We start from the raw sequence: 57,671 nt of genomic DNA on the forward strand, positions 1-57,671 counted from the left end.
AGTTTATATTTGTATTGTATAATAATAATTCTTTTACTTAAACAACCTTCTTTTTTTCGACCTCTATAAATACATAGAAAATTTAAAAAAGCTTTGCTCTTAGTTTGAATATGAAGAAGAAGACGATGATGAATCAAACTATGAAAGCAGAAAAATAACACAAAAAACAATTAATCAATAGTACATATAATTTTAATACACTAAGTATTAATACAAATGATAATAATGTTATTAAAAACTTAATGGAAGCCTTTTTTTTCTTCAATGCAAAATGACTTTGATTTTAACTATTTCATTTGTTATTTAAAAAAACAACAAAAAAGTTAGCGACTGCTCTATCCACACTGCTGACAGATCAGCACTGACTGGTCTTTTCACCATGTTGTTAATTACATTTATTTATTTCAAGTTTATTTAATCTGATTCCTGAGTTCTTTTCTCCTACTCTTACAAAGTTTATTGCGATCTTTGAACTCACTTGAAATTGCCAGAGTTAAAGCTAAAAAACATCTAAAAATTTACAAAAGAAGGACTTGGGAAAAATTTTAATAATTTGTTAAACGCAACAGTATCATTAGGATGTGTATAATATCTTTGTGATTGTTTATTTGCAAATAACATATAATTTCCAAAATATCTTATCAATTATATCAACTGCTGAACCTACATTATATCATGATATAAGATAAATCCTATCTGGAAGGTTTATGTGAAGCTCTAAACTCATAACACACATCTTTAATACCATTCAATACTTTATCTTCAGGATCACCACCAAAAAGCGGAGATGGGGAATTTAAGAACATAAAATAATTATCAAAAACACTAGCAAGTCTACTCTCTAGTCTATAATGCTCTTCCGCATCTATATTAAGACTTTCATCTCTACCCTCTACATTAGGTGAATTGTCTCTACCATATTTAATATAACTAATCAGTTCTTTAACTTTACCCTTATCTTTCAGTTTTAATAAAAACCTTTTTATATATTCTTCTATCTTAAACACATCTCCTTTTAAATAAAAATTAAAATTAGCTGCGCTAGTATATGTTTTTGTAAATTCATCTTTTAATGCATTGACAAAAAAAGTTAATGTATCAAGCTCTTCTTTATTAAGTCCAAGATTACTTTTCCAATCTGATTTTAAATTAATACTTTCTAGGTCTTTCGATAAATGACCTTGATTACTATTATTTTTGAATAAATCACAACTTATAAAACAAGTCACACAAAATATAAAAACAAACCTACTATACATAAAATTCATATCCTTAGTCACCGCATATAAAATTCAATTATTTTCTATAAAATATATATCATTATTACAATAATTCAATAAAAGGGGAAACTTTGTTTACTATTTAATATTAAGCTTATCTTTTAATCTATTTAATGCTTTACTATCCAATTTTAACTTACTGGTATCTAAAGCAGCAGAAATTGCCATTATTTCTTCATAAGAAAATCTACATCCTTTTAAAATATGATTTTTAAAGCTTTTAGCAGCAATTGGCACAATTTTTTCAATAATATCAAGCAATATATTGGCATACTCACGCATTTCTTTTGATGAATTTTCATTAACTTCTTTCGATTCATTTAATCCCAATCTTAACTTTATAAAATGAAAAAGATTTTTTAAATCAATCTGCCAATACCATTCAGTATATAAACTTAGAGGCAAAACTATTCTAGATATTTCCTTTAAAACATTGCAATCTATCATATCTTGATATAGCTTGTAACAATATTTTTGACTTTTTTCTAACTCAATTAATATATCTTTAGTAAATTGAGGAGATTCCATTTTTTCATTCACACATTGATTACTATCAAGCTCTTGAATTTGTATATCTTCTGGAAGATAAAATTCTTCTCTCATTAAACTATAAGAACCAGATACTTCATTAATCCTAGCTGTTCTATGTCTCATCCATTGTCTTGCAATAAATATGGGAGCCTTAACATAAAAGGTAAAGACAACTTGTTCAAATGGACTTGTATGTTCATTTCGTATTAAATAATCAATAAGTTCATTATCGTCCCTTTTAAAGCTTTCACTGCGATATGAAATTCTTGCAGCCTGAACGATCCTATCATCACTACCCATATAATCAATAAGCTTTATAAAGCCTTTATCTAAAACTCTATAATCCTTATTTAATAAATCTTCTCTTCCCATATTAGTATTCAAAAAAACAACTTCTAAAGATAATTATTTTTAGAAACTTATCTAAATAAAATTTAAGAGAGCTCCATTGAAAAGAAGACTCTCCTTTTCAAACATTAGTATTATAAAATATATTTATATATATATTTTCTTATCTCCTAAAACCTACTAGAACAGATCTTGCTTCTTGAATAAGTTTTTCTATATCTTTCTTTCTTCCCATTACTTCACCTATCTTCAAAGAAGAAGATTCTAATTGACGTAAAGCATTTTCTGCATCACTTCGTGCAATTTCAGATAATTGCGCTGGTACATAAGATAATCTATGTCTCCAATTTGCTGAATTTTTTAATCTTTTGATAATGGATTCCTTTAAAGTGTCTTGTGCTCTCTTAAAAAAAAATTCTGCAGACCCTATACCTTGTATTGCAATATCAATTTCATTTATAAGCCTCTCAAAATTAGAATCTTCTTCCCTTACCCAACTGTACCAACGATTTACATTCTCTATCTCCATGCTATTTTTCCTAAATTTATCCCTTCCTAGACTCAACCCTTTGAAACTTCTTTTCTCTTGGAGTTTTGAGAGTATATTATACAAATCGACTCTTAATCGTTCATATTCATCTTTAAGCTCACGTGCATTCTCAATTAATTTAGCAAATCCAGAACCTTTAAGAAGACTTTCTACCCTTTCAATTTTTTCTTGTGCGTCTTTTTCGTCCTTAGTAAATGGAAGTAAATCTTCTTCGTTTATATTTATTTCTTCTAGATAAGGATAGTATGGGTGATTCTTAAATACTGGAATCTCTGTATTCATATTATTAACAGGCACTAAAGGAAAGTCCTGAACCACTTGATGTTTTACGCCTTCTTCCAATTCACCTTCTTGCTTTCCATCCTTAGGATTTAAATCTTCTACCTTGTTGCTTTGTTTTAAAGATTGTTCTCTTGATTTGAGCATCATTTCATTAAGGGTATTTATATCACATGAAAATAAACTTAAAAATATTAAAATAAATAATGGCAAAATACTCTTATTCATATCGCCCCCTAGCAGGTTATAACCCTACTTAACTTTTAATTCATAATAACTACCATAAAATGTAGTAAACTTAAAATAAAAGAACAAAAAGAACCTTTTAAAATACTACTACAATCAGTGTAATTTGTAATTGTTCAAAAGAGAACATAAGAATCTTACAAAGATACAATAAAAAATCAAAAGCTAAGAGCCATACCGCTCCTAGCTTTTTTTTATTGACTTTATTTTTCAGTTATTTACTTTTAATTAAAAACTAATCTTATAATAATTAATTAAATTATTTATTTTCTAGTTGGGTTTTTTCTGCCTTAGCAGGTGTAAGCGCTGTAATTGCAGATGTTACTGCATCCTTAGCAGCTGTTAACAAAGTCTTTATTGCTGTATGAAGCTCACCAAGTTCTTTAGCTCCTTTATCCCCATTCTTTTGTCCAATTCTATCAATAGCACTCTTTGCATTATCATCAGTAACTTCATTTTTACCAAGATCATTATGTTTGCTTTTCACTGTTTCTAAAAACTTATTACTTGAAGATTTAGCAGAAGTAACCTTTGCCTTTAATTCATCAGAAAGCCCTTCTTTATTCTCTAATAGTCCCAATTTAGTCTTTACAGCTGATATTACACTATGTACACCTGCAAGCAATGAGCCATTTTTGTCTTTCTCATCCTCAAGAGTCCCATCATTTTTAATTTTTTTACCAATAGCTTTAGCAAGCTCATCTATTGACTCAACTAAAGTATGAACTTCTTTTACATCAGCTGCAAAAGCAACAGTATCATTTATCTTTTCACTTACTTTTTTTAAATCAATTACTGACCCATCAGAAGTTGTTGCCTCCCCTTTTTTAACTCCTCCATTATTACATCCTATAAATAAAAATAAAGTCATTAATAACGCACTTAAAGTAATTCTTTTCATTATTACGTGCCTCCTTATTAACTTAAAGGGAGCAAGATAGTTAACAAACTTTGATAAACATAAAAAAGCTTAAGAACATAGATACTGTAATATTTTTCAAAGAATGTGTGTAATTAAACAATCAACAAAAGTGATTTTTGTAAAAAAAATAATTGACAGAAATTCAATTATTATTATCCAGGTCTTTAATATTGGACTTTAATGTTGCTTCTACCTTTTCAAGCTCAAGGTTAAAAGTAGTCTTTAAATATTTAATATCTTAATAAGTAAGTTAATTTTTATAATATCTGTAAGCAAGCTCAATAGCAATATATCTATTAATACCAGCTTTAGTTAAGATCAGTTATAACCATTTGTTGAGTAATTACTGGTTGTGCAAGTCCCATAAAAATACCCTTATATATAATTATAATATAATATGTTAAATGTTATAGGGAAGTTATGTAAGTAAAATGTGATTTAAGAGGTAACTAATATAACATAAAGTATTTAGTCTATTTTCTTAAGTTTATCAAAAAACTCAAATGCAATCGTACCATCAATCTGTTGTTAAAGGATTGTTACCAATAATATTTAGACCTAAGTATTATTACAGATAATAAAAAAGGAAAACAATTCTTATGAAAAGAAGAGTTTCCCTCAAATGACTTTATTTAATTATGTATGTTTTATTTATAAATCCTTATTGCTTTTCACTAGCTTCAGCTGCTCCAGTAGTAGTTTCAGACTGAACAGCTTTTCTTATCTTATCTAGATTGATTGCTACTGTTTTTCTAATTATAAAATCAAGAACTCCTAATACCTTATTTACAGCAGTTACAGCAGCAGCTTTAACTGCTTCAGTCTCATTAGCATGGGGTTGAGTAAACTTACCATCCTTAGTCATAGCCTTAAGAGCAACAGCAGCTGCTAGGTCTGCATTAGTAGCTGCAGTGCCTGCATTTGCAGCAGCAGCAGTACCAGTAGCTAATTTTCCAGCATCATCACCAGCAGCAGGGGCAGCAGGGGCAGCAACAACAGCGGAATTTTTAATCTTATCAATCATAGCCCATGGATCTGCTTTAGCAACTTCACCTGCTAGCTTAGCAGCATCACCTTCACTAGCTTGAGCATTGTTTGTTAATGCTTTAGGTCCATTACCATTATCTACTGTAGCACCAGCATTTCCTTTTTCAATATTTACTCCAGATTTTTCTGCTGCATCAATAATATTTTTAATTTCTCCAATAACAGTATTAACACTATCTTTATCAGCAGCAGCAGCACCAGCAGCACCAGCATCACCAATAACAGTATTACCAGTAGCACCAGCAAGTTTAGTTAAAGCAGCAATTAGTTTTTCAAAGACATCACTAGCACTTTTAATTGCACCCTTAACAGCATCAATTGCACTTTCATTAGAATTTTTTGATTCAGATATTTCATTTGATAGCTTTTTTAACTTATCATTAGTTGTTGAAAGTCCATAGCCTATGTTTTTAAAGTATTCACCAACTTTACTTCTATTGTCATCAGATTTAACTGATGTAAGTCCAAAAGCATCTCCAATAGCATTACTTAAACTAATAATGGATTGTAAGAATTTACTCTTAGGATCCTCAACATTAGCACTGCCACTCCCACAGCTAAGAAGTAAAAATAAAGTCATTAATAACGCACTTAAAGTAATTCTTTTCATTATTACGTGCCTCCTTATTAACTTAAAGGGAGCAAGATGGATAACAACCTTTGATAAACATAAAAACAGAAAATAAAAATAGATACACCTTTATTTACAAAGACTTCGGAGAATGTAACAATACTCAAAGATAAATTATTATTAATAAAATAATTTATTGGTTTTGGTAAAAAAATAACTGATATGTAGTCAAATAAAGAAAAGGTTTACTTAATTCAAATTTACTTATTCAACAATGAATAGACTATGGACATTAATGTTAAAAAAATTCCTATATTAAGTGTAATAAGGGTTCCAAACATCCAACCATGAAGTCTTAATGTACTTTTAAGTTCCATTTTATTAACATCAATCTTATTATCAAGTTCATTGAATTTAGTATCAATTTTGGAATTAAGATTATTCTCAACAGTATCAATCTTATTATCCAGATCTTTAATGTCAGATTTTAACTCATTTTTGACTGTATCAATCTTATTATCAAGTTCATTGAATTTAGCATCCATTTTGGAATTAAGATTATTCTCAACAGTATCAATCTTATTATCCAGGTCTTTAATGTCAGATTTTAACTCATTTTTAACGTTGCCAATTTTATTATCAAGGTCTTTAATATCGGATTGTAAGGTTGCTTCTACCTTTTCAAGCTTAAGGTTAAAAGTAGTCTCTAAATATTCAATATCTTTATAAGTAAGCTCATTTTTATAATATCTGTAAGCAAGATCAATAGCAATATCTCTATTAATACCAGCTCTAGTAAGTTCAGCTATAACCATTTGTTGAGTAATTACTGGTTGTGCAAGTCCCATAAAATCCCCTTATATAATTATTATATAATATGTTAAGTGTTATAGGAATCTTAACTTTATAAAATGAAAAAGATTTTTTAAATCAATCTGCCAATACCATTTAGTATATAACCTTAAAGGTAAAACTATTCTAGATATTTCCTTTAAAACATTGCAATTAATCATATCTTGATATAGCTTGTAACAATATTTTTGACTTTTTTCTAACTCAAGTAATATATCTTTAGTAAATTGAGGAGATTCCATTTTTTCATTCACACATTGATTACTATCAAGCTCTTGAATTTGTATATCTTCTGGAAGATAAAATTCTCCTCTCATTAAACTATAAGAACCAGATACTTCATTAATCCTAGCTGTTCTATGTCTCATCCATTGTCTTGCAATAAATAAGGGAGCCTTAACATAAAAGGTAAAGACAACTTGTTCAAATGGACTTGTATGTTCATTTCGTATTAAATAATCAATAAGTTCATTATTGTCTCTTTTAATGCTTTCACTGCGATATGAAATTCTTGCAGCCTGAACGATCCTATCATCACTACCCATATAATCAATAATCTTTATAAAGCCCTTATTTAAAAACTCTATAATCCTTATTTAATAAATCTTCTCTTTCCATATTAGTAACAACTTCCAAAGATAATTATTTTTAGAAACTTATCTAAATAAAATTTAAGAAAGCTCCATTTAAAAGAAGACTCTCCTTTTTAAACATTAGGTATTAAAGGGTATCTTAAAGTACCTTTACCTGATCTTTTACTATTAAAGACTCTCTAAATAAGACTTAGCATCTTGGATAAGATTTTCTATATCTTTCTTTCGTCCCATTGCTTCACCTATCTTAGAAGAAGAAGATTCTAATTGAGTTAAAGCATTTTCTGCATCACTTCGTGCAATTCCAGATAATTGCGCTGGTACATAAGATAATCTATGTCTCCAATTTTTTGAATTTTTTAATCTCTTGGTAATAGCTTCTTTTAAAGTGTCTTGAGATTTCTCAAAAAAGGATTTTGCAGATATTCTCTCGTAAAGACCATTATCAACTTGAATCCTCAACCTATCAACATGAGACCTTTCTTCATTTAACTGATTGAACAATTGAATTAGTTTCCGTTTTTCTGTCTTATTCTCTTTAGAATAACTTCCTATTTTATTTTTGAGAGCTGAAAGTGTACTATAAAAATTAGATTCTAACTGCTCATATTTATCTTTAAGTTCACGTGCGTCTTCAATTAATTTAGCAAATCCATAGTCTTTAAGAACACTTTTTACCTTTTCAATTTCTACTTGTGCATCTTTTTCTTCCTTAGTACTTGGAACTAAATCTTCTTCTTTTATATCTATTTCTTCTTGATAAGGATAGTATGGGAAATTTTGAGGAACTGGAATCTCTTTATTCATATTATTAACAGGCGCTAAAGGAAAGTCCTGAACCACTTGATGTTTTACGCCTTCTTCCAATTCACCTTCTTGCTTTCCATCCTTAGGATTTAAATCTTCTACCTTGTTGCTTTGTTTTAAATATTTTTCTCTTGATTTGAGCATCATTTCATTAAGGGTATTTATATCACATGAAAATAAACTTAAAAATATTAAAACAAATAATGGCAAAATACTCTTATTCATATCGCCCCCTAGCAGGTTATAACCCTACTTAACTTTTAATTCATAACAACTACCATAAAATGTAGTACACTTAAAATAAAAGCACAAAAAGAACCTCTTAAAATACTACTACAATCAGTGTAATTTGTAATTGTTTAAAAGAGAACATAAGAATCTTACAAAGATACAATAAAAAATCAAAAGCTAAGAGCCATACCGCTCCTAGCTTTCTTTTTATTGACTTTATTTTTCAGTTATTTACTTTTAATAAAAAAACTAATCTTATAATAATTAATTAAATTATTCATTTTCTAGTTAGTTTTTTCTGCCTTAGGAGTTGTAAGACCTGCCATTGCAGATTTTACTGCATCATCAGCAGCTATTAACAAAGCATCAATTGCTGTATTAAGCTCACCAAGTTCTTGAGCTCCTTTATCTTTAGTAGCATTATTTCTATCTATAGCTTTCTTTGCATTATCATCAGTAGCATTTTCTTCTTTCAATTTATCTAAAAACTTCTTACTTGCATCTTTAGCAACAGTAACCTTTGCCTTTAATTCATTAGGAAGCCCAACTGTTTGTTCCAATGCTTCCAATTTAGTCTTTACAGTTGATATTATCTGAAATGCTCCTGAAATTAAAGAACCATTTTTATCAGCATCAGCAGCAAGACCATTTGCTTGAATTTTCTTACCAATAGCTTTAGCAAGCTCGTCTACGGACTTAACTAAGGTCTCTATTTCTTTAACACTTTCTGCAAAAACAACAGCATTTTTTATGTCTGTACTTACTTTTTTTAAATCAATTACTGACCCATCAGAAGTTGTTGCCATCTCTCCTGTAGCTCCTCCATTATTACATCCTATAAGTAAAAATAAAGTCATTAATAACGCACTTAAAGTAATTCTTTTCATTATTACGTGCCTCCTTATTAACTCAAGGGGGAAAATAGCTAACAAACTTTGATAAACATAAAAAAGCTTAAGAACATAGATACTGTAATATTTCAAAGAATGTGTGTAATTAAACAATCAACAAAAGTGATTTTTATAAAAAAAATAATTGACAGAAATTCAATTATTATTATCCAGGTCTTTTAATATTGGACTTTAATGTTGCTTCTACCTTTTCAAGCTTAAGGTTAAAAGTAGTCTTTTAAATATTTAATATCTTTATAAGTAAGCTCATTTTTATAATATATGTAAGCAAGCTCAATAACAATACTCTATTAATACCAACTCTAGTTAAGATCAGTTATAACCATTTGTTGAGTAATTACTGGTTGTGCAAGTCCTATAAAAATACTCCTTATGTAATTATTATATAATATTTTAAGTGTTATAGGGAAGTTATGTAAGTAAAACGTGATTTAAAAGAATCCCTAAGTATAACATAAAGTATTTAGTCTATTTTTTTTAGTTTATCAAAAAACTCAAATGCAATCTTACCATCAATCTGTTGTTAAAGGATTGTTACCAATAATATTTAGACCTAAATATTATTACAGATAGTAAAAAGGAAAACAATTCTTATGAAAAGAAAAGTCTCCCTCAAATGACTTTATTTAGTTATGTATGTTTTATTAATAAATCCTTATTGCTTTCCACTAGCGTCAGCTGCTAGTTCAGCATTTATTTTCTTTAAACCACTATCAATAGTATTTCTTATAGCAATAGTTAATGTATTTAATACTTTAGTAACAGCACTTACAGCTGCACCTTTAACTTCAGGAGCATACTCAGCAGCATCAGACTTACCAGCAAACTTACCATCCTTAGCCATAGCTCTTAAAGCAATAGCACCTGCAATAGTAGCATCTTTAGCATTAGCCTTAGCAGCATCATCAGCTGCATTAGTGCCATTTTTAACAATAGCTTGTAAAATATCAGCACCAGTTACAGCCCCAACAGCTTTAGCAGCATCAGCTGCAGCTTTTTTTGCATTTTCAGCACTATTACCAGCATTATCAGAAGCAAATAACTTACCTGCTTCACCCTCAGCATTAGCTGTTCTTGCAGCAAGATCATCGGCCTTTTTCTCAGTACCAGCATCATGTTTACCTTTATCTTTAAGTACCACGTCTACAATACTTTTAATTCCTTCTACTAGTTTATCGACGTTAGTCCCAGCAGCACCAGCATTATTAGCAGCAACATTACCAAGTAGCTCAGTACCCTCAGAACCAATAGCCTCACTAGCAGTCTTAGCACCATCAATTATCTTACTAAGAGTTTCAATAGCTTCTTTTACAGCCCTCTCAGCTGTAGCAGCATTAGGATACTTCCCAGATTGCATATCAGATAAAATCTTATCAAGGGATGTCTTTGTACCTTGTACAGTATCATGAACGGTTTTAAAGTAAGCTGCAACATCAGACTTCTTAGCAGTAGTATCAAACCCTAATACACCTCCAAGCATATCACCAAAAGACGTAAACACATTTAAAAATTTACTCTGAAGCTCCTCAGTATTAGTACTGCCACTCCCACAGCTAAGAAGTAAAAATAAAGTCATTAATAACGCACTTAAAGTAATTCTTTTCATTATTACGTGCCTCCTTATTAACTTAAAGGGGGCAAGATGGTTAACAAGCTTTGACAAGCAAAATAAAAGCTTAAGAACATAGATACTGTAATATTTGCAAAGACTAAAAACAATGGAAACAACTAGTATGTATGAATTGTTGTCAACAAGAATTTAAATGATTTAAATGATTTTTGTAAAAAAATGACTAAAAGAAATAATTGACAGAAGGTCAATTAAATAAGAGGCTAATTAAATAAATTTACTTTACTAATAATGACATTAATGCTAAAAATATTCCTATATTAAGTGTAATAAGGGTTCCAAACATCCAACCATGAAGTTTTAATGTAGTCTTAAGTTCCATTTTATTAACATCAATCTTATTATCAAGTTCATTGAATTTAGTATCTATTTTGGAATTAAGATTATTCTCAACAGTATCAATTTTATTATCCAGGTCTTTAATATCGGATTTCAACTCATTTTTATAATATATGTAAGCAAGCTCAATAGCAATATCTCTATTAATACCAGCGCTAGTTAAGTTCAGCTATAACCATTTGTTGAGTAATTACTGGTTGTGCAAGTCCCATAAAAATACCCTTATATATAATTATAACATAATATGTTAAATGTTATAGGGAAGTTATGTAAGTAAAACGTGATTTAAAAGAATCCCTAAGTATAAATAAAGTATTTAGTCTATTTTTTTTTAGTTTATCAAAAAACTCAAATGCAATCGTACCATCAATCTGTTGTTAAAGGATTGTTACCAATATTATTTAGACCTAAGTATTACTACAGATAGTAAAAAAGGAAAACAATTCTTATGAAAAGAAGAGTTTCCCTCAAATGACTTTATTTAGTTATGTATGTTTTATTAATAATTCTCTATTATTGTCCACCAGTTGAGCTTTAAGGTGTAATAGTACCTTTTGCTAGTTCATCATTTATTGACTTTAAACCACTATCAATAGTATTTCTTATTGCTATGGTAAGAGTATTTAATGCTTTAGTAACAGCACTTACAGCAGCACCTTTAACTATAGGAGCAACAGCTCCTTGATCAGCAGCACTAGGACCAGCAAATTTACCTCCCTTAGCCATAGCTCTTAAAGCAATAGCACCTGCAATAGTAGCATCTTTAGCATTAGCCTTAGCAGCATTAGCAGCTGCACTAGCGCCATTTTTAACCATAGCTTTTAAAATATCAGCACCAGTTACAGCCCCAACAGCTTTAGCAGCATCAGCTGCGGACTTCTTTGCACTATCAGCAGCACCAGCATTATCAGAAGCAAATAGTTTTCCTGCCCCATCAGCAGCTGTTCTTGCAGTAGAACCATCTTCAGCCTTTTTATCATCACCAGCCTCAGCATCTCCCTTTCCATCAAGTACCACATCTACAATATCTTTAATGCCCTTTACTAAGTTATTGACGCCAGTACCAGCAACACCTGCAGCAGCATCATGAGCAGCAACATTAGCAATTGGGTCATTAGAATCAGAACCAATAGCCTCACCAGCGGTCTTAGCCCCTTCTGCGATCTTTTTTAATTTTCCAGTCAATGTATCAACAAGTGATTTAACTTTTGAGTAATTCTCATTCTTAGCAACTGCGTCTTGCAACTCCTTTTTTACTGATATCATAGTTTTTTCAATAGCAGCAAAATACTTCCCTACCTCACTTTTCGTAGTATCTGCCTTAATGCCAAAAGCATTAGTTACCATATCACCAAAAGACGTAAACACATTTAAAAATTTACTCTTAGGATCCTCAACATTAGCACTGCCACTCCCACAGCTAAGAAGTAAAAATAAAGTCATTAATAACGCACTTAAAGTAATTCTTTTCATTATTACGTGCCTCCTTATTAACTCAAGGGAAAAATGGCTAACAACCTTTGATAAGCAAAATAAAAGCTTAAGAACATAGATACCTTAATATTTGCAAAGACTAAAAACAATGAAACAACTAGTATGTATGAATTGTTGTTAACAAGAATTTAAATGATTTAAATGATTTTTGTAAAAAAAATGACTAAAAGAAATAATTGACAGAAGGTCAATTAAATAAGGAGTAATTAAATAAATTTACTTTACTAATAAAGACATTAATGCCAAGAATATTCCTATATTAAGTGTAATAAGGGTTCCAAACATCCAACCATGAAGTCTTAATGCACTCTTAAGTTCCATTTTATTAACATCAATTTTATTATCAAGTTCATTGAATTTAGTATCTATTTTGGAATTAAGATTATTCTCAACAGTATCAATTTTATTATCCAGGTCTTTTAATATTGGACTTTAATGTTGCTTTCTAACTTTTCAAGCTTAAGGTTAAAAGTAGTCTTTAAATAATCAATATCTTTATAAATAAGCTCATTTTTATAATATCTGTAAGCAAGCTCAATAACAATACTCTATTAATACCAACTCTAGTTAAGATCAGTTATAACCATTTGTTGAGTAATTACTGGTTGTGCAAGTCCCATAAAATACTCTTATGTAATTATTATATAATATGGTTAAGTGTTATAGGAATCTCTTTTTAGTAAAATGTGATTTAAAAGAGTTCCTAAGTATAAATAAAGTATTTAGTCTATTTTCTTAAGTTTATCAAAAAGCTTAAATGCAATCGTACCATCAATCTGTTATTAAAGGATTGTTACCAATAATATTTAGACCTAAGCATTATTACAGATAGTAAAAAAGGAAAACAATTCTTATGAAAAGAAAAGTTTCCCTCAAATGACTTTATTTAGTTATGTATGTTTTATTAATAATTCTTTATTATTATCCACCAGTTGAGCTTACAGGTGTACTAGCATCTTTGGATGCTAGTGCCTTATTTATTGACTTTAAACCACTATCAATAGTTTTTCTTATAGCAATAGTTAATGTATTTAATGCTTTAGTAACAGCACTTGTTGCTGCTCTTCTAATTTCAGTAGTAACATCAGTATCACTGCTATTAGCGAATTTACCCCCCTTAGCCATTGCTCTTAAAGCTACACCTCCTGCTATGACTGCATCTTTTTTAGCATTAGCAGCATTACCATTGGCCACACTGTTTTTGGCTAATTTAGCAGCATCGCCATTGTCTTTAACAATAGCTTGTAGAATATCAGCACCAGTTACAGCCCCAACAGCTTTAGCTGAATCAGTTACTGACTTTTTTGCAGAAGCACTAACACCGGCATTATTAGAAGCAAATAGCATGCCCGCAGCATTGTTATCTCTTGCAGTACTGCCATCTTCAGCCTTTTTATCATCCCCAGCATCATGTTTACCTTCATTTTCAAGCACTACATCTACAATTGATTTAATCCCCTGTACTAATTTATCAACATCCCCAGCAACACCACCATTATTCTGATCAGCAACAGTACCAAGTAACTCAGTACCGTCAGTACCAATAGCCTCACTAGCAGTCTTAGCACCATCAATTATCTTACTAAGAGTTTCACCAACTTCTTTTACAACCCTCTCAGCTGTAGCAGCATTAGGATTATTCTTAGATTTCATGTCAGATACAATCTTATCAAGGGATGTCTTTGTACCTTGTACAGTATCATGAACTTTCTTAAAGTAAACTGCAACATCAGACTTCTTAGTAGTAGTATCAAATCCTAATACACCTCCAACCATATCACCAAAAGACGCAAACACATTAAAAAAATCATTCCCTAAACTAATAACTGACTGTAAGAATTTACTCTTAGGATCCTCAACATTAGCACTGCCACTCCCACAGCTAAGAAGTAAAAATAAAGTCATTAATAACGCACTTAAAGTAATTCTTTTCATTATTACGTGCCTCCTTATTAACTCAAAGGGGGCAAGATGGTTAACAAGCTTTGACAAGCAAAATAAAAGCTTAAGAACATAGATACCTTAATATTTGCAAAGACTAAAAACAATGAAACAACTAGTATGTATGAATTGTTGTTAACAAGAATTTAAATGATTTAAATGATTTTTGTAAAAAAATGACTAAAAGAAATAATTGACAGAAGGTCAATTAAATAAGGGGCTAATTAAATAAATTTACTTTACTAATAATGACATTAATGCTAAAAATATTCCTATATTAAGTGTAATAAGGGTTCCAAACATCCAACCATGAAGTCTTAATGTAGTCTTAAGTTCCATTTTATTAACATCAATTTTATTATCAAGTTCATTGAATTTAGTATCTATTTTGGAATTAAGATTATTCTCAACAGTATCAATTTTATTATTCAGGTCTTTAATATCGGATTTCAACTCATTTTTATAATATATGTAAGCAAGCTCAATAGCAATATCTCTATTAATACCAACTCTAGTAAGATCAGTTATAACCATTTGTTGAGTAATTACTGGTTGTGCAAGTCCTATAAAATCCCCTTATATAATTATTATATAATATGTTAAGTGTTAAATGTTATAGGGAAGGTATGTAAGTAAAACGTGATTTAAGAGGTAACTAATATAATATAAAGTATTTAGTCTATTTTTTTTTAGTTTATCAAAAAACTCAAATGCAATCTTACCATCAATCTGTTGTTAAAGGATTGTTACCAATAATATTTAGACCTAAATATTATTACAGATAGTAAAAAAGGAAAACAATTCTTATAAAAAGAAAAGTTTCCCTCAAATGACTTTATTTAGTTATGTATGTTTTATTAATAAATCCTTATTGCTTTCCACTAGCGTCAGCTGCTAGTGCTTCACTGATTTCCTTTAAACCACTATCAATAGTATTTCTTATTGCTATGGTAAGAGTATTTAATGCTTTAGTAACGGCACTTACAGCAACACCTTTAACTTCAGAGTCATACTCAGCATCAGCAGCACTAGGACCAGCAAATTTACCCCCCTTAGCCATAGCTCTTAAAGCAATAGCACCTGCAATAGTAGCATCTTTAGCCTTAGCAGCACCAGCAGCAGCATCAGTAGCTGCACCAGTGCTATTTTTAACAATAGCTTTTAAAATGTCAGCACCAGTTACAGCCCCAACAGCCTTAACAGCATCAGCTGCGGACTTCTTTGCATTAGCAGCAGCAACAGCATTAGCATTATCAAATAATTTACCTGCTTCACCAGCACCAGCTTCTGTTCTTTCAGTAAGACCATCTGCCTTTTTATCAGTACCAGCATCATGTTTACCTTCATTTTTAAGTACCACGTCTACAATATCTTTAATGCCCTTTACTAAGTTATCGACACCAGTACCAGCAACACCAGCACCATTGGTAGCAGCAACATTAGCAATTGGGTCATTAGAATCAGAACCAATAGCCCCACTAACAGTCTCAGCTCCTGTCGCGATCTTACCTAAGTCAGTAATAAATGTATCAATGTCTTTTGGAAGTTTTAAGTCATTCTTATTCGTAGCAACTTCTTTTTGCAACTTATCTTTAACAGATTTCATAGTCTCTGCTATTTCAGTAAAATAAGCACCAATATCGCTCTTTTTAGTCTCAGATTTAAAACCTAAAGCTTTAGCAAAAACAGCTAAGAAGTCATTACTTAAACTAATAACCGACTGTAAGAATTTACTCTTAGGATCTTCAGCATTAGCACTGCCACTCCCACAGCTAAGAAGTAAAAATAAAGTCATTAATAACGCACTTAAAGTAATTCTTTTCATTATTACGTGCCTCCTTATTAACAGGGGGCAAGATGGTTAACAAGCTTTGATAAGTATAAAAAAGCTTAAGAACATAGATACTGTAATATTTCAAAGAATGTGTGTAATTAAACAATCAACAAAAGTGATTTTTGTAAAAAAAATAATTGACAGAAGGTCAATTAAATAAGGAGTAATTAAATAAATTTACTTTACTAATAAAGACATTAATGCCAAGAATATTCCTATATTAAGTGTAATAAGGGTTCCAAACATCCAACCATGAAGTCTTAATGTAGTCTTAAGTTCCATTTTATTAACATCAATTTTATTATCAAGTTCATTGAATTTAGTATCTATTTTGGAATTAAGATTATTCTCAACAGTATCAATTTTATTATCCAAGTCTTTTAATATTGGACTTTAATGTTGCTTCTAACTTTTCAAGCTTAAGGTTAAAAGTAGTCTTTAATATTTAATATCTTTATAAGTAAGCTAATTTTTATAATATATGTAAGCAAGCTCAATAACAATACTCTATTAATACCAGTTATGTAAGTAAAATGTGATTTAAAAGAGTTCCTAAGTATAACATAAAGTATTTAGTCTATTTTTTTTTAGTTTATCAAAAAGCTCAAATGCAATCGTACCATCAATCTGTTATTAAAGGATTGTTACCAATAATATTTAGACCTAAGTATTATTACAGATAGTAAAAAAGGAAAACAATTCTTATGAAAAGAAAAGTTTCCCTCAAATGACTTTATTTAGTTATGTATGTTTTATTTATAATTTTTTATTGGTTTCCACCAGTTGCGTTTGCAGGTGTAGTAGCAGCAGGTTGAGTAGCTTCTGCAGACTTATCTTCTTGTGTAACGGCTGCTAGTGCATCATTTATTGACTTTAAACCACTATCAACAGTATTTCTTATAGCAATAGTTAATGTATTTAATGCCTTAGTAACAGCACTTACAGCAGCACCTTTAACTTCAGGAGCATACTCAGCAGCAGCATCAGACTTACCAGCAAACTTACCATCCTTAGCCATTGCTCGAAGTGCAATAGCGCCTGCAATAACTGCATCTTTTTTAGCAGAGTTAGCATCAGCAGCCCCTGAAGCTAACTTAGCAGCCTCACCATTGCCTTTAACAATAGCTTGTAGAATATCAGCACCAGTTACAGCCCCAACAGCTTTAGCAGCATCAGCTGCAGCCTTCTTTGCATTATTACCAGCATTATCAGAAGCAAATAACTTACCTGCTTCACCATCAGTAGCATTACCACCGTTTCTTGCAGTAAGATCATCCGCCTTTCTTTCAGTACCAGCATCAGCACTTCCTTCATTTGCACCAAGTACCACATCTACAATTGATTTAATCCCTTTTATTAAGTTTTCAACCTCCCCAGCAGTACCTGCAGCATCACCAGTAGCAACATTAGCAATTGGGTTATCATCAGAACCAATAGCCTCACCAGCAGTCTTAGCCCCTCCTGCAATCTTATCTAATGTGCCTGTAATAAACTGATCAACTACTTCTTTCACTTTTAAGTAATTCCCATTCTTTTTAACTGCGTCTTGCAACTTCTTTTTTACTGATGTCATAGTAGTTTCAATATCAGTAAAATACTTCCCTACCTCACTTTTCTTAGTATCTGCCTTAATACCAAAAGCATTAGTTACCATATCACCAAAAGTCACAAAAACATCTAAGAATCCCTTACCTAAATTAGCAATAGAAGTTAAAAATACCTTTTGTGGATCTTTTTCTGCTACTTCATTATTACATCCTATAAGTAAAAATAAAGTCATTAATAACGCACTTAAAGTAATTCTTTTCATTATTACGTGCCTCCTTATTAACAGGGGGCAAGATAGTTAACAAGCTTTGATAAGTATAAAAAAGCTTAAGAACATAGATACCTTAATATTTGCAAAGACTAAAAACAATGGAAACAACTAGTATGTATGAATTGTGGTTAACAAGAATTTAAATGATTTTTGTAAAAAAATGACTAAAAGAAATAATTGACAGAAATTCAATTATTATTATCCAAGTCTTTTAATATTAGATTGTAATGTTGCTTCTACCTTTTCAAACTTAAGGTTAAAAGTAATCTTTAAATATTTAATATCTTTATAAGTAAGCTAATTTTTATAATATATGTAAGCAAGCTCAATAGCAAAATCTCTATTAATACCAGCTCTAGTTAAGTTCAGCTATAACCATTTGTTGAGTAATTACTGGTTGTGCAAGTCCCATAAAATACTCCTTATGTAATTATTATATAATATGGTTAAGTGTTATAGGAATCTCTTTGTAGTAAAATGTGATTTAAAAGAGTTCCTAAGTATAACATAAAGTATTTAGTCTATTTTTTTTTAGTTTATCAAAAAGCTCAAATGCAATCGTACCATCAATCTGTTGTTAAAGGATTGTTACCAATAATATTTAGACCTAAGTATATTACAGATAGTAAAAAAGGAAAACAATTCTTATGAAAAGAAAAGTTTCCCTTAAATGACTTTATTTAGTTATGTATGTTTTATTAATAATTCTTTATTATTGTCCACCAGTTGAGCTTTAAGGTGTAATAGTACCTTTGGTTGCTAGTTCATTATTTATTAACTTTAAACCACTATCAACAGTATTTCTTATAGCAATAGTTAATGTATTTAATGCTTTAGTAACAGCACTTACAGCAGCACCTTTAACTGCAGTAACAGCATCATCAGCAGCAGCAACACTAGGACCAGCAAATTTACCCCCCTTAGCCATAGCTCTTAAAGCAATAGCACCTGCAATAGCTACATCTTTTTTAGCAGAGTTTGCTTCAGCCTTTGAAGCTAACTTAGCAGCATCACCATCATCTTTAACAATAGCTTTTAAAATGTCAGCACCAGTTACAGCCCCAACAGCTTTAGCAGCATCAGCTGCGGACTTCTTTGCATTATCAGCATTATTAATAGCAGCAGTAGCAAATAATTTACCTGCTTCACCATCAACAGCTGTTCTTGCAGCAAGACCTTCAGCTTTTTTATCATCACCAGCATCATGTTTACCTTCATTTGCACCAAGTACCACGTCTACAATATCTTTAATGCCCTTTACTAAGTTATCGACGTCAGTTCCAGCAGCACCAACACCAGCACCAGCATTAGTATCAGCAACATTAGCAATTGGGTTATCATCAGAACCAATAGCCTCACCAGCGGTCTTAGCCCCTTCTGCGATCTTTTTTAATTTTTCAGTAAATGTATCAACAGCTGATTTAACTTTTAAGTAATTCTCATTAGTAGCAACTTCTTTTTGCAACTTCTCTTTAACAGATGTAATAGTCTCTGCTATTTTAGTAAAATAAACTCCAATATCGTTCTTTGTAGTCTCAGCTTTAAAAGCTAAAGTTTTAGCAAAAACATTTAAGAAGTCATTACTTAAACTAATAACTGACTGTAAGAATTTACTCTTAGGATCCTCAACATTAGCACTGCCACTCCCACAGCTAAGAAGTAAAAATAAAGTCATTAATAACGCACTTAAAGTAATTCTTTTCATTATTACGTGCCTCCTTATTAACTTAAAGGGAGCAAGATAGTTAACAACCTTTGATAAGCAAAATAAAAAAGCCAAAAACATAGATACCTTAATACTTTAAAGACTAAAAACAATGGAAACAACTAGTATGTATGAATTGTTGTTAACAAGAATTTAAATGATTTTTGTAAAAAAAATGACTAAAAAAAATAATTGACAGAAGGTCAATTAAATAAGGAGTAATTAAATAAATTTACTTTACTAATAAAGACATTAATGCTAAAAATATTCCTATATTAAGTGTAATAAGGGTTCCAAACATCCAACCATGAAGTCTTAATGCACTCTTAAGTTCCATTTTATTAACATCAATTTTATTATCAAGTTCATTGAATTTAGTATCTATTTTGGAATTAAGATTATTCTCAACAGTATCAATTTTATTATCCAAGTCTTTTAATATTGGACTTTAATGTTGCTTCTAACTTTTCAAGCTTAAGGTTAAAAGTAGTCTTTAAATATTTAATATCTTTATAAGTAAGCTAATTTTATAATATCTGTAAGCAAGATCAATAGCAATATATCTATTAATACCAGCTTTAGTTAAATTCAGCTATAACCATTTGTTGAGTAATTACTGGTTGTACAAGTCCCATAAAAATACCCTTATATATAATTATTATATAATATGTTAAGTGTTATAGGAATCTCTTTGTAGTAAAATGTGATTTAAAAGAATCCCTAAGTATAACATAAAGTATTTAGTCTATTTTTTTTTAGTTTATCAAAAAGCTCAAATGCAATCTTACCATCAATCTGTTGTTAAAGGATTGTTACCAATAATATTTAGACCTAAGTATTATTACAAATAGTAAAAAAGGAAAACAATTCTTATGAAAAGAAGAGTTTCCCTCAAATGACTTTATTTAGTTATGTATGTTTTATTTATAATTCTTTATTATTGTCCACCAGTTGCGTTTGCAGGTGTAGTAGCAGCAGGTTGAGTAGCTTCTGCAGACTTATCTTCTTGTGTAACGGCTGCTAGTGCATCATTTATTGACTTTAAACCACTATCAACAGTATTTCTTATAGCAATAGTTAATGTATTTAATGCCTTAGTAACAGCACTTACAGCAGCACCTTTAACTGCAGGGTCATACTCAGCAGCAGCATCAGACTTACCAGCAAACTTACCATCCTTAGCCATTGCTCGAAGTGCAATAGCGCCTGCAATAACTGCATCTTTTTTAGCAGAGTTAGCATCAGCCCCTGAAGCTAACTTAGCAGCATCACCTTCATTTTTAACCATAGCTTTTAAAATGTCAGCACCAGTTACAGCCCCAACAGCTTTAGCAGCATCAGCTGCAGCTTTTTTTGCATTTTCAGCATTATTACCAGCATTAGCAGAAGCAAATAGCTTACCTGCTTCACCATCAGCAGCATTACCACCGGTTCTTTCAGTAAGATCATCCGCCTTTCTTTCAGTACCAGCATCAGCACTTCCTTTATCTTTAAGTACCACGTCTACAATATCTTTAATGCCCTTTACTAGTTTCTCGACGTCAGCCCCAGCAACACCAGCACCAGTAGCAACATTAGCAATTGGGTCATTAGAATCAGAACCAATAGCCTCACCAGCAGTCTTAGCCCCTCCTGCAATCTTATCTAATGTGTTATTAATAAACTGATCAACAACTGATTTAACTTTTAAGTAATTCCCATTCTTTTTAACTGCTTCTTGCAACTTCTTTTTTACTGATGTCATAGTAGTTTCAATATCAGTAAAATACTTCCCTACCTCACTTTTCGTAGTATTTGCCTTAATACCAAAAGCATTAGTTACCATATCACCAAAAGTCACAAAAACATCTAAGAATCCCTTACCTAAATTAGCAATAGAAGTTAAAAATACCTTTTGTGGATCTTTTTCTGTTACTTCATTATTACATCCTATAAGTAAAAATAAAGTCATTAATAACGCACTTAAAGTAATTCTTTTCATTATTACGTGCCTCCTTATTAACTTAAAGGGAGCAAGATAGTTAACAACCTTTGATAAGCAAAATAAAAGCTTAAGAACATAGATACTGTAATATTTGCAAAGACTAAAAACAATGGAAACAACTAGTATGTATGAATTGTTGTTAACAAGAATTTAAATGATTTTTGTAAAAAAATGACTAAAAGAAATAATTGACAGAAGGTCAATTAATTAAGGAGTAATTAAATAAATTTACTTTACTAATAAAGACATTAATGCCAAGAATATTCCTATATTAAGTGTAATAAGGGTTCCAAACATCCAACCATGAAGTTTTAATGTAGTCTTAAGTTCCATTGTATTAACATCAATTTTATTATCAAGTTCATTGAATTTAGTATCTATTTTGGAATTAAGATTATTCTCAACAGTATCAATCTTATTATCCAAGTCTTTAATATCAAATTGTAATGTTGCTTCTACCTTTTCAAACTTAAGGTTAAAAGTAGTCTTTTAAATATTCAATATCTTTATAAGTAAGCTCATTTTTATAATATCTGTAAGCAAACTAAATAGCAATATCTCTATTAATACCAGCTTTAGTAAGTTCAGCTATAACCATTTGTTGAGTAATTACTGGTTGTGCAAGTCCCATAAAATACTCTTATGTAATTATTATATAATATGGTTAAGTGTTATAGGAATCTTAACTTTATAAAATGAAAAAGATTTTTTAAATCAATCTGCCAATACCATTCAGTATATAAACTTAGAGGTAAAGCTATTCTAGATATTTCCTTTAAAACATTGCAATCTATCATATCTTGATATAGCTTGTAACAATATGTTTGACTTTTTTCTAAATCAAGTAATATATCTTTAGTAAATTGAGGAGATTCCATTTTTTCATTCACACGTTGATTACTATCAAGCTCTTGAATTTTTATATCTTCTGGAAGATAAAATTCTCCTCTCATTAAACTATAAGAACCAGATACTTCATTAATCCTAGCTGTTCTATGTCTCATCCATTGTCTTGCAATAAATAAGGGAGCCTTAACATAAAAGGTAAAGACAACTTGTTCAAATGGACTTGTATGTTCATTTCGTATTAAATAATCAATAAGTTCGTTATCATCCCTTTTAATGCTTTCACTGCGATATGAAATTCTTGCAGCCTGAACGATCCTATCATCACTACCCATATAATCAATAATCTTTATAAAGCCTTTATCTAAAACTTTATAATCCTTATTTAATAAATCTTCTCTTCCCATATTAGTATTCAAAAAAACAACTTCTAAAGATAATTATTTTTAGAAACTTATCTAAATAAAATTTAAGAGAGCTCCATTGAAAAGAAGACTCTCCTTTTCAAACATTAGTATTATAAAATATATTTATATATATATTTTCTTATCTCCTAAAACCTACTAGAACAGATCTTGCTTCTTGAATAAGATTTTCTATATCTTTCTTTCGTCCCATTGCTTCACCTATCTTAGAAGAAGATTCTAATTGACGTAAAGCATTTTCTGCTTCTCTTCGTGCCTGTTTAGCTAATAAATCACTATCTTCTCTTCTTAACAAATAACGATTCTTAAGTAACTTACTTTTTAATCTCTTGGTAATAGCTTCTTTTAAAGTATTTTGAGATTTCTCAAATAAGGCTTTTGCAGATGTTCTCTCGCTAAGTCCAGTCTCTAATTGAGTATTAAGCTTATCAATATCAGCTCTCTTCTCATTTAACTGATTGAGCAATTGAATTAGTTTCTGTCTTTCTGCCTTATTCTCTCTAAAATAACGTCCTCTAGAATAACTATTTATTTTATTTTTGAGATCTGAAAGTGTACTATAAAAATTAGATTCTAGCTGCTCAAATTCACTTTTTAATTTACGTGCATCTTCAATTAATTTATCAAATCCAGAGTCTTTAAGAAGACTTTCTATATCTTTAATTGCCTTGTATGCTTCCTGTTCTACTTTTGTAATTGGAAGTAAATCTTCTTCTTTTATATTTATTTCTTCTAGATAAGGAGAGTATGGGGGATTATGAAATACTGGGCTCTCTGTATTCATATTATTAACAGGCGCTAAAGGAAAGTCCTGAACCACTTGATGTTTTAAGCCTTCTTCCACTTCACCTTCTTGCTTGCCATCCTTAGGATTTAAATCTTCTACCTTTTTACTTTGTTTTAAATATTTTTCTCTTGATTTGAGCATCATTTCATTAAGGGTATTTATATCACATGACAATAAACAACACAACAATATTAACAAAATACTTTTATTCATATCTCTCCCTCCTAAGGGATAAAACAACTTAACTTTTAATTCATAATAACTACCATAAAATGTAGTACACTTAAAATAAAAGAACAAAAAGAACCTCTTAAAATACTACTACAATCAGTTATAATTTGTAATTGTTCAAAAGAGAACATAAGAATCTTACAAAGATACAATAAAAAATCAAAAGCTAAGAGCCATACCGCTCCTAGCTTTTTTTTATTGACTTTATTTTTCAGTTATTTACTTTTAATTAAAAATTAATACTTATTCTATTTATCCTTTGAAGTAGCCGCCTTAGCAGGTGTAAGCGCTGTAATTGCAGATTTTACTGCAGCATCAGCAGCTTCTACTAACGCACCAATTGCTGTATTTAAAGCAACAAGCTCAGAAGCTCCTTTATCTTTAGTAGCATCAGTTATATCAATAGCTTTCTTTGCATCCTCATCAGAAGCCTCTTTTTTACCAAGAGTAGCATGCCCCTCTTTCAACTTAGTTAAAAATGCTGTACTTTTCTGCTTAGCAGCAGTAACTTTTTTCTTCAATTCTTCAGAAATTCCCTCTTTATTCTCTAATTGTCCTAACTTAGTGTCTGCAAACAATACTATATTATATGCTCCTGAAATTAAAGAACCATTTTGACCACCATCAGCATCCAATCCCCCATCATTTTTAATTTTCTGACCAATAGCTTTAGCAAGTTTATCTATTGACTTAACTAAAATACGAACTTCTTTTACACTAGCAGCAAAATCAACAGCATCATTTATCTTTTGACTTACTTTTTTTAAATCAATTACTGACCCATCAGAAGTTGTTGCCATATCTTCTTTAACTCCTCCATTATTACATCCTATAAGTAAAAATAAAGTCATTAATAACGCACTTAAAGTAATTCTTTTCATTATTACGTGCCTCCTTATTAACTCAAGGGAAAAATAGCTAACAACCTTTGATAAGCAAAATAAAAGCTTAAGAACATAGATACCTTAATATTTCAAAGACTAAATACAATGAAACAACTAGTATGTATGAATTGTTGTTAACAAGAATTTAAATGATTTTTGTAAAAAAAATGACTAAAAGAAATAATTGACAGAAGGCCAATTAAATAAGGAGTAATTAAATAAATTTACTTTACTAATAAAGACATTAATGCTAAAAATATTCCTATATTAAGTGTAATAAGGGTTCCAAACATCCAACCATGAAGTCTTAATGTAGTCTTAAGTTCCATTTTATTAACATCAATCTTATTATCAAGTTCATTGAATTTAGTATCAATTTTGGAATTAAGATTATTCTCAACAGTATCAATCTTATTATCCAGATCTTTAATGTCAGATTTTAATTCACTTCTGACTGTATCAATCTTATTATCCAAATCTTTAATGTCAGATTTTAATTCACTTCTGACTGTATCAATCTTATTATCCAGGTCTTTAATATCAGATTGTAAGGTTGCTTCTAACTTTTCAAGCTTAAGGTTAAAAGTAGTCTCTAAATATTCAATATCTTTATAAGTAAGCTCATTTTTATAATATCTGTAAGCAAGATCAATAGCAATATCTCTATTAATACCAGCTCTAGTAAGTTCAGCTATAACCATTTGTTGAGTAATTACTGGTTGTGCAAGTCCCATAAAATACTCCTTATGTAATTATTATATAATATGTTAAGTGTCATAGGGAAGTTATGTAAGTAAAATGTGATTTAAAAGAATCCCTAACGATAAATAAAGTATTTAGTCTATTTTCTTTAGTTTATCAAAAAGCTCAAATGCAATCTTACCATCAATCTGTTGTAAAAGGATTGTTACCAATATTATTTAGACCTAAGTATTATTACAGATAGTAAAAAAGGAAAACAATTCTTATGAAAAGAAAAGTTTCCCTCAAATGACTTTATTTAGTTATGTATGTTTTATTTATAATTTTTATTGGTTTCCACCAGTTGCGTCTGCAGGTTTAGCTAGTGCTTCATTTATTAACTTTAAATTACGATCAATAGTTTTTCTTATTGCTATTATTAGAGTACTTAGTGTCTTATTTACCGCACTTGCTACTGCACCATTTACTGCATTGGCAGATTTATCTTCATTCTTAGCAGCAAATTTACCATCCTTAGCCATTGCTCTTAAAGCTATCCCTGCTGCAATAACTGCATCTTTATCTTGTAAAATAGCTCCAAACTCCTTATCCTCATTCTTAGCAACAGCAATCTCAGCAGCGTTTTTTGCTTTATCAATATCAACCTCACCAGTACCCGCTTCAGCAGACTTAGCAATAGCTTGTAAAATATCAGCACCAGTTACTGCTCCAATTGATGCACTTGCTGCTGCCGCGTGTGCGTCTGTTCCACCATTATCTTTTCCACCAAGCAATTTACCAACTGATTTTTGCTCTGTGTTACCAGTCTTAGTAGCTCCTGCACTTCCCTCATCATCCTTTAAAACCGCACCAACTATTTCTCTAATTCCCTTAACAAGTGCATTTACACTTGCAGCCTCTCCAGGTGCACCCTCCTGATCTTTAACAGCATTTCCAATAGCAGTATCAGTTGTAGCCCCTTTAGCTGCTTCACTTGCACCTTCTGCGATCGTACCTAATGTGTTAATAAACTGATCAACAACTGATTTAACTTTTGAGTAATTCTCATTCTTAGCAACTGATTCTTGCAACTCATTTTTTACTGATGTCATAGTTTTTGCAATAGCAGTAAAATAGTTCCCTACCTCACTTTTCTTAGTATCTGCCTTAATGCCAAAAGCATTAGTTACCATATCACCAAAAGACGTAAACACATTTAAAAATTTACTCTTAAGCTCCTCAGTATTAGTACTGCCACTCCCACAGCTAAGAAGTAAAAATAAAGTCATTAATAACGCACTTAAAGTAATTCTTTTCATTATTACGTGCCTCCTTATTAACTTAAAGGGGGCAAGATGGCTAACAAGCTTTGATAAGCAAAATAAAAAAGCCAAAAACATAGATACCTTAATATTTGCAAAGACTAAATACAATGGAAACAACTAGTATGTATGAATTGTTGTTAACAAGAATTTAAATGATTTTTGTAAAAAAATGACTAAAAGAAATAATTGACAGAAGGCCAATTAAATAAGGAGTAATTAAATAAATTTACTTTACTAATAATGAAATTAATGCTAAAAATATTCCTATATTAAGTGTAATAAGGGTTCCAAACATCCAACCATGAAGTCTTAATGTACTCTTAAGTTCCATTTTATTAACATCAATTATTATTATCCAGGTCTTTTAATATTGGACTTTAATGTTGCTTCTACCTTTTCAAACTTAAGGTTAAAAGTAGTCTTTAAATATTTAATATCTTTATAAGTAAGCTAATTTTATAATATCTGTAAGCAAGCTCAATAACAATACTCTATTAATACCAGCTTTAGTTAAGTTCAGCTATAACCATTTGTTGAGTAATTACTGGTTGTACAAGTCCCATAAAAATACCCTTATATATAATTATAATATAATATGTTAAGTGTTACAGGAATCTCTTTGTAGTAAAATGTGATTTAAAAGAATCCCTAAGTATAACATAAAGTATTTAGTCTATTTTCTTAAGTTTATCAAAAAGCTTAAATGCAATCTTACCATCAATCTGTTGTAAAAGGATTGTTACCAATAATATTTAGACCTAAGTATTATTACAGAATTATTACAGATAGTAAAAAAGGAAAACAATTCTTATGAAAAGAAGAGTTTCCCTCAAATGACTTTATTTAGTTATGTATGTTTTACTTATAATTTTTTATTGTTTTTTATCAGTTTTGTCTGCAGGTGTAGTAGCACCTTTGGTTGCTAGTGCATCATTTATTGAATTTAAACCACTATCAATAGTTTTTCTTATAGCAATAGTTAAAGTATTTAATGTCTTTTCTACCGTACTTGCTGCTACTCCTTTAGCAGACTCAGCTTCAGTCTTATTTGCTGCAGTATCCTTTACAATAAATTTACCATCCTTAGCCATTGCTCTTAAAGCAATAGCTCCTGCTATAATTGCATCTTTCTTTGCAGAATCTCCAAGTTGATCTTCATTCTCATTAGCAGTACCTTTAGCTAAAGCCAAAGCAGCTGCATCTTTAGCATCACTAACTTTACCATCTTTAGCATTAGCATTAGCAGCAGCAATAGCTTGTAATATATCAGCGCCAGTTACTGCCCCAATTGATGCACTAGCAGCAGCTACATGTTTATCTTCAGCACCTTTATCATTACCGGAATTTTGAGCACCAAATAGCTTACCAATATTCTTTTTATCCTCATCAACTGAAGTAGTCTTATCTGCTTGTCCATCACCATCTTTTAAAACTATTCCAACAATAGTTTTAATACCATTAACAAAACTCTTTATACTTTCTGCATCAGGACCATTTCCAGCAGCATTAGATTTCACAATTTCACCAACAACGCCACCAGTAGCAGCGCCACTAGCTGCAGTCTCAGCTCCTTCTTTAATTTTGTCTAATTTTTCAGTCAATGTATCAACAGCTGATTTAACTTTTAAGTCATTCTCATTAGTAGCAACTTCTTTTTGCAACTTATCTTTAACAGATGTCATAGTCTCTGCTATTTTAGTAAAATAAACTCCAATATCGTTCTTTTTAGTCTCAGCTTTAAAACCTAAAGTTTTAGCAAAAACATTTAAGAAGTCATTACTTAAACTAATAACTGACTGTAAGAATTTACTCTTAGGATCCTCAACATTAGCACTGCCACTCCCACAGCTAAGAAGTAAAAATAAAGTCATTAATAACGCACTTAAAGTAATTCTTTTCATTATTACGTGCCTCCTTATTAACTTAAAGGGAGCAAGATAGTTAACAACCTTTGATAAGCAAAATAAAAAAGCCAAAAACATAGATACCTTAATACTTTAAAGACTAAAAACAATGGAAACAACTAGTATGTATGAATTGTTGTCAACAAGAATTTAAATGATTTAAATGATTTTTGTAAAAAAATGACTAAAAGAAATAATTGACAGAAGGTCAATTAAATAAGGAGTAATTAAATAAATTTACTTTACTAATAAAGACATTAATGCTAAAAATATTCCTATATTAAGTGTAATAAGGGTTCCAAACATCCAACCATGAAGTCTTAATGTAGTCTTAAGTTCCATTGTATTAACATCAATTTTATTATCAAGTTCATTGAATTTAGTATCTATTTTGGAATTAAGATTATTCTCAACAGTATCAATTTTATTATCCAGGTCTTTTAATATTGGACTTTAATGTTGCTTCTAACTTTTCAAGCTTAAGGTTAAAAGTAGTCTTTAAATAATCAATATCTTTATAAGTAAGCTAATTTTTATAATATATGTAAGCAAGCTCAATAACAATACTCTATTAATACCAGCTTTAGTTAAGATCAGTTATAACCATTTGTTGAGTAATTACTGGTTGTACAAGTCCTATAAAAATACCCTTATATATATAATTATAATATAATATGTTAAATGTTATAGGGAAGTTATGTAAGTAAAATGTGATTTAAGAGGTAACTAATATAACATAAAGTATTTAGTCTATTTTCTTAAGTTTATCAAAAAGCTCAAATGCAATCGTACCATCAATCTGTTGTTAAAGGATTGTTACCAATATTATTTAGACCTAAATATTATTACAGATAGTAAAAAAGGAAAACAATTCTTATGAAAAGAAAAGTTTCCCTCAAATGACTTTATTTAGTTATGTATGTTTTATTAATAATTCTTTATTATTATCCACCAGTTGAGCTTTAAGGTGTACTAGCATCTTTGGCTGCTAGTGCTTCATTTATTAACTTTAAATTACGATCAATAGTTTTTCTTATTGCTATTATTAGAGTACTTAGTGTCTTATTTACCGCACTTGCTACTGCACCATTTACTGCATTGGCAGATTTATCTTCATTCTTAGCAGCAAATTTACCATCCTTAGCCATTGCTCTTAAAGCTATCCCTGCTGCAATAACTGCATCCTTTCGTGCTTCATTTTTAATCTCTTTATTATTATCTTTCTTAGCAACAGCAATGTCTGCTGCATTCTTTGCATTTTCAATCTCAACCTCACCAGTACCCGCTTCAGCAGACTTAGCAATAGCTTTTAAAATGTCAGCACCAGCTACTGCTCCAATTGATGCACTTGCTGCTGCCGCATGCTTTTCTTCTCCACCATTATCTTTTCCACCAAACAACGTCCCAACTGATTTTTGCTCATCTTCTGCTGTCTTAGTAGCTTCTGCACTTCCCTCATTATCCTTTAAAACCGCACCAACTATTTCTCTAATTCCCTTAACAAGTGCATTTACACTTGTAGCCTCTCCAGGTACAGCATCCTGGTTTTTAGCATCACCAATCTTATCTTCTCCTGTAGCCCCTTTAGCTGCTTCACTTGCACCTTCTGCGATCGTACCTAATGTGTTAATAAACTGATCAACAACTGATTTAACTTTTGAGTAATTCTCATTCTTAGCAACTGATTCTTGCAACTCATTTTTTACTGATGTCATAGTTTTTGCAATAGCAGTAAAATAGTTCCCTACCTCACTTTTCTTAGTATCTGCCTTAATGCCAAACGCATTAGTTACCATATCACCAAAAGACGTAAACACATTTAAAAATTTACCCTGAAGCTCCTCAGTATTAGTACTGCCACTCCCACAGCTAAGAAGTAAAAATAAAGTCATTAATAACGCACTTAAAGTAATTCTTTTCATTATTACGTGCCTCCTTATTAACTCAAGGGAAAAATGGCTAACAACCTTTGATAAGCAAAAAACACAATCTAAGAACATAGATACCTTAATACTTTAAAGACTAAATACAATGGAAACAACTAATATGTATGAATTGTTGTTAACAAGAATTTAAATGATTTTTGTAAAAAAATGACTAAAAGAAATAATTGACAGAAGGTCAATTAAATAAGGGAGTAATTAAATAAATTTACTTTACTAATAATGACATTAATGCCAAGAATATTCCTATATTAAGTGTAATAAGGGTTCCAAACATCCAACCATGAAGTCTTAATGTAGTCTTAAGTTCCATTTTATTAACATCAATTTTATTATCAAGTTCATTGAATTTAGTATCAATTTTGGAATTAAGATTATTCTCAACAGTATCAATCTTATTATCCAAGTCTTTAATATCAAATTGTAATGTTGCTTCTAACTTTTCAAGCTTAAGGTTAAAAGTAGTCTTTAATATTTAATATCTTTATAAGTAAGCTAATTTTTATAATATCTGTAAGCAATATATCTATTAATACCAGCTTTAGTTAAGTTCAGCTATAACCATTTGTTGAGTAATTACTGGTTGTGCAAGTCCCATAAAAATACCCTTATATATAATTATAATATAATATGGTTAAATGTTATAGGAATCTTAACTTTATAAAATGAAAAAGATTTTTTAAATCAATCTGCCAATACCATTCAGTATATAAACTTAAAGGCAAAACTATTCTAGATATTTCCTTTAAAACATTGCAATCTATCATATCTTGATATAGCTTGTAACAATATGTTTGACTTTTTTCTAAATCAAGTAATATATCTTTAGTAAATTGAGGGGATTCCATTTTTTCATTCACACGTTGATTACTATCAAGCTCTTGAATTTGTATATCTTCTGGAAGATAAAATTCTCCTCTCATTAAACTATAAGAACCAGATACTTCATTAATCCTAGCTGTTCTATGTCTCATCCATTGTCTTGCAATAAATAAGGGAGCCTTAACATAAAAGGTAAAGACAACTTGTTCAAATGGACTTGTATGTTCATTTCGTATTAAATAATCAATAAGTTCATTATCGTCCCTTTTAAAGCTTTCACTGCGATATGAAATTCTTGCAGCCTGAACGATCCTATCATCACTACCCATATAATCAATAAGCTTTATAAAGCCTTTATCTAAAACTCTATAATCCTTATTTAATAAATCTTCTCTTCCCATATTAGTAACAACTTCCAAAGATAATTATTTTTAGAAACTTATTTAAATAAAATTTAAGAAAGCTCCATTGAAAAGAAGACTCTCCTTTTCAAACATTAGTATTATAAAATATATTTATATATATATTTTCTTATCTCCTAAAACCTACTAGAACAGATCTTGCTTCTTGGATAAGATTTTCTATATCTTTCTTTCGTCCCATTACTTCACCTATCTTCAAAGAAGAAGATTCTAATTGACGTAAAGCATTTTCTGCATCACTTCGTGCAATTTCAGATAATTGCGCTGGTACATAAGATAATCTATGTCTCCAATTTGCTGAATTTTTTAATCTTTTGATAATGGATTTCTTTAAAGTTTCTTGTGCTCTCTTAAAAAAGAATTCTGCAGACCCTATACCTTGTATTGCAATATCAATTTCATTTATAAGCCTTTCAAAATTAGAATCTTCTTCCCTTAAGCAACTGTACCAATGATTTAAATTCTTTATCTCCATTCTATTTTTTCTAAATTTATCCCCTCCTAGACTCAACCCTTTGAAATTTCTTTTCTCTTGGAGTGTTGAGAGTATATTATATAAATCGACTCTTAATTGCTCATATTCATCTTTAAGCTCACGTGCATTTTCAATTAATTTAGCAAATCCAGAACTTCCAAGAAGACTTTTTACCTTTTCAATTTTTTCTTGTGCGTCTTTTTCGTCCTTAGTAAATGGAACTAAATCTCCTCCTTTTATATTTATTTCTTCTAGATAAGGATAGTATGAGGGATTATGAAATACTGGAATCTCTGTATTCATATTATTAACAGGCACTAAAGGCAAGTCCTGAACTACTTGATGTTTTAAGCCTTCTTCCAATTCACCTTCTTGCTTTCCATCCTTAGGATTTAAATCTTCTACCTTGTTGCTTTGTTTTAAATATTTTTCTCTTGATTTAAGCATCATTTCATTAAGGGTATTTATATCACATGAAAATAAACTTAAAAATATTAAAATAAATAATGGCAAAATACTTTTATTCATATCGCCCCCTAGCAGGTTATAACCCTACTTAACTTTTAATTCATAACAACTACCATAAAATGGTAGTAAACTTAAAATAAAAGCACAAAAAAGAACCTTTTAAAATACTACTACAATCAGTGTAATTTGTAATTGTTTAAAAGAGAACATAAGAATCTTACAAAGATACAATTAAAAATCAAAAGCTAAGAGGAATACCGCTCCTAGCTTTTTTTTATTGACTTTATTTTTCAGTTATTTACTTTTAATTAAAAATTAATACTTATTCTATTTATCCTTTGAAGTAGCCGCCTTAGCAGGTGTAAGCGCTGTAATTGCAGATGTTACTGCATCATTAGCAGCTTCTACTAACACACCAATTGCTGTATGAAGCTCGTCAAGTTCTTTAGCTCCTTTATCTCCATCCTTTTGCCCTATAGCTTTCTTTGCATGCTCATCAGTAGCACCTTCTTTACCAAGATCAGAATGATTGGTTTTCAATTTTCCTAAGAAAGTGTCTGTTTTTGTCTTAGAATCAGTAATCTTTTGCTTCAATTCATTAGGAAGCCCAACTGTTTGTTCTAAGTCTCCCAATTTAGTCTTTACAGTTGATATTATCTGAAATGCCCCTGCAAGTAATGATCCATTATGATCAGCATTATCAGTATCAAGAGTATCAGCATCCTTGATTTTCTTACCAATAGCTTTAGCAAGCTCATCGACAGATTTAACTAAAATACGAACTTCTTTTACACTAGCTGCAAAAGCAACAGCATTTTCTATGTCTGTACTTACTTTTTTTAAATCAATTACTGACCCATCAGCCTTTATTGCCGCCCCTTCTTTAGCTCCTCCATTATTACATCCTATAAGTAAAAATAAAGTCATTAATAACGCACTTAAAGTAATTCTTTTCATTATTACGTGCCTCCTTATTAACTTAAAGGGAGCAAGATAGTTAACAAACTTTGACAAGCAAAATAAAAGCTTAAGAACATAGATACTGTAATATTTGCAAAGACTAAAAACAATGGAAACAACTAGTATGTATGAATTGTTGTCAACAAGAATTTAAATGATTTAAATGATTTTTGTAAAAAAATGACTAAAAGAAATAATTGACAGAAGGTCAATTAAATAAGAGGCTAATTAAATAAATTTACTTTACTAATAATGACATTAATGCTAAAAATATTCCTATATTAAGTGTAATAAGGGTTCCAAACATCCAACCATGAAGTCTTAATGTACTCTTAAGTTCCATTTTATTAACATCAATTTTATTATCAAGTTCATTGAATTTAGTATCTATTTTGGAATTAAGATTATTCTCAACAGTATCAATTTTATTATCCAAGTCTTTAATATTGGACTTTAATGTTGCTTCTAACTTTTCAAGCTTAAGGTTAAAAGTAGTCTTTAATATTTAAAATCTTTATAAGTAAGCTCATTTTTATAATATATGTAAGCAAGCTCAATAGCAATATATCTATTAATACCAACTCTAGTTAAGATCAGTTATAACCATTTGTTGAGTAATTACTGGTTGTGCAAGTCCCATAAAAATACCCTTATATATAATTATAATATAATATGGTTAAGTGTTATAGGGAAGGTATGTAAGTAAAACGTGATTTAAAAGAGTCCCTAAGTATAACATAAAGTATTTAGTCTATTTTCTTAAGTTTATCAAAAAACTTAAATGCAATCGTACCATCAATCTGTTGTTAAAGGATTATTACCAATATTATTTAGACCTAAGTATTATTACAGATAATAAAAAAGGAAAACAATTCTTATGAAAAGAAGAGTTTCCCTCAAATGACTTTATTTAGTTATGTATGTTTTATTAATAATTCTTTATTATTATCTACCAGTTGAGCTTTAAGGTGTACTAGCATCTTTGGCTGCTAGTGCATCATTTATTTTCTTTAAACCACTATCAATAGTATTTCTTATTGCTATGGTAAGAGTATTTAATGCTTTAGTAACGGCACTTACAGCAGCAGCTTTAACTGCAGGGTCATAATCAGCAGCATCAGCAGCATTAGGACCAGAAAATTTGCCACTCTTAGCCATAGCTCTTAAAGCAATAGCACCTGCAATAGTAGCATCTTTAGGGGCAACTCCAGCATTATTAGAAGTGGCTAATTTAGTAGCATCACCACCATCTTTAACAATAGCTTTTAAAATGTCAGCACCAGTTACAGCCCCAACAGCCTTAGCAGCATCAGCTGCAACCTTCTTTGCATTATTAGCATCACCAGCAGCAGCAGCAGCAAATAATTTACCTGCTTCACCATCAGCAGCATTAGCTGTTCTTGCAGTAGAACCATCTTCAGCCTTTTTATCAGTACCAGCATCATGTTTACCTTCATTTGCACCAAGTACCACGTCTACAATTGATTTAATTCCTCCTACTAGTTTATCGACATTAGTCCCAGCAGCACCAGCATTATTAGCAGCAACATTAGCAATTGGGTTATCATCAGAATCAATAGCATCACTAGCAGTCTTAGCACCTTCTGCGATCTTACCTAATGTGTTAATAAACTGCTCAACTGATTTAACTTTTGAGTAATTCTCATTCTTAGCAACTGATTCTTGCAACTCATTTTTTACTGATGTAATAGTCTCTGCTATTTTAGTAAAATAAACTCCAATATCGTTCTTTGTAGTCTCAGCTTTAAAAGCTAAAGTTTTAGCAAAAACATTTAAGAAGTCATTACTTAAACTAATAACTGACTGTAAGAATTTACTCTTAGGATCCTCAACATTAGCACTGCCACTCCCACAGCTAAGAAGTAAAAATAAAGTCATTAATAACGCACTTAAAGTAATTCTTTTCATTATTACGTGCCTCCTTATTAACTCAAAGGGGGCAAGATGGCTAACAACCTTTGATAAGCAAAATAAAAGCTTAAGAACATAGATACCTTAAATATTTGCAAAGACTAAAAACAATGGAAACAACTAGTATCTATGAATTGTTGTTAACAAGAATTTAAATGATTTTTGTAAAAAAAATGACTAAAAGAAATAATTGACAGAAGGTCAATTAAATAAGGAGTAATTAAATAAATTTACTTTACTAATAATGACATTAATGCTAAAAATATTCCTATATTAAGTGTAATAAGGGTTCCAAACATCCAACCATGAAGTCTTAATGTAGTCTTAAGTTCCATTTTATTAACATCAATTTTATTATCAAGTTCATTGAATTTAGTATCTATTTTGGAATTAAGATTATTCTCAACAGTATCAATTTTATTATCCAAGTCTTTAATATTGGACTTTAATGTTGCTTCTAACTTTTCAAGCTTAAGGTTAAAAGTAGTCTTTTAAATATTCAATATCTTTATAAGTAAGCTCATTTTTATAATATCTGTAAGCAAGCTCAATAGCAATATCTCTATTAATACCAGCGCTAGTTAAGTTCAGTTATAACCATTTGTTGAGTAATTACTGGTTGTGCAAGTCCCATAAAATACTCTTATGTAATTATAAGGTAATATGTTAAATGTTATAGGAATCTCTTTGTAGTAAATGTGATTTAAAAGAGTTCCTAAGTATAAATAAAGTATTTAGTCTATTTTTTTTTAGTTTATCAAAAAGCTCAAATGCAATCGTACCATCAATCTGTTGTTAAAGGATTGTTACCAATATTATTTAGACCTAAGTATTACTACAAATAGTAAAAAAGGAAAACAATTCTTATGAAAAGAAGAGTTTCCCTCAAATGACTTTATTTAGTTATGTATGTTTTATTTATAATTTTTTATTGGTTTCCACCAGTTGCGTTTGCAGGTGTAGTAGCAGCAGGTTGAGTAGCTTCTGCAGACTTATCTTCTTGTGTAACGGCTGCTAGTGCATCATTTATTGACTTTAAACCACTATCAACAGTATTTCTTATAGCAATAGTTAATGTATTTAATGCCTTAGTAACAGCACTTACAGCTGCTCCTTTAACTGCAGGGTCATACTCAGCAGCAGCATCAGACTTACCAGCAAACTTACCATCCTTAGCCATTGCTCGAAGTGCAATAGCGCCTGCAATAACTGCATCTTTTTTAGCAGAGTTAGCATCAGCAGCCCCTGAAGCTAACTTAGCAGCATCACCTTTATCTTTAACCATAGCTTTTAAAATGTCAGCACCAGTTACAGCCCCAACAGCTTTAGCAGCATCAGCTGCAGCTTTTTTTGCATTAGCAGCATTATTACCAGCATTATCAGAAGCAAATAGCTTACCTGCTTCACCATCAGCAGCATTACCACCGGTTCTTTCAGTAGAACCATCTTCAGCCTTTTTATCAGTACCAGCATCAGCACTTCCTTTATCTTTAAGTACCACGTCTACAATATCTTTAATGCCCTTTACTAGTTTCTCGACGTCAGCCCCAGCAACACCAGCACCAGCACCAGCACCAGTAGCAACATTAGCAATTGGGTTATCATCAGAACCAATAGCCTCACCAGCGGTCTTAGCCCCTTCTGCGATCTTGTCTAATTTGCCTGTAATAAACTGATCAACTACTTCTTTCACTTTTAAGTAATTCCCATTCTTTTTAACTGCGTCTTGCAACTTCTTTTTTACTGATGTCATAGTAGTTTCAATATCAGTAAAATACTTCCCTACCTCACTTTTCTTAGTATCTGCCTTAATACCAAAAGCATTAGTTACCATATCACCAAAAGTCACAAAAACATCTAAGAATCCCTTACCTAAATTAGCAATAGAAGTTAAAAATACCTTTTGTGGATCTTTTTCTGCTACTTCATTATTACATCCTATTATTAAAAATAAAGTCATTAATAACGCACTTAAAGTAATTCTTTTCATTATTACGTGCCTCCTTATTAACTCAAAGGGGGCAAGATGGCTAACAACCTTTGATAAGCAAAATAAAAGCTTAAGAACATAGATACCTTAAATATTTGCAAAGACTAAAAACAATGGAAACAACTAGTATGTATGAATTGTTGTCAACAAGAATTTAAATGATTTAAATGATTTTTGTAAAAAAAATGACTAAAAGAAATAATTGACAGAAGGTCAATTAAATAAGGAGTAATTAAATAAATTTACTTTACTAATAATGACATTAATGCTAAAAATATTCCTATATTAAGTGTAATAAGGGTTCCAAACATCCAACCATGAAGTCTTAATGTACTCTTAAGTTCCATTGTATTAACATCAATTTTATTATCAAGTTCATTGAATTTAGTATCTATTTTGGAATTAAGATTATTCTCAACAGTATCAATTTTATTATCCAAGTCTTTAATATTGGACTTTAATGTTGCTTCTAACTTTTCAAGCTTAAGGTTAAAAGTAGTCTTTTAAATATTCAATATCTTTATAAGTAAGCTCATTTTTATAATATCTGTAAGCAAGCTCAATAGCAATATCTCTATTAATACCAGCGCTAGTTAAGTTCAGTTATAACCATTTGTTGAGTAATTACTGGTTGTGCAAGTCCCATAAAATACTCTTATGTAATTATAAGGTAATATGTTAAATGTTATAGGAATCTCTTTGTAGTAAATGTGATTTAAAAGAGTTCCTAAGTATAAATAAAGTATTTAGTCTATTTTTTTTTAGTTTATCAAAAAGCTCAAATGCAATCGTACCATCAATCTGTTGTTAAAGGATTGTTACCAATATTATTTAGACCTAAGTATTACTACAAATAGTAAAAAAGGAAAACAATTCTTATGAAAAGAAGAGTTTCCCTCAAATGACTTTATTTAGTTATGTATGTTTTATTTATAATTTTTTATTGGTTTCCACCAGTTGCGTTTGCAGGTGTAGTAGCAGCAGGTTGAGTAGCTTCTGCAGACTTATCTTCTTGTGTAACGGCTGCTAGTGCATCATTTATTGACTTTAAACCACTATCAACAGTATTTCTTATAGCAATAGTTAATGTATTTAATGCCTTAGTAACAGCACTTACAGCTGCTCCTTTAACTGCAGGGTCATACTCAGCAGCAGCATCAGACTTACCAGCAAACTTACCATCCTTAGCCATTGCTCGAAGTGCAATAGCGCCTGCAATAACTGCATCTTTTTTAGCAGAGTTAGCATCAGCAGCCCCTGAAGCTAACTTAGCAGCATCACCTTTATCTTTAACCATAGCTTTTAAAATGTCAGCACCAGTTACAGCCCCAACAGCTTTAGCAGCATCAGCTGCAGCTTTTTTTGCATTAGCAGCATTATTACCAGCATTATCAGAAGCAAATAGCTTACCTGCTTCACCATCAGCAGCATTACCACCGGTTCTTTCAGTAGAACCATCTTCAGCCTTTTTATCAGTACCAGCATCAGCACTTCCTTTATCTTTAAGTACCACGTCTACAATATCTTTAATGCCCTTTACTAGTTTCTCGACGTCAGCCCCAGCAACACCAGCACCAGCACCAGCACCAGTAGCAACATTAGCAATTGGGTTATCATCAGAACCAATAGCCTCACCAGCGGTCTTAGCCCCTTCTGCGATCTTGTCTAATTTGCCTGTAATAAACTGATCAACTACTTCTTTCACTTTTAAGTAATTCCCATTCTTTTTAACTGCGTCTTGCAACTTCTTTTTTACTGATGTCATAGTAGTTTCAATATCAGTAAAATACTTCCCTACCTCACTTTTCTTAGTATCTGCCTTAATACCAAAAGCATTAGTTACCATATCACCAAAAGTCACAAAAACATCTAAGAATCCCTTACCTAAATTAGCAATAGAAGTTAAAAATACCTTTTGTGGATCTTTTTCTGCTACTTCATTATTACATCCTATTATTAAAAATAAAGTCATTAATAACGCACTTAAAGTAATTCTTTTCATTATTACGTGCCTCCTTATTAACTTAAAGGGAGCAAAATGGCTAACAACCTTTGATAAGCAAAAAACAAAAGCTTAAGAACATAGATACCTTAAATATTTGCAAAGACTAAAAACAATGGAAACAACTAGTATGTATGAATTGTTGTTAAAAAGAATTTAAATGATTTTTGTAAAAAAAATGACTAAAAGAAATAATTGACAGAAGGTCAATTAAATAAGGAGTAATTAAATAAATTTACTTTACTAATAATGACATTAATGCCAAGAATATTCCTATATTAAGTGTAATAAGGGTTCCAAACATCCAACCATGAAGTCTTAATGTACTCTTAAGTTCCATTGTATTAACATCAATTTTATTATCAAGTTCATTGAATTTAGTATCTATTTTGGAATTAAGATTATTCTCAACAGTATCAATTTTATTATCCAAGTCTTTAATATTGGACTTTAATGTTGCTTCTACCTTTTCAAGCTTAAGGTTAAAAGTAGTCTTTAAATATTTAATATCTTTATAAGTAAGCTCATTTTTATAATATCTGTAAGCAAACTAAATAGCAATATCTCTATTAATACCAGCGCTAGTTAAGTTCAGCTATAACCATTTGTTGAGTAATTACTGGTTGTGCAAGTCCCATAAAATACTCCTTATATAATTATTATATAATATGTTAAGTGTTATAGGAATCTCTTTGTAGTAAAATGTGATTTAAAAGAGTTCCTAAGTATAACATAAAGTATTTAGTCTATTTTCTTAAGTTTATCAAAAAGCTAAAATGCAATCTTACCATCAATCTGTTGTTAAAGGATTGTTACCAATATTATTTAGATAATTCAATTAGGTAACTTATCTAATAACAGCAGGCTGAATAGCACTAACTTCAGTCATTTCTGTAGTAGTTTCAGAATATTGTATTCCCTTAACAACACCTCTTATATTATCTAGATTGTTTGCTACTGTTTTCCTGATTATAAAATTAAGTACTACTAATACCTTATTTACCGCACTTATAGCTACTGATTTCACTATCTACAATCATTCCAAGCCCTTAACTAAGAGACTTAACTGAAGCTTTTTTGTCTCTAGTACCAACACCAGCATCACCACCTTTAATAACATCACCAATAGCCTAATTAGTGGTTTTTGCACCATCAATTATCTTATTAAGAGTTTCACCAACTAGTCTGTTAATAACAATCTCAATTGCAGAAGCATTAGGATTATTTTCAGATTTCATGTCAGATACAATTTTCTCAAAGGCTGTCTTAGTACCTTGTACAGTATCATAGACTTTATTAAAGTTAAGCTCTAACATTAAACTTCTTAGTAGCAGTATTAAATCTTAATACACCTCCAATCATATCACCAAAAGACATAAACACATTTAAGAAGTCATTATCTAAACTAATAATTAATTTTAAGAATCTACTCTTAGAACTCTGCAACTAAAGTAATCTAACCTCTCATTAAGAGACAAAATAAGTTAAATAATTATTTATAAAGTCAGTCCAATATTATAGAGTTTTAAGCTCTAGTTTAGTTTCAAAATAACCAAGTATATTAGAATCATCATTCTTTAATTGTAGTAAAAACTTATCTATCATTTCTAAACTATCAAAAGATATCTCATCTAATACCGAATGCATTCTTTTAGATGCTTGAAGCAATTTTTTGCAATAATAATACTTAGCAGGTATACATTTAGGAGACTCTCAAGCTTAGTTACAGATTTATGACTAACAAATTGCTGTTTTGTTGTGCTTTTAGTTATTGTTTTAGTATTTGTTGCTTTGGTATTAACAATTTTATTGTCCTTTAGAGAATTTATAGATGGAATATTTATACTACTATCTTTTTCTTATCATCTCATTGAATACGCTCCAAAGAGCTAGCATCAGTGTCAACTTCACTCTCAATTGATAGGTATCTTATAAGAGCATATCTTTTGAAATATGTCATGTATGAATTTACAAGTTGAGGCAGTGTATTTTGATTCTTTACGCCTATTTATACAAAATAAAGTTTTTCTGTATAAATAGGCGTATCAAATGACTCGCTATATACACTCTCGACACTGTAAAATGCTGTTGTAATAACATTAATTGTATTATTTCTTACAATTTTAATGTTGGACATTGTACAAAATCAATATCTAGATTATTGCTCTTTATAACATGTTTAATTTCCCTTATTATCCCATTGAAATCTTGATATTTATACCCACTAATCCTGTAAGGTTCTTACCTATACCACTTAAGTACATTTGTAGACTGTATAAAAACTTTAGAAAGTTCATTTTTGATTGATCTTTTTTGATACTGAATTTTGATCATTTACTATTATATCTGTTACTTTTCTTTTTGCTTGTTTATTTAGTTTCTTACTTGCTTTACAAATTTTAGTTTTTGTATTTTATATTTTATTTTTTATCATATTAAACTCCTACTTTATGAATTAATAAAAACAAATATATAACAAAAAAATAAAAATTTAGAGCTTAGTTAAGCATTCTATTTAAGAATATTTAACTAAGCTCTAAGGCTCACTGTGGTGATCATAAAATAGGTAGTTCTAAAACGAATAGCACTACTAGTAATTAAAATACAACAAATTAAAAATAAAATCAACCCTTTACTAATAATTTTCTTACCTCATAAAAAATTTACTTATTAGAGACATAATCATAGATATAATTATTGGCACTCCTAAAAGAAAAATAAAGTGTAAAATACTATTTCTTATATTAAGCTTTTCTAATAAAATTGCATTATTTTTAATTCTTTTTTTAAAACTTCAAAATTAGAATTGTCATTCTAAAGTAAAATAAAACATACGACTGCTTCAGTAAATCCTTTTTTAAAAACTCCATCCTCAAATCTTCTGTTCTATATATCTTATATACTAAATTATTTATAAACACTTCTTACTTTTCATATTTTATGCTTTTAAATTCATTTACAAATTTTTCCAATATTTTCTTTTCACTTGAAAAAAGCTTATCTAATATAAATCCTGTAAGCTTTGGATTTTGCTTATAAAAAGCATAACTTTCTTGATTTTTAAGCTGAAATTTTAATGGCTTGATTGAATTTATTCTTGATTTTTTTAATGCTTTACTTTCACTGTTCCTCAAAACAAACAATGTCTGTCTAAATCCGTTTTCCACTAAAAAATTTTCTTCGATAATCCCTTCTTCTATAGCACTGGCAATTTTTAAGTAATCATAGGCTTGAGTTTTGGCCAATTTATAATCTTTTGTAAAATCTTCAAAATTCTTGTAACCATCCATCTTATAATACTCATTATCTTTTATTTCTTTTAAAACTTTCATTGTTTCTATTCTAGAACAGATTTCAGATTTAAAGTTAATAATTAATTTTGACTTTAATGACTTATACTTAACTAATGCATCACTTTCATTAGACAAATCTCTTTTATTTAATTGTATATTCATATTTTAACCTCCTGAAACTAAATTTTTTCCGGTGCCGGAAATTTGTTCTTTCTTTTATTCAAAATCTCCATTATATTTTCCATCCAAAAGATAATGTAATTTCCATTTTATCTAAAAAACATCTAAGTACACTTTGGTATTCATATATATAATCTTTGTTTAAATCAAAAACACTGTTTTCTGCTATCCTCTTATTTAAATCCTCTCTTTCAGATATAGTTCCTAAAAAATCATCTCTTGATTGTAAAATGTCAAGTAAATGTTTATGGGTATTATTTTTTTTAAATCTAGTTACTAGTATAAAAGTAGGTATACTAGCTCCTATTTTTTTCGAATAAAATTCTAATAAATCTAAACTTTCAACTGCCCATTTTTCAGCCGTTATTGGCACTAATATATAATGACTACTAACTAAAGCATTTATTAAAGTAAAGTCTAAACTTGGTGGTGTATCAATTAATATATAATCATAATTATCCTGTAAAGATTCTAATCTTTTTTTCAATCTTAATTCTTTAAATGAAATGGCTTCTTGATTAAACTTATGCAAGCTTAAATAACTAGGTATCAGATCTAAATTATTACCGACACTTATAATTGCACTGTTTATCTCTAAAGAATCTTCTTTCAATACCTCGTATATATTAATATTTGCCAAATCTATATCCTTAGCTTTAAGCTTATTAAAAAAATAACTTGTTATTGAAGCTTGTGTATCGATATCTATTAAAAGCACTTTATAATTTTCGCTTAAGAGTGTTGCAAATATTAGTCCCGTACTACTTTTTCCAACACCTCCCTTAAGACTTGCAATACTAATTATTTTAGGTTTTTTTCTATCCATTTGGTAATTATCCCTTCTTCTGGTAATTTTTTACCATAAAATTCATATACTTTTTTTTCTAGGTCTATAAGTTTATCAACTAAAAATTTACAATAATTAGTATCTACTTTATCTTTTCTAAGTAAGTAAGAAATTCCTACAATGTAGCAAAACACACTACCCTTCTTAAATCTAAATTCTATATAATAAGCTTTTGAAAAAGTAGATGCTTTAATAACTCCATTTTCTTCATATCTTGTTACAACATTCTTTATTGGTTTCCTATAGCCATAATAAATACCTAAGAATTTATCATTGTCTCTTACAGGAAATAGATTAAAAAATTCTGCCTCTTTCCTATTAAATAATTTTCTAAGTAAAATAAAGAATTTATTTTGCTTTTTATTGACTCCAAATGCATAAAAATCTGTCATAATTTTTGTATGATATAAATTTCTGTTATTTTTACTTTCTATCTTAATAAAGATAGGTTTATCTATTTTATTATTAATTTTTAACTTTTTCTCTTTAAGGCGTTCTAATATACTCTTCATAATTAATCCTTAACTAGTATTTTTTTTTGGATTCTCCTAATTGTAAATAATCTTTATTATCTTCCATTAACTCTAAAAGTTCGTAATGGTAATGATTACTAAATACCTTGTTATATTCTAACTTGTTCTGTTTGCTTAAATAATTTTTTAATATCGGTACTAAAATCGATATGTCTATTTTGGATTTTAATTGTTCAAGAAGTATGCTAAACACGTTATTTCTAATATCTCTCTCATTTTCTTTTGTGTTTCTATTAATATATTTAACTGTTTTTTTAAGTCTTCCTATTATTTTTTCTAGATCACTGTATTTATCTTTTTCTATGATAAAGTGAGGTTTGTTTTTATATTGTTCATACACATTTTGTATTTGGGTTTCTAATTGTTTGCTATCATATCCTTCTTTCTTCAAATTAGCTTTTGTTTCATCTAATATTCTGATTAATTCTTTTTGTTTACTCTTAAGTTTAATGTTATTTATTCTTTTATACCTGCTGTTTTCGGTTTTCTTAATGGCTTTCAATGCTTGGATTTTAAAATCTTTTTCCACTTCTAGATTTAAAATAGAAAGGAAAGCATTTGATTTAAAATTGCATTTTTTAGCGTATTTTTCTACTTGTAACTTTTCTATAAATTTTGTGTTTTTATTTTCTTCATTATCTTTATTATTATATTTATTATTAAAACACTCCCATTTTTCTACACTGCTATTTTTGATGCAAGTTTTTTCAAAATATGCATTGGCACGTTTTTTGTATCTTTCCTCTTTTTTTTCTCTAAAGTGTTTGTTGATTATGCGGTAACATTCTTTTTTGGGATATTTAAGTTTGTAATGAACTTCAGTTCCCATGTTGACGCCCAAATGTCTGTGATAATTCATTGTTACTTTAAATTTTTTTTCTAATTTATAGAGATGACTTTGTAGAGTTTTAAGTTTAACAGGTTTTTGGTCATTTTTTTTCATATTGTTATTAAAGTAATGAAGTATGTTGCTTTGGGTATATTTTTTAAGGTTCAAGTTCATATAATTTAGTGTAGATATTAAAACGATTAACTTGTGTTGATGTTTGTTTGTAGATTTTTTTGTGCTCCTCATTTAAATCTCCTATTTTATGAGTATATTATTAACTATTATAGTGTGATATACGTTAAAAGTAAACCTATTTATAATAAAATATTTTTTTGTTTTTATGAATTTATAAAGTAGGAGTTTCAATATGGTAAATATATCAAAAATAAATAATCAAAGATCAAAGGTGGAGATGCAACAATTTGGTTTATGCGGACAAATGATATTTTAAGAATTTGAATCATTTGCATATCAAAGTCAAAAGTTGCTTAAAGATAAACAAAACCAAATAAGTAAAAATAAGCAGGATAAGGCGTAAATTACCAAAAATTGGTAAGGATGAGTGTTTTAAGTTTAATAGTAAAGTTGATTTTAGTATGCAAAGAGAAGTATTAAAGCGTATGGATGTAAGTGAAGTTGGAAGAGTGTTTATTGGTGCTGATTCTTTAGAGAAATTGATTAGAGATAGAATACTATAAAGCTATAGGAAGAGAAATTCCATTTGAAGATAACTTAAGCATGAAGAAGGGGAAGATACTAGAAACCTTGGGATTTGATGAATTTGTACGTATGTACTCAAGTAATATGGAAGTGTTGCATAAAAATAAATATGCAAATGGTGTTGATAAGTATAATTATTTTAAAAAATTCAAAGACCTTAAGACATTAGTTGGTTCTACAATTGATGGATGATTTGTGGATAGTGAAGGAAAAGCACAATTACTTGAGATCAAATTTAAGTATAATCTTTACTTAAAAAGTGCGGTCTCTAAATACAATAAAACTGGTAATTTTTTAGAAAATAAATATTTCTTCAAGTATTATGTTCAAGTACAAATGCAGCTATTATGTACAGGTTTAAACAAGGGTAATTTATTTGTTATTATAGGTAATGAGGCGATCAATTGTGTATTTGAGAGGAATGATGATTTTATTAGAGAGGTAATGGTTAATGTTTCAAGATTGGAAGCAGAAGTAATTCGTATTGCCAACTCTTTAAAGTCAAACAGTGATATTGATATTAAAAATGTTGATTTAGATGAATTAAGTGTTATTATTGGAGATTTTTTGAAGAATGGCTGCGTATATAAAGATTTGTGTGATATAGATTTCAAATTTGACTTTTTAGAATTTGTAAAATTTAGTGATTTTGAAATTGATGGTGAAGATAATTGGAATTTGAAAGAATGCCTTGAAGAGATTAGTTCTTTGCAATCTGAAATTGATAGAGTAGAAGAGACAACTAAAAAGGGTCATACTTTGGAGTTGTCTAGGTTAACAAAATTTATTAAAGATAAACTTGAATCCCAAATAGATGATCTTATAGGAAAATTTTCTTTAATTGAACATGTAAATTATAATTTTGAGGGGGTATTTGTTCCATTGAGATATGACTAAAAGATCTATTAAGGATAGGTTTAAGTTTTTAGGTGATAGTATGAATTTTACTTTTAGTAATTCGAATGTGGTTGATGAGTGGTCCACTCTTACTTTAAATGCTATTTAAGGGTACCTTTATGAGGTTTATGTTTATGTTTTTATTAATTACTTACAGTATTTTAAGATTTTTATGTAAGTTTAGCGTAATAAGTATAGAGAAACTCATTCATGATTATTATGTAAGGCAAAAATTTTTAAAAAATATGAAAAAATATGAGAAGACTTGATTGTGATTTAAAACGTATGGCAATGCTAAGTAGGCTTCATGATAAGGAGGGTTCTAGTGTTTGATATTACTTTGTTAAGTATGTCTGGTCGTTTAACAAGAGGCTGTGAAATTACTTATACTAGTAATAGTTTCCTTATGTTAAAATTTACTCTGGCTAATAATAGAGGTGTTAAGAGGAATAACTTGAGGGTGAGGCATGCATAATTTTTTGGCTGTGTGATCTTTGGATCTAAAACAGGGAGCCTTATTGCTTTGCTTTCAAGTTGTACTTAATGGCTCTCTTGCTTAAGAAAATTGGACCGATAAGCGTACAGGTGATAATAAGAATAAATGCAGTATTTTGGTAAATGATAGTTGGGATCTTAAACTCGTCTGTTAAAACCCAAGTAACTAATGAGACTAAATCTCAAGATGGGTTTTATGAGGATATTCTCTTTTAGTGATTAAGAGTCAAATAGTTTTAATAATAGTTTGTAATAGAAAATTTATAGAAGTTTTTGAATGTAGAATACTTAAGATTAGTAAGAATAGTGTCTTTGTACATAATATCTTTAGCTTTTCTGTGTTCTTAGACCGATTGTTAAATTTGTTTAATAATAGGGAACTTAATCCTTAATGTTAAAAGCTTAGATATTTGCTGAGGGAGGTTAAAGGTGCAAATAAAGCAAAATAATCCAAACTTAATTTTAGAGATACAGGAATGGGGGTGTTACTTTTTATCTCTTCATTATTATATAGAGAAGTTTAAAAAGTTTCGGTTTAGTATTAGTGATATTAACAATAATTATCATACTTTTGTTAAGTTAGGATATATGAGAAGTAATTGTTATATTCTAAATCCATGTGCTGTACTTGGAAGGTTTAATATTAATACAAGTATACGATGGGAGGCCCCCACTTACATATGTTTAGACAGCGAATTTGAAGTAAGTGAAGTTAAAATCAAGGGTGTTCCTGGATATCATTTTATGGCAACTAATAATGGTGTAGTGCTTTATGATTCACTTGAGTTTGAAGATAGGGGGAGAGAGTATACACTTACGTCTAAGCGTATATTTAAGCAAGCTTAAGCTAGTACTTTTATCTGTTATAATGAACAATAATGAAATGTTGGCTTTAAATTTTCTGGATTTGTATTTATTACACACTAAATGCTTATCAAAACCAAGAGTTTAACAAAAAATTTAAGTTATTTCAAACTATTTTGATATCTTTTTAAGCTTGTATTTTACTTGCAGCTGATAATCCATAAACATTATCAATCTCTTGTGTGGAAGAGTATTTCATAAGCTCTTTTATTTCAAATTAGTTATAGCCTTTAGTTTTAAGAGATGCAATAAGTATATTGCGACATATATGTAGTGATTTGCAATGTTTAAATCCTGATTTAATTAGTAATGATTTAAACTATTTTGAAATCTCACTTATTTTAATTTTATTGTCACGGAATTTAAGTTTACTTTTTTGAAATAGATATGTATGTCTTAAGTCTTTTCCTTTAGAAGAAAAGTATTCTTTATGTGCCTGCATAATAGCATCGCAAAATTCAGACTTACTAATAACTACTTCTCTTATACAGATACTGCTATGTTTTTTTGCTACATTAACATTAAGAGAGTAAAATATTTCACCATCACTGATAATCTTTTTAGAGATGTCAGTAAGTCTTACATTTTGTATCCTAACACCTCTACAACCAGTAATACTTAAAAGATATACAAACCATCCTGAGATTGGGTCTTTTGCTTTAAGTCTTTCTATATAACGCTCTACTAGACTAGTTGTTTTGTCATTTAGATAAAATTTAAAGGAATACTTTTTGATTGTTTAGTCTTTTAATTTTTAAGATTGATTTTGGGTATATTTAACATTTAAGCGTTCATTTTGCATTTATAATTCTTTGATTTTGAAATTATAGATTATCGTTAATTAAATGTTTTTCTCATATTGTTAACTGAAGATTTTAAAAATAGATAAAATTAGTTAACAAAAGTTAAGCAAATACTTATATGTAGAGTCAATTTTTAATGAGCTTTATTGTGTATATAAAATATCTTTTCTAGGGTTATTTGTTATAAATACTTAATAATCCTATTTGTATTTACTCTATTTGTCTTTTTAGTAGCTTTTCATTTTGCAATGATGGATTATTTATTATAAAATTTAAATACTCTCTTTTTGTTAACCAAAGGTTTATTTTTATAGTTATCCTTACCATTTTTATAGTGAGTTTAATTTATTCTTTCTTACTCTTTTTTATCTAGAATTTTTGTTGCCCTATTATCTTAAATCTACTTTTTTTTAATATTTTTTCTTAACTTTCATCTTTGATTATTAGAGGTTTATTTTAACCACCTGCTACTGCACAGGCACTTGTAGCATTTGTTTTAAATTGATCTAACTTGTTATCATCCATTGTATTAAAGTATCCCTGTACTACTTGTTTAAAAGTATTTTTACCATCGTTATTTCCATTACATTTTTCAAGTTCAGTATGTATATGCTCAAGTGCAGACTTTATTTTAGATTCATCAAGGCTTAAAAATTTGTTGAAAAGAGCATCATTACCTAAAGCATCTTTTAAGAAGTCTAAGTCTTTTTTTTGACTATCATTTAACTTTTTTTTTAACACTTCTTCTGGTGTTTTTTGTACTTTTGCTTGTTCTTCTGTATTTTTTGTACCTTGGGGTATAATAGTTCTATACTCATATTCGCAACTACTAATTAATAGTAAGAAAACCAAAATAAAATTAATTTTATTCATATAAAACTCCTTATTTTTCTGATTTTAAAAATATATCTCTATTTTTTTCTTAATGTACATGTACTTATAAATATTTATTGTTTTTGTAAACTTGATTGTTTTGTTATAGAGTTTATGTTATTTTGTGTTAGATTTTGTTAATCTATACTAAGTTTAAAAAAATGTGAATAAGATAAGGGAATTATTAGATGATTATGTTGTGTATTTTAGAGAAGTAAATCTTAATAACACAGGGATAGCAAAAGAACTGGGAGTAAGTTGTGTTAATGTGGGAAAGATGAGACTGTAAATGGGAAGAGATTAAAGATGACTATGAGTATATTACTGGTACTGCCAAGCTTACTATTTGTGAAGACACTCTAACTAATATCTTTCCTTTACATATCACAAAGTACAGCTTATGCACGTGATCTTAAAAGTCAGTTTAGTATGACTAGAAGTATGTTAAGACTTGAATTTATAAGTTCATTTAGTCGTTATTTAGAGTTGGGACTTAAACCTCATAATTACAAAATAGAAGAATTAGAGTCTCAAATTAGCAATTTTTATAAGAAGATTTTGAATAATAAAATTGCACATTCAGAAGAAGAGAGTAAGAAGCTTGAAGATTGAAAATCTAAACTCGATGAGCTTAAAAGAGAAAGAGAACTTAAAAAGATGTCACTATGTTACAAGACAATGCTAAAGCTTAAAGTTACTTATACTGATGTGCGATTTAAATTACAAATTTAAAGGTTACGATAATGGATATATATATATATATATTACCTATATTTAAAGAAATGCAAAGAGAGTACAAGCTTGCTTTTGGTATTGATCTTGCTTACAGATATTATAAAAATGAGTTAAAATCCGATATTAAAGACTTGGATAATAAAATTGATGTTAATAAAATGGAACTTAAGAGTACATTAAGACTTCATGGTTGGATGTTTGGAACCCTTATTACACTTAATATAGGAATATTTTTAGCTTTAATGTCATTATTAGTAAAGTAAATTTATTTAATTACTCCCTTATTTAATTGACCTTCTGTCAATTATTTCTTTTAGTCATTTTTTTACAAAAATCATTTAAATTCTTGTTAACAACAATTCATACATACTAGTTGTTTCCATTGTTTTTAGTCTTTGCAAATATTAAGGTATCTATGTTCTTGGCTTTTTTATTTTGCTTATCAAAGCTTGTTAGCCATTTTTCCCCCTTTGAGTTAATAAGGAGGCACGTAATAATGAAAAGAATTACTTTAAGTGCGTTATTAATGACTTTATTTTTACTTCTTAGCTGTGGGAGTGGCAGTGCTAATGTTGAGGATCCTAAGAGTAAATTTTTAAATGTGTTTACGTCTTTTGGTAATATGGTAACTAATGCTTTTGGCATTAAGGCAGATACTACGAAAAGTGAGGTAGGGAAGTATTTTGCTGCTATTGAAACTACTATTACATCAGTAAAAAAGGAGTTGCAAGAAGCAGTTGATAAGAATGAGAATTACTCAAAAGTTAAATCACTTGTTGAGCAGTTTATTACTAACACATTAAAGAAGATTGCTGATGGTGCAAATGAAGCAGCTAAAGGGGCTACAGGAGAAGATAAGATTGGTGGTGCTAAAGACCAGGAGGGTGCACCTGGAGATTCTGCAAGTGTAAATGCACTTGTTAAGGGAATTAGAGAAATAGTTAGTGTGGTTTTAAAGGATAATGAGGGAAGTGCAGAAGCTACTAAGACAGCAGGAAATGAGAAAAAATCAATTGGTAAGTTGCTTGGTAAAAAGGATGATGGAACAGAAGAACATGCGGCAGCAGCAAGTGCATCAATTGGAGCAGTAACTGGTGCTGACATTTTAAAAGCTATTGCTAAGTCTGCTGAGGCTGCTAATAATGATGTTGGTATTGATCAAGCAAAAAACGCTGCTGAGATTGCTGCTGCTAAAAAAGAGGATGATAAGGAGTTTGGAGATGAAGCACAAAAGGATGCAGTTATTGCAGCAGGGATAGCTTTAAGAGCAATGGCTAAGGGGGGTAAATTTGCTGCTAAGAGTGAGGATAAATCTGCCAATGCAGTAAATGGTGCAGTAGCAAGTGCTGTTACTAAAGCATTAAATACATTAACTATTGCTATAAGAAATACTGTTGATAATGGTTTAAAGTCAATAAATGATACACTAGCAACCAAAGGTGCTACTACACCTGAAAGCTCAACTGGTGGACAATAATAGAGAATTATTAATAAAACATACATAACTAAATAAAGTCATTTGAGGGAAACTTTTCTTTTCATAAGAATTGTTTTCCTTTTTTACTATTTGTAATAATACTTAGGTCTAAATAATATTGGTAACAATCCTTTAACAACAGATTGATGGTACGATTGCATTTGAGCTTTTTGATAAACTTAAGAAAATAGACTAAATACTTTATATTATATTTAGTTACCCTCTTAAATCACATTTTACTAAAAAGAGATTCCTATAACACTTAACCATATTATATTATAATTATATAAGGAGTATTTTATGGGACTTGCACAACCAGTAATTACTCAACAAATGGTTATAACTGATCTTAACTAGAGTTGGTATTAATAGAGATATTGCTTACAGATATTATAAAAATGAGCTTACTTATAAAGATATTGATTATTTAAAGACTACTTTTAACCTTAAGCTTGAAAAGTTAGAAGCAACATTACAATTTGATATTAAAGACTTGGATAATAAAATTGATACTGTTGAGAATAATCTTAATTCCAAAATAGATACTAAATTCAATGAACTTGATAATAAAATTGATGTTAATAAAATGGAACTTAAGACTACATTAAGACTTCATGGTTGGATGTTTGGAACCCTTATTACACTTAATATAGGAATATTCTTGGCATTAATGTCTTTATTAGTAAAGTAAATTTATTTAATTACTCCTTATTTAATTGACCTTCTGTCAATTATTTTTTTTAGTCATTTTTTTTACAAAAATCATTTAAATTCTTGTTAACAACAATTCATACATATTAGTTGTTTCCATTGTTTTTAGTCTTTGCAAATATTACAGTATCTATGTTCTTGGCTTTTTTATTTTGCTTATCAAAGCTTGTTAGCCATTTTTCCCCCTTTAAGTTAATAAGGAGGCACGTAATAATGAAAAGAATTACTTTAAGTGCGTTATTAATGACTTTATTTTTACTTCTTAGCTGTGGGAGTGGCAGTACTAATACTGAGGAGCTTCAGAGTAAATTTTTAAATGTGTTTACGTCTTTTGGTGATATGCTTGGAGGTGTATTAGGGTTTAATACTACTACTAATAAGTCTGATGTTGCAGCTTACTTTAAAACCGTTCATGATACTGTACAAGGTACAAAGACATCCCTTGATAAGATTGTATCTGATATGAAATCTAAGAATAATCCTAATGCTGCTAATGCTGAGAGGGTTGTAAAAGAAGTTGGTGAAACTCTTAGTAAGATAATTGATGGGGCTAAGACTGCTAGTGATGCTATTGGTTCTGAGGGTACTGAGCTACTTGGTAATGTTGCTGCTCAGAATAACGGTGGTGCTGCTGGTGATGTTGATAAATTAGTACAGGGAATTAAATCAATTGTAGATGTAGTGCTTAAAAATGAAGGTAAACATGATGCTGGTGATAATAAAAAGGCTGAAGATGGTTCTACTGCAAGAACAGCTGCTGGTGATGGTGAAGCAGGTAAGCTATTTGGTAATGCTGCTATTGATAATGCTGCTAATGCAAAGAAGTCTGCAGCTGATGCTGCTAAAGCTGTTGGGGCTGTAACTGGTGCTGATATTTTAAAAGCTATTGTTAAGGATGGCACTAGTGCTGCTGCTGTTGCTGCTGGTGCTAAAGATGGGAGCATTGCAGGTGCTATTGCTTTAAGAGCTATGGCTAAGGGGGGTAAATTCGCTAATGATAATGCTGGAACCGCGGAGGTTACTGCTGCAGTTAAAGGTGCAGCTGTAAGTGCTGTTACTAAAGCATTAAATACATTAACTATTGCTATAAGAAATACTATTGATAGTGGTTTAAAGAAAATAAATGCTGAACTAGCAGCTAAACCTGCAGACGCAACTGGTGGACAATAATAGAGAATTGTTAATAAAACATACATAACTAAATAAAGTCATTTGAGGGAAACTTTTCTTTTCATAAGAATTGTTTTCCTTTTTTACTATCTGTAATAATACTTAGGTCTAAATAATATTGGTAACAATCCTTTAACAACAGATTGATGGTACGATTGCATTTGAGCTTTTTGATAAACTTAAGAAAATAGACTAAATACTTTATGTTATATTAGTTACCTCTTAAATCACATTTTACTTACATACCTTCCCTATAACACTTAACCATATTATATTATAATTATATATAAGGGGATTTTTATGGGACTTGCACAACCAGTAATTACTCAACAAATGGTTATAACTGATCTTAACTAGAGTTGGTATTAATAGAGATATTGCTTACAGATATTATAAAAATGAGCTTACTTATAAAGATATTAAATATTTAAAGACTACTTTTAACCTTAAGCTTGAAAAGTTAGAAGCAACATTAAAGTCCAATATTAAAAGACCTGGATAATAATAATTGAATTTCTGTCAATTATTTTTTTTATAAAAATCACTTTTGTTGATTGTTTAATTACACACATTCTTTGAAATATTACAGTATCTATGTTCTTAAGCTTTTTTATGTTTATCAAAGTTTGTTAACTATCTTGCTCCCTTTAAGTTAATAAGGAGGCACGTAATAATGGAGGAGCTAAAGAAGGGGCGGCAATAAAGGCTGATGGGTCAGTAATTAATTTATCAAAAGTAAGTACAGACATAAAAAATGCTGTTGATTTTGCAGCTAGTGTTAAAGAAGTTCGTATTTTAGTTGAGTCAATAGATAAACTTGCTAAAGCTATTGGTCAGAAAATTCAAGCAAATGGTCTTGCTGGTGAAGCTGATCATAATGGGTCGTTAATTGCAGGAGCATATAATATAGTATTGTTTGCAGAGACTAAATTGGGAGACTTAGAACAAACAGTTGGGCTTCCTAATGAATTAAAGGCAAAGGTTACTGATTCTAAAAGTAAAGCTAAAGCTTTCTTAGATAAATTGAAAGGGGGGCATGCTGACCTTGGTAAAAAAGATGCTACTGATGATAATGCAAAGAAAGCTATAGATAAAGATAATGGTGAGAAAACTAAAGGAGCTTCTGATCTTATTGCTTTAAATACAGCAATTGGTGCGTTAGTAGACGCTGCTGATGATGCAGTAAAATCTGCAATGGCAGGTCTTACAACTCCTAAGGCAGATAAATCTGAATAATTTAATTAATTATTATAAGATTAGTTTTTTTATTAAAAGTAAATAACTGAAAAATAAAGTCAATAAAAAGAAAGCTAGGAGCGGTATTGCTCTTAGCTTTTGATTTTTAATTGTATCTTTGTAAGATTCTTATGTTCTCTTTTGAACAATTACAAATTATAACTGATTGTATTATTTTATGAGGTTCTTTTTGTGCTTTTATTTTAAGTGTACTACATTTTATGGTAGTTGTTATGAATTAAAAGTTAAGTAGGGTTATAACTTGCAAGGGGGAGATATGCATAAGAGTATTTTGCCATTATTTATTTTAATATTTTTAAGTTTATTTTCATGTGATATAAATACCCTTAATGAAATGATGCTCAAATCAAGAGAAAAATATTTAAAACAAAGCAACAAGGTAGAAGATTTAAATCCTAAGGATGGAAAGCAAGAAGGTGAATTGGAAGAAGGCGTAAAACATCAAGTGGTTCAGGACTTTCCTTTAGTGCCTGTTAATAATATGAATACAGAGATTCCAGTATTTCATAATCCCCCATACTATCCTTATCTAGAAGAAATAAATATAAACGAAGAAGATTTACTTCCAATTACTAAGGACGAAAAAGACGCACAAGAAAAAATTGAAAGGGTAGAAAGTATTCTTAAAGGTTCTGGATTTGCTAAATTAATTGAGAATGCACGTGAGCTTAAAGATGAATATGAACGATTAAGAGTCGATTTGTATAATATACTCTCAAAACTCCAAGAGAAAAGAAGTTTCAAAGGGTTGAGTCTAGGAAGGGATAAATTTAGGAAAAATAGCATGGAGATAGAGAATGTAAATCGTTGGTACAGTTGGGTAAGGGAAGAAGATTCTAATTTTGAGAGGCTTATAAATGAAATTGATATTGCAATACAAGGTATAGGGTCTGCAGAATTTTTTTTTAAGAGAGCACAAGACACTTTAAAGGAATCCATTATCAAAAGATTAAAAAATTCAGCAAATTGGAGACATAGATTATCTTATGTACCAGCGCAATTATCTGAAATTGCACGAAGTGATGCAGAAAATGCTTTACGTCAATTAGAATCTTCTTCTTTGAAGATAGGTGAAGTAATGGGAAGAAAGAAAGATATAGAAAAACTTATTCAAGAAGCAAGATCTGTTCTAGTAGGTTTTAGGAGATAAGAAAATATATATATAAATATATTTTATAATACTAATGTTTGAAAAGGAGAGTCTTCTTTTCAATGGAGCTCTCTTAAATTTTATTTAGATAAGTTTCTAAAAATAATTATCTTTAGAAGTTGTTTTTTTGAATACTAATATGGGAAGAGAAGATTTATTAAATAAGGATTATAGAGTTTTAGATAAAGGCTTTATAAAGCTTATTGATTATATGGGTAGTGATGATAGGATCGTTCAGGCTGCAAGAATTTCATATCGCAGTGAAAGCTTTAAAAGGGACGATAATGAACTTATTGATTATTTAATACGAAATGAACATACAAGTCCATTTGAACAAGTTGTCTTTACCTTTTATGTTAAGGCTCCCATATTTATTGCAAGACAATGGATGAGACATAGAACAGCTAGGATTAATGAAGTATCTGGTTCTTATAGTTTAATGAGAGAAGAATTTTATCTTCCAGAAGATATACAAATTCAAGAGCTTGATAGTAATCAATGTGTGAATGAAAAAATGGAATCTCCTCAATTTACTAAAGATATATTAATTGAGTTAGAAAAAAGTCAAAAATATTGTTACAAGCTATATCAAGATATGATAGATTGCAATGTTTTAAAGGAAATATCTAGAATAGTTTTGCCTCTAAGTTTATATACTGAATGGTATTGGCAGATTGATTTAAAAAATCTTTTTCATTTTATAAAGTTAAGATTGGGATTAAATGAATCGAAAGAAGTTAATGAAAATTCATCAAAAGAAATGCGTGAGTATGCCAATATATTGCTTGATATTATTGAAAAAATTGTGCCAATTGCTGCTAAAAGC

Annotated in this window: 51 protein-coding genes and 16 pseudogenes (1 of these 67 running past the window's edge); 15 read left to right on the forward strand and 52 right to left on the reverse strand. The window is 29.8% G+C overall.

Annotation, left to right across the window (positions count from 1 at the left end; genetic code table 11):
* Positions 1-692 precede the first annotated feature (692 nt).
* From QMG63_RS04950 to QMG63_RS05205, 51 genes and pseudogenes are all read right to left on the reverse strand, one after another.
* Positions 693-1,259, reverse strand: a complete 567-nt coding sequence (locus tag QMG63_RS04950; protein WP_425592813.1) for a hypothetical protein — start codon at positions 1,257-1,259, stop codon at positions 693-695.
* Positions 1,260-1,358: 99 nt separating this feature from the next.
* Positions 1,359-2,183 (reverse strand): FAD-dependent thymidylate synthase, encoded by an 825-nt coding sequence (thyX, locus tag QMG63_RS04955; protein WP_281862296.1) that lies wholly within the window; start codon positions 2,181-2,183, stop codon positions 1,359-1,361.
* A 139-nt stretch (positions 2,184-2,322) separates the two neighbouring features.
* Positions 2,323-3,216 carry a P12 family lipoprotein gene (locus QMG63_RS04960; protein ID WP_281862297.1) on the reverse strand — a complete coding sequence of 298 codons (894 nt, stop codon included), beginning with the start codon at positions 3,214-3,216 and terminating at the stop codon, positions 2,323-2,325.
* Between the two features lie 277 nt (positions 3,217-3,493).
* The gene (locus QMG63_RS04965; protein ID WP_281862299.1) at positions 3,494-4,135 is read right to left on the reverse strand and encodes a Vsp/OspC family lipoprotein; all 642 of its coding nucleotides are present in this window, start codon (positions 4,133-4,135) and stop codon (positions 3,494-3,496) included.
* 682 nt (positions 4,136-4,817) lie between these two features.
* Positions 4,818-5,813: a variable large family protein gene (locus QMG63_RS04975; protein ID WP_281862301.1), complete on the reverse strand. Its 996-nt coding sequence runs from the start codon at positions 5,811-5,813 to the stop codon at positions 4,818-4,820.
* Positions 5,814-6,034: 221 nt separating this feature from the next.
* On the reverse strand, positions 6,035-6,622 hold the full coding sequence (gene bdr, locus QMG63_RS04980) for a Bdr family repetitive protein (RefSeq protein ID WP_281862303.1): 588 nt from the start codon (positions 6,620-6,622) through the stop codon (positions 6,035-6,037).
* A gap of 48 nt (positions 6,623-6,670) precedes the next feature.
* Positions 6,671-7,244, reverse strand: a pseudogene (gene thyX / locus QMG63_RS04985) (FAD-dependent thymidylate synthase); the annotation flags it as partial.
* Between the two features lie 143 nt (positions 7,245-7,387).
* Complete coding sequence (locus QMG63_RS04990) at positions 7,388-8,251, reverse strand: P12 family lipoprotein (RefSeq protein WP_281862306.1); 864 nt, start codon at positions 8,249-8,251, stop codon at positions 7,388-7,390.
* 290 nt (positions 8,252-8,541) lie between these two features.
* Positions 8,542-9,144: a Vsp/OspC family lipoprotein gene (locus tag QMG63_RS04995; protein WP_281862308.1), complete on the reverse strand. Its 603-nt coding sequence runs from the start codon at positions 9,142-9,144 to the stop codon at positions 8,542-8,544.
* A 679-nt stretch (positions 9,145-9,823) separates the two neighbouring features.
* The gene (locus tag QMG63_RS05000; RefSeq protein ID WP_425592814.1) at positions 9,824-10,774 is read right to left on the reverse strand and encodes a variable large family protein; all 951 of its coding nucleotides are present in this window, start codon (positions 10,772-10,774) and stop codon (positions 9,824-9,826) included.
* Between the two features lie 241 nt (positions 10,775-11,015).
* A pseudogene (gene bdr / locus QMG63_RS05005) lies at positions 11,016-11,349 on the reverse strand (Bdr family repetitive protein).
* A gap of 322 nt (positions 11,350-11,671) precedes the next feature.
* The gene (locus QMG63_RS05010; protein WP_281862310.1) at positions 11,672-12,610 is read right to left on the reverse strand and encodes a variable large family protein; all 939 of its coding nucleotides are present in this window, start codon (positions 12,608-12,610) and stop codon (positions 11,672-11,674) included.
* A gap of 237 nt (positions 12,611-12,847) precedes the next feature.
* A pseudogene (gene bdr / locus QMG63_RS05015) lies at positions 12,848-13,251 on the reverse strand (Bdr family repetitive protein).
* A 301-nt stretch (positions 13,252-13,552) separates the two neighbouring features.
* Entirely contained in the window at positions 13,553-14,566 is a 1,014-nt protein-coding gene (locus QMG63_RS05020) for a variable large family protein (protein WP_281862312.1), read from the reverse strand.
* 240 nt (positions 14,567-14,806) lie between these two features.
* Complete coding sequence (locus QMG63_RS05025; RefSeq protein WP_281862313.1) at positions 14,807-15,106, reverse strand: hypothetical protein; 300 nt, start codon at positions 15,104-15,106, stop codon at positions 14,807-14,809.
* A gap of 334 nt (positions 15,107-15,440) precedes the next feature.
* Positions 15,441-16,397 carry a variable large family protein gene (locus QMG63_RS05030; RefSeq protein WP_281862315.1) on the reverse strand — a complete coding sequence of 319 codons (957 nt, stop codon included), beginning with the start codon at positions 16,395-16,397 and terminating at the stop codon, positions 15,441-15,443.
* Between the two features lie 186 nt (positions 16,398-16,583).
* The gene (locus QMG63_RS05755; protein WP_425592815.1) at positions 16,584-16,781 is read right to left on the reverse strand and encodes a hypothetical protein; all 198 of its coding nucleotides are present in this window, start codon (positions 16,779-16,781) and stop codon (positions 16,584-16,586) included.
* A gap of 391 nt (positions 16,782-17,172) precedes the next feature.
* Positions 17,173-18,216: a variable large family protein gene (locus QMG63_RS05040; protein WP_281862316.1), complete on the reverse strand. Its 1,044-nt coding sequence runs from the start codon at positions 18,214-18,216 to the stop codon at positions 17,173-17,175.
* 742 nt (positions 18,217-18,958) lie between these two features.
* The gene (locus tag QMG63_RS05045) at positions 18,959-19,930 is read right to left on the reverse strand and encodes a variable large family protein (protein ID WP_345741258.1); all 972 of its coding nucleotides are present in this window, start codon (positions 19,928-19,930) and stop codon (positions 18,959-18,961) included.
* A 232-nt stretch (positions 19,931-20,162) separates the two neighbouring features.
* Positions 20,163-20,565, reverse strand: a pseudogene (bdr, locus tag QMG63_RS05050) (Bdr family repetitive protein).
* 302 nt (positions 20,566-20,867) lie between these two features.
* The gene (locus QMG63_RS05055) at positions 20,868-21,911 is read right to left on the reverse strand and encodes a variable large family protein (RefSeq protein WP_281862318.1); all 1,044 of its coding nucleotides are present in this window, start codon (positions 21,909-21,911) and stop codon (positions 20,868-20,870) included.
* Between the two features lie 231 nt (positions 21,912-22,142).
* Positions 22,143-22,545, reverse strand: a pseudogene (gene bdr, locus QMG63_RS05060) (Bdr family repetitive protein).
* Positions 22,546-22,594: 49 nt separating this feature from the next.
* Positions 22,595-23,167, reverse strand: a pseudogene (thyX, locus tag QMG63_RS05065) (FAD-dependent thymidylate synthase); the annotation flags it as partial.
* Positions 23,168-23,306: 139 nt separating this feature from the next.
* The gene (locus tag QMG63_RS05070; protein ID WP_281862322.1) at positions 23,307-24,185 is read right to left on the reverse strand and encodes a P12 family lipoprotein; all 879 of its coding nucleotides are present in this window, start codon (positions 24,183-24,185) and stop codon (positions 23,307-23,309) included.
* Positions 24,186-24,451: 266 nt separating this feature from the next.
* Positions 24,452-25,084 (reverse strand): Vsp/OspC family lipoprotein, encoded by a 633-nt coding sequence (locus QMG63_RS05075; RefSeq protein ID WP_281862323.1) that lies wholly within the window; start codon positions 25,082-25,084, stop codon positions 24,452-24,454.
* Positions 25,085-25,311: 227 nt separating this feature from the next.
* On the reverse strand, positions 25,312-25,821 hold the full coding sequence (bdr, locus tag QMG63_RS05080; protein ID WP_281862325.1) for a Bdr family repetitive protein: 510 nt from the start codon (positions 25,819-25,821) through the stop codon (positions 25,312-25,314).
* A 294-nt stretch (positions 25,822-26,115) separates the two neighbouring features.
* Positions 26,116-27,087, reverse strand: a complete 972-nt coding sequence (locus tag QMG63_RS05085) for a variable large family protein (protein ID WP_281862326.1) — start codon at positions 27,085-27,087, stop codon at positions 26,116-26,118.
* 878 nt (positions 27,088-27,965) lie between these two features.
* On the reverse strand, positions 27,966-28,994 hold the full coding sequence (locus QMG63_RS05095) for a variable large family protein (protein ID WP_281862328.1): 1,029 nt from the start codon (positions 28,992-28,994) through the stop codon (positions 27,966-27,968).
* A gap of 240 nt (positions 28,995-29,234) precedes the next feature.
* A pseudogene (bdr, locus tag QMG63_RS05100) lies at positions 29,235-29,637 on the reverse strand (Bdr family repetitive protein).
* Between the two features lie 322 nt (positions 29,638-29,959).
* Complete coding sequence (locus QMG63_RS05105; RefSeq protein WP_425592816.1) at positions 29,960-30,919, reverse strand: variable large family protein; 960 nt, start codon at positions 30,917-30,919, stop codon at positions 29,960-29,962.
* A 229-nt stretch (positions 30,920-31,148) separates the two neighbouring features.
* Positions 31,149-31,538 (reverse strand): annotated as a pseudogene (bdr, locus tag QMG63_RS05110) (Bdr family repetitive protein).
* 52 nt (positions 31,539-31,590) lie between these two features.
* Positions 31,591-32,163, reverse strand: a pseudogene (gene thyX, locus QMG63_RS05115) (FAD-dependent thymidylate synthase); the annotation flags it as partial.
* A 130-nt stretch (positions 32,164-32,293) separates the two neighbouring features.
* Entirely contained in the window at positions 32,294-33,187 is an 894-nt protein-coding gene (locus QMG63_RS05120; RefSeq protein ID WP_281862332.1) for a P12 family lipoprotein, read from the reverse strand.
* A 267-nt stretch (positions 33,188-33,454) separates the two neighbouring features.
* Positions 33,455-34,084 carry a Vsp/OspC family lipoprotein gene (locus QMG63_RS05125; protein ID WP_281862334.1) on the reverse strand — a complete coding sequence of 210 codons (630 nt, stop codon included), beginning with the start codon at positions 34,082-34,084 and terminating at the stop codon, positions 33,455-33,457.
* 241 nt (positions 34,085-34,325) lie between these two features.
* A pseudogene (gene bdr / locus QMG63_RS05130) lies at positions 34,326-34,727 on the reverse strand (Bdr family repetitive protein).
* A gap of 323 nt (positions 34,728-35,050) precedes the next feature.
* Positions 35,051-35,986, reverse strand: a complete 936-nt coding sequence (locus QMG63_RS05135; RefSeq protein WP_425592819.1) for a variable large family protein — start codon at positions 35,984-35,986, stop codon at positions 35,051-35,053.
* Positions 35,987-36,249: 263 nt separating this feature from the next.
* Positions 36,250-36,653: pseudogene (bdr, locus tag QMG63_RS05140) on the reverse strand (Bdr family repetitive protein).
* Between the two features lie 294 nt (positions 36,654-36,947).
* Positions 36,948-38,009: a variable large family protein gene (locus QMG63_RS05145; RefSeq protein WP_281862337.1), complete on the reverse strand. Its 1,062-nt coding sequence runs from the start codon at positions 38,007-38,009 to the stop codon at positions 36,948-36,950.
* Positions 38,010-38,251: 242 nt separating this feature from the next.
* Positions 38,252-38,655: pseudogene (bdr, locus tag QMG63_RS05150) on the reverse strand (Bdr family repetitive protein).
* A gap of 294 nt (positions 38,656-38,949) precedes the next feature.
* The gene (locus QMG63_RS05155) at positions 38,950-40,011 is read right to left on the reverse strand and encodes a variable large family protein (protein ID WP_281862337.1); all 1,062 of its coding nucleotides are present in this window, start codon (positions 40,009-40,011) and stop codon (positions 38,950-38,952) included.
* A 235-nt stretch (positions 40,012-40,246) separates the two neighbouring features.
* A pseudogene (gene bdr / locus QMG63_RS05160) lies at positions 40,247-40,649 on the reverse strand (Bdr family repetitive protein).
* Between the two features lie 209 nt (positions 40,650-40,858).
* Positions 40,859-41,038, reverse strand: a pseudogene (locus QMG63_RS05165) (variable large family protein); the annotation flags it as partial.
* Positions 41,039-41,141: 103 nt separating this feature from the next.
* Positions 41,142-41,327: a variable large family protein gene (locus tag QMG63_RS05170; RefSeq protein ID WP_281862338.1), complete on the reverse strand. Its 186-nt coding sequence runs from the start codon at positions 41,325-41,327 to the stop codon at positions 41,142-41,144.
* Between the two features lie 18 nt (positions 41,328-41,345).
* Positions 41,346-41,454: pseudogene (locus QMG63_RS05175) on the reverse strand (variable large family protein); the annotation flags it as partial.
* Positions 41,455-41,526: 72 nt separating this feature from the next.
* Positions 41,527-41,658, reverse strand: a complete 132-nt coding sequence (locus tag QMG63_RS05180; RefSeq protein WP_281862340.1) for a hypothetical protein — start codon at positions 41,656-41,658, stop codon at positions 41,527-41,529.
* 220 nt (positions 41,659-41,878) lie between these two features.
* On the reverse strand, positions 41,879-41,971 hold the full coding sequence (locus QMG63_RS05760) for an ERF family protein (protein WP_425592817.1): 93 nt from the start codon (positions 41,969-41,971) through the stop codon (positions 41,879-41,881).
* Positions 41,972-42,019: 48 nt separating this feature from the next.
* Positions 42,020-42,148 carry a hypothetical protein gene (locus QMG63_RS05185; protein ID WP_281862341.1) on the reverse strand — a complete coding sequence of 43 codons (129 nt, stop codon included), beginning with the start codon at positions 42,146-42,148 and terminating at the stop codon, positions 42,020-42,022.
* 787 nt (positions 42,149-42,935) lie between these two features.
* Positions 42,936-43,466: a chromosome replication/partitioning protein gene (locus tag QMG63_RS05190; RefSeq protein WP_281862343.1), complete on the reverse strand. Its 531-nt coding sequence runs from the start codon at positions 43,464-43,466 to the stop codon at positions 42,936-42,938.
* Between the two features lie 70 nt (positions 43,467-43,536).
* Positions 43,537-44,310, reverse strand: a complete 774-nt coding sequence (locus tag QMG63_RS05195; protein ID WP_281862345.1) for a ParA family protein — start codon at positions 44,308-44,310, stop codon at positions 43,537-43,539.
* Positions 44,286-44,843 (reverse strand): DUF226 domain-containing protein, encoded by a 558-nt coding sequence (locus tag QMG63_RS05200; protein WP_281862347.1) that lies wholly within the window; start codon positions 44,841-44,843, stop codon positions 44,286-44,288. The genes QMG63_RS05195 and QMG63_RS05200 overlap by 25 nt, the downstream gene beginning before the upstream one ends.
* 13 nt (positions 44,844-44,856) lie before the next feature.
* On the reverse strand, positions 44,857-45,939 hold the full coding sequence (locus QMG63_RS05205) for a plasmid maintenance protein (RefSeq protein ID WP_281862348.1): 1,083 nt from the start codon (positions 45,937-45,939) through the stop codon (positions 44,857-44,859).
* Between the two features lie 492 nt (positions 45,940-46,431).
* Between QMG63_RS05205 and QMG63_RS05210 the strand changes: the two genes are divergently transcribed.
* The 5 genes from QMG63_RS05210 (at position 46,432) to QMG63_RS05230 (ending at position 48,651) form a co-directional block, all read left to right on the forward strand.
* Positions 46,432-46,605, forward strand: a complete 174-nt coding sequence (locus QMG63_RS05210; protein WP_281862350.1) for a hypothetical protein — start codon at positions 46,432-46,434, stop codon at positions 46,603-46,605.
* Positions 46,606-46,608: 3 nt separating this feature from the next.
* The gene (locus QMG63_RS05215) at positions 46,609-47,310 is read left to right on the forward strand and encodes a DUF244 domain-containing protein (RefSeq protein ID WP_281862352.1); all 702 of its coding nucleotides are present in this window, start codon (positions 46,609-46,611) and stop codon (positions 47,308-47,310) included.
* 134 nt (positions 47,311-47,444) lie between these two features.
* On the forward strand, positions 47,445-47,579 hold the full coding sequence (locus QMG63_RS05220; RefSeq protein WP_281862353.1) for a hypothetical protein: 135 nt from the start codon (positions 47,445-47,447) through the stop codon (positions 47,577-47,579).
* Positions 47,580-47,635: 56 nt separating this feature from the next.
* A complete protein-coding gene (locus QMG63_RS05225; RefSeq protein ID WP_281862355.1) occupies positions 47,636-47,785 on the forward strand; it encodes a single stranded DNA-binding domain-containing protein in 150 nt (49 codons plus the stop codon).
* A gap of 449 nt (positions 47,786-48,234) precedes the next feature.
* Entirely contained in the window at positions 48,235-48,651 is a 417-nt protein-coding gene (locus tag QMG63_RS05230; protein WP_281862357.1) for a DUF261 domain-containing protein, read from the forward strand.
* Between the two features lie 1,277 nt (positions 48,652-49,928).
* Here QMG63_RS05230 and QMG63_RS05235 read toward each other — a convergent pair.
* Positions 49,929-50,345, reverse strand: a complete 417-nt coding sequence (locus tag QMG63_RS05235; RefSeq protein WP_281862359.1) for an Mlp family lipoprotein — start codon at positions 50,343-50,345, stop codon at positions 49,929-49,931.
* Positions 50,346-50,508: 163 nt separating this feature from the next.
* On the opposite strand from QMG63_RS05235, the gene QMG63_RS05240 reads away from it, so the two are divergent.
* The 10 genes and pseudogenes from QMG63_RS05240 to thyX (QMG63_RS05285) form a co-directional block, all read left to right on the forward strand.
* The gene (locus QMG63_RS05240) at positions 50,509-50,634 is read left to right on the forward strand and encodes a DUF603 domain-containing protein (protein ID WP_281862360.1); all 126 of its coding nucleotides are present in this window, start codon (positions 50,509-50,511) and stop codon (positions 50,632-50,634) included.
* A 140-nt stretch (positions 50,635-50,774) separates the two neighbouring features.
* Positions 50,775-50,957: a hypothetical protein gene (locus tag QMG63_RS05245; RefSeq protein ID WP_281862362.1), complete on the forward strand. Its 183-nt coding sequence runs from the start codon at positions 50,775-50,777 to the stop codon at positions 50,955-50,957.
* 131 nt (positions 50,958-51,088) lie between these two features.
* A complete protein-coding gene (locus QMG63_RS05250; protein WP_281862376.1) occupies positions 51,089-51,343 on the forward strand; it encodes a hypothetical protein in 255 nt (84 codons plus the stop codon).
* A 233-nt stretch (positions 51,344-51,576) separates the two neighbouring features.
* Positions 51,577-52,557, forward strand: coding sequence for a variable large family protein (locus QMG63_RS05255; RefSeq protein ID WP_281862363.1), 981 nt, complete (start codon positions 51,577-51,579; stop codon positions 52,555-52,557).
* Positions 52,558-52,857: 300 nt separating this feature from the next.
* Positions 52,858-53,248, forward strand: a pseudogene (bdr, locus tag QMG63_RS05260) (Bdr family repetitive protein).
* 233 nt (positions 53,249-53,481) lie between these two features.
* Positions 53,482-54,438, forward strand: a complete 957-nt coding sequence (locus tag QMG63_RS05265) for a variable large family protein (RefSeq protein ID WP_425592818.1) — start codon at positions 53,482-53,484, stop codon at positions 54,436-54,438.
* A 376-nt stretch (positions 54,439-54,814) separates the two neighbouring features.
* A complete protein-coding gene (gene bdr, locus QMG63_RS05270; RefSeq protein WP_281862372.1) occupies positions 54,815-54,940 on the forward strand; it encodes a Bdr family repetitive protein in 126 nt (41 codons plus the stop codon).
* Between the two features lie 218 nt (positions 54,941-55,158).
* Entirely contained in the window at positions 55,159-55,674 is a 516-nt protein-coding gene (locus QMG63_RS05275; RefSeq protein WP_281862374.1) for a Vsp/OspC family lipoprotein, read from the forward strand.
* Positions 55,675-55,951: 277 nt separating this feature from the next.
* Positions 55,952-56,845, forward strand: coding sequence for a P12 family lipoprotein (locus tag QMG63_RS05280; RefSeq protein ID WP_281862365.1), 894 nt, complete (start codon positions 55,952-55,954; stop codon positions 56,843-56,845).
* A gap of 139 nt (positions 56,846-56,984) precedes the next feature.
* Positions 56,985-57,671, forward strand: partial view of an FAD-dependent thymidylate synthase gene (thyX, locus tag QMG63_RS05285; RefSeq protein ID WP_281862296.1) — the 5' portion only. Its footprint extends 138 nt past the window's final position; the window shows 687 of its 825 coding nt (coding positions 1-687); the start codon lies at positions 56,985-56,987; the stop codon falls past the right edge of the window.

The organism is Candidatus Borrelia fainii (assembly GCF_027925085.1).
In the GTDB taxonomy this organism is placed as follows: Bacteria; Spirochaetota; Spirochaetia; order Borreliales; family Borreliaceae; genus Borrelia; species Borrelia turicatae.

What these genes read in the sequence shown, in the direction of transcription:
- QMG63_RS05010 (WP_281862310.1), bottom strand. Translation starts at nt 12,610, where the DNA reads ATGAAAAGAATTACTTTAAGTGCGTTATTAATGACTTTATTTTTACTT.
- QMG63_RS04990 (WP_281862306.1), bottom strand. Translation starts at nt 8,251, where the DNA reads ATGAATAAGAGTATTTTGCCATTATTTGTTTTAATATTTTTAAGTTTA.
- QMG63_RS05255 (WP_281862363.1), top strand. Translation starts at nt 51,577, where the DNA reads ATGAAAAGAATTACTTTAAGTGCGTTATTAATGACTTTATTTTTACTT.
- QMG63_RS04960 (WP_281862297.1), bottom strand. Translation starts at nt 3,216, where the DNA reads ATGAATAAGAGTATTTTGCCATTATTTATTTTAATATTTTTAAGTTTA.
- QMG63_RS05760 (WP_425592817.1), bottom strand. Translation starts at nt 41,971, where the DNA reads ATGACATATTTCAAAAGATATGCTCTTATAAGATACCTATCAATTGAG.
- QMG63_RS05025 (WP_281862313.1), bottom strand. Translation starts at nt 15,106, where the DNA reads ATGGTTATAACTGATCTTACTAGAGTTGGTATTAATAGAGATATTGCT.
- QMG63_RS05045 (WP_345741258.1), bottom strand. Translation starts at nt 19,930, where the DNA reads ATGAAAAGAATTACTTTAAGTGCGTTATTAATGACTTTATTTTTACTT.
- QMG63_RS05280 (WP_281862365.1), top strand. Translation starts at nt 55,952, where the DNA reads ATGCATAAGAGTATTTTGCCATTATTTATTTTAATATTTTTAAGTTTA.
- QMG63_RS05185 (WP_281862341.1), bottom strand. Translation starts at nt 42,148, where the DNA reads ATGTCCAACATTAAAATTGTAAGAAATAATACAATTAATGTTATTACA.
- QMG63_RS05155 (WP_281862337.1), bottom strand. Translation starts at nt 40,011, where the DNA reads ATGAAAAGAATTACTTTAAGTGCGTTATTAATGACTTTATTTTTAATA.
- QMG63_RS05145 (WP_281862337.1), bottom strand. Translation starts at nt 38,009, where the DNA reads ATGAAAAGAATTACTTTAAGTGCGTTATTAATGACTTTATTTTTAATA.
- bdr (WP_281862303.1), bottom strand. Translation starts at nt 6,622, where the DNA reads ATGGGACTTGCACAACCAGTAATTACTCAACAAATGGTTATAGCTGAA.
- QMG63_RS05120 (WP_281862332.1), bottom strand. Translation starts at nt 33,187, where the DNA reads ATGAATAAAAGTATTTTGCCATTATTTATTTTAATATTTTTAAGTTTA.
- QMG63_RS05250 (WP_281862376.1), top strand. Translation starts at nt 51,089, where the DNA reads ATGGATATATATATATATATATTACCTATATTTAAAGAAATGCAAAGA.
- QMG63_RS05000 (WP_425592814.1), bottom strand. Translation starts at nt 10,774, where the DNA reads ATGAAAAGAATTACTTTAAGTGCGTTATTAATGACTTTATTTTTACTT.
- QMG63_RS05180 (WP_281862340.1), bottom strand. Translation starts at nt 41,658, where the DNA reads ATGCATTCGGTATTAGATGAGATATCTTTTGATAGTTTAGAAATGATA.
- QMG63_RS05125 (WP_281862334.1), bottom strand. Translation starts at nt 34,084, where the DNA reads ATGAAAAGAATTACTTTAAGTGCGTTATTAATGACTTTATTTTTACTT.
- thyX (WP_281862296.1), bottom strand. Translation starts at nt 2,183, where the DNA reads ATGGGAAGAGAAGATTTATTAAATAAGGATTATAGAGTTTTAGATAAA.
- QMG63_RS05040 (WP_281862316.1), bottom strand. Translation starts at nt 18,216, where the DNA reads ATGAAAAGAATTACTTTAAGTGCGTTATTAATGACTTTATTTTTACTT.
- QMG63_RS05265 (WP_425592818.1), top strand. Translation starts at nt 53,482, where the DNA reads ATGAAAAGAATTACTTTAAGTGCGTTATTAATGACTTTATTTTTACTT.
- QMG63_RS05135 (WP_425592819.1), bottom strand. Translation starts at nt 35,986, where the DNA reads ATGACTTTATTTTTACTTCTTAGCTGTGGGAGTGGCAGTGCTAATGTT.
- QMG63_RS05220 (WP_281862353.1), top strand. Translation starts at nt 47,445, where the DNA reads ATGTTTTTATTAATTACTTACAGTATTTTAAGATTTTTATGTAAGTTT.
- QMG63_RS04975 (WP_281862301.1), bottom strand. Translation starts at nt 5,813, where the DNA reads ATGAAAAGAATTACTTTAAGTGCGTTATTAATGACTTTATTTTTACTT.
- QMG63_RS05095 (WP_281862328.1), bottom strand. Translation starts at nt 28,994, where the DNA reads ATGAAAAGAATTACTTTAAGTGCGTTATTAATGACTTTATTTTTACTT.
- QMG63_RS05210 (WP_281862350.1), top strand. Translation starts at nt 46,432, where the DNA reads ATGAAGAAGGGGAAGATACTAGAAACCTTGGGATTTGATGAATTTGTA.
- QMG63_RS05085 (WP_281862326.1), bottom strand. Translation starts at nt 27,087, where the DNA reads ATGAAAAGAATTACTTTAAGTGCGTTATTAATGACTTTATTTTTACTT.
- QMG63_RS05205 (WP_281862348.1), bottom strand. Translation starts at nt 45,939, where the DNA reads ATGAGGAGCACAAAAAAATCTACAAACAAACATCAACACAAGTTAATC.
- QMG63_RS05070 (WP_281862322.1), bottom strand. Translation starts at nt 24,185, where the DNA reads ATGAATAAAAGTATTTTGTTAATATTGTTGTGTTGTTTATTGTCATGT.
- QMG63_RS05020 (WP_281862312.1), bottom strand. Translation starts at nt 14,566, where the DNA reads ATGAAAAGAATTACTTTAAGTGCGTTATTAATGACTTTATTTTTACTT.
- QMG63_RS05245 (WP_281862362.1), top strand. Translation starts at nt 50,775, where the DNA reads ATGACTAGAAGTATGTTAAGACTTGAATTTATAAGTTCATTTAGTCGT.
- QMG63_RS05235 (WP_281862359.1), bottom strand. Translation starts at nt 50,345, where the DNA reads ATGAATAAAATTAATTTTATTTTGGTTTTCTTACTATTAATTAGTAGT.
- QMG63_RS05030 (WP_281862315.1), bottom strand. Translation starts at nt 16,397, where the DNA reads ATGAAAAGAATTACTTTAAGTGCGTTATTAATGACTTTATTTTTACTT.
- QMG63_RS05190 (WP_281862343.1), bottom strand. Translation starts at nt 43,466, where the DNA reads ATGAATATACAATTAAATAAAAGAGATTTGTCTAATGAAAGTGATGCA.
- QMG63_RS05055 (WP_281862318.1), bottom strand. Translation starts at nt 21,911, where the DNA reads ATGAAAAGAATTACTTTAAGTGCGTTATTAATGACTTTATTTTTACTT.
- QMG63_RS05195 (WP_281862345.1), bottom strand. Translation starts at nt 44,310, where the DNA reads ATGGATAGAAAAAAACCTAAAATAATTAGTATTGCAAGTCTTAAGGGA.
- QMG63_RS05105 (WP_425592816.1), bottom strand. Translation starts at nt 30,919, where the DNA reads ATGAAAAGAATTACTTTAAGTGCGTTATTAATGACTTTATTTTTACTT.
- QMG63_RS05170 (WP_281862338.1), bottom strand. Translation starts at nt 41,327, where the DNA reads ATGTTAGAGCTTAACTTTAATAAAGTCTATGATACTGTACAAGGTACT.
- QMG63_RS04995 (WP_281862308.1), bottom strand. Translation starts at nt 9,144, where the DNA reads ATGAAAAGAATTACTTTAAGTGCGTTATTAATGACTTTATTTTTACTT.
- bdr (WP_281862325.1), bottom strand. Translation starts at nt 25,821, where the DNA reads ATGGGACTTGCACAACCAGTAATTACTCAACAAATGGTTATAGCTGAA.
- QMG63_RS04950 (WP_425592813.1), bottom strand. Translation starts at nt 1,259, where the DNA reads ATGTATAGTAGGTTTGTTTTTATATTTTGTGTGACTTGTTTTATAAGT.
- QMG63_RS05200 (WP_281862347.1), bottom strand. Translation starts at nt 44,843, where the DNA reads ATGAAGAGTATATTAGAACGCCTTAAAGAGAAAAAGTTAAAAATTAAT.
- QMG63_RS05075 (WP_281862323.1), bottom strand. Translation starts at nt 25,084, where the DNA reads ATGAAAAGAATTACTTTAAGTGCGTTATTAATGACTTTATTTTTACTT.
- QMG63_RS04965 (WP_281862299.1), bottom strand. Translation starts at nt 4,135, where the DNA reads ATGAAAAGAATTACTTTAAGTGCGTTATTAATGACTTTATTTTTATTT.